The following is a 57,671-nucleotide window of genomic DNA, read 5'->3' on the forward strand; positions in this document are numbered from 1 at the left end:
CGTCTTCCCCGTCTTCCCCGTCTTCCCCGTCTTCGCGACCAGAACCGGAACCCGTAAAAACACCGCCCCCGGGCACAGCTCCGGAGCTTTTCCCGGAAGAGCGGAAACCGTCTTCCTCCATCACGCTCCCGGAAGGAACGATGGAAGAGAAGCTGCAATACCTCAGGGATCTGGCACAAAACTGGAAACCCGCACGGGACCTCAACTCCCTGCGGGACACGATGGTCTTCGCCACGGGCAATCCCCATACGCAGCTCATGCTGATAGGCGAAGCGCCGGGGTACTATGAAGAAGTACAGAGGGAACCCTTCGTGGGCCGGGCCGGAGAAAAGCTCGACCAGATTTTGAAAGCCATGGGGCTTTCCAGAGACATGGTTTACATTTCCAACATCGTCAAATTCCGTCCTGCCCTGCCGAACCAGAGAACCAACAACCGCGCCCCCACGCCGGAGGAAATAGAAGCCTGCCTGCCCATCATCATGCATGAAATCCAGGTCATCCAGCCGAAGATGATCATTGCCCTGGGAGGCACCGCCGCAGTCGGCCTGCTGGGGGAACAGGGCTCCGTCAGTTCCATGCGCGGCAGGTTCCACGACCTCAACGGCATTCCCGTGCGCGTCACCTACCACCCCAGCTACCTGCTGAGGTCCGACAATCCGCGGGAAAAGCGCAAGGTATGGGAAGACATGCTGGCCGTGATGGAACGCATGGGCATGCCCGTCTCCGAAAAACAGCGCGGCTACTTCCTGCCCAGGGAATGACCCCCCTGCTCCCTTTTACACATGCCGCAGCCAAACCGGAAGAACCCGGCGGCCTGCCCCTGATGCGCCTCAGCGTACCGAGCGCCATTTGCAGAAACCGCGGGAATTCCGCCGCAAGACGCCATGCGCTCCGGCTTTCATATTCCCTCCCGCGCCGTGTCCGAGCCGGGTACCATGAAGAAACGGCAAAAGCGTCCGGAACAGTCAGGCTTCCCTATCCATGGAGTTCCTCCCTTTCCGGCACTTCCCAGAACAGGGCCGCCCTCTCACGGCTTACTCCCTCCATATTCAAGTACCGTGCGCGCAGCAAGGCGGAGGAACGGTGCCCCATTTCCATCTGAAGGAGGGGAAAATCCCTGAACCATTTGGCATGGTAGGAAGCGTAAGTATGCCTCAGGACGTCCGGCCTCCATGCCCCGAACCTGCCGCCGCTCCCCCACCCCGCTTCTTTCCTGAATTGCCGCCAGCGCAGCGGCCAGCTCGGCGGGCATAAAGGCCTGCTCCCGTCCTGAACGCCATGCTCCGCCAAAAGCCGCCCGAGCACGGGCTGGACGGTAACATGGCGCGCTCCGCCCGTCTTGCTCGCCAACGGTCTTACGGAAATGACCCTTTCTTCCAAATCCACATCCCGCCACTGAAGCCGCGCCACCTCTCCCGGACGGATTCCGGCATACATCATGATCCAGACGGCAGGGGCGCAATCACGGAATCCGGGAGATTCCGCCACCCTCCTCAGGCACTTTATCTCCTCAGGCGCCAGTATGGCAATGACCTGCTCACGGAAGGAAGGGGCATCCACGCGCAGCAGGGGATTTTCCCTGCACCACCCGCGCCGCAGGGAAAGACTCAGAACTCCGCTCATCACCGCCCGCGCCTTGTAGCGCTGCCTGCCGGAAGAAAAGGCGGATTCAAGAAAACGCGAACAATGCTGCGGGGTCAGTTTTCTGACCGGAAAATTCTTTAATTCCGGGCATCTGCGCATCAACGCGCCTGTAAAGTACCTGATATCCCGCAGGGTGGCGGGGCGCCGGCCGCACTTCACTTTCAGCGTTTCATCCACGGCGGCCGCAAAGGATACCGTCTGTTCTCCGTTTTTCAATTCCTCCGCTCCCAGCTCAATGGCCTTTCTGGCGCGGCGCATGCTGCACCGGGAACCGCCGCAGCGCCGCACCAGCTCCAGAGCCAGGGTGGCCGCCTTCACCATATTCAGCCCGCTCCCTTTCAACAACATTTCCGCCGCCAAATATTCGGCGCGATTTTCGACATGTTCCCTCATTCGAGTAATGTAATTGTAAAATAATGTTTTATGCGTCACAGGATTGACAATCCTGATAGCAAGTAAAAAAACTACAATATTTCATATTTTATGGCGGTTTTAGAATTAATTCATCATGTACAAATTTCAATCTATTTGTTAGATTAAAAACATCGACGCTCCTATCCGGGAAAAAGGAAAGAGGATTTTCTAACAATATGTAAACGAGGCAAATGCATTCACGAACACAGGATTGTCAATCCTGTATGTAGGTGTTGGAAAGAAAAAGGCATTTCTATCCCTTTTCTTCCCGATGAACACAAACATACCAAATCATGAATCCTCGTTTACCACTACCTCTGCGTCGGGCTTTACTGACAGCCATGTGCGCCCTCGGCTGCCAAGCTTTCGCAACCGAATACACCGCTTCCAATCTGGAAGAATTTCAGGAAGCCTGGAACCAGCTTGCTGATGGAGATACGCTCAAGATCACCGGAACCATTGACTTCCAGGGAACGGACCTGACGGCATTGCCCGCAGACGCCCGCATCACCCTTGCCTCGGACGGCCATGGCACCGTCTCCAATTTCAACTACGGGGACATGTCCGCAGTCTCCATGCAGAATGTGAATGTAAGAGGAGAGGGCACCGTCCGGGTCGGCAGCATGACGGACGGCATGCTCAGCGGAACGGATGAAAGTGGAATCATCCTTTCCATAGAAAGCGGCTCCACCCTGGACGGCACATGGTTGTTGCTGGAAAACAACAAGCTGGTAGCGGGAGACGGCGTCTTTCTTAACGGAAACAATGTCACCACCGGACATTCCACCTCCATAGAAACAAGAATCGACCCCGAAACGGGAGCCTTCATCTCCACGGTTGTCACCAATACTCCAGGAGAAATTGCCATGGAACTGGGAAAGGATGTCCAGATCGACGAAATGGACTTGTCCATGAACGACGGCGTCCGCGGTAAAATTGTCTCCCATGGAGATATTTCCCTGTCCGATTCCACTCTCATCTCCACTGGGGCCGTCAACACGACATCCGTTTATGAAGACGAAGATTCCAAAACTCTGATCGGCAAGTCGGAATCCGTGGGAGCCACGGGGGGCATCGATTTCAGTGCCGGCGCCGTTACGATGACTGATACCGACCTGAGTACGGCAGGAGACGGCGACCTCTATACCGGCGGCGACATTCTCCTGGGAGACGGCAGCGACATTTCCGCCACGGACCGGGCGGAAATCACCACGGGAGCCCTGGTGCTCACGTCCGGCATTTCCATCCAGGACAACCAGGGCCGCTACCAGCCCGGAACCAGCATTCAGGAATCCATGGGTTTGTACGGCGACATATTCATCGGCAGCAACAGCTCCATCGAAAATTATGATCTGGATGCCGAAGGCTCCATCTTCATAGGAAATGGCGCGGAACTGAGCTCTGTCACGCTGGACGCCATTTCCGTGGAACTGGATTCCGTCTCCATCTTTGAAAAGGAAGACGGCACCCGGACCGTACACATGACCACTGCCGTGGGCGACCAAGCCACTGTCTCCATCGGCGACCATTCCACCCTGAATGACGTGGACATTTACGCAGAGGGCGGAGACATCTACATTGGCAGCAACACCACCATCACCGGGGACAACGATCTTTCCGGCAGCCAGATGGCCGACATCTGGGCGGCGGATACGGTGGGAGACATCGACGATGAAGGCGTTTCCACCCGCGGGACCATTTCCTTTGAAGGAACGCTCAAGCAGAATGCGGACGGCGACTACGTTTTGGCCTCCGGAGAATACAGCGAAGGCACCTACGGGGGCAGCATCGTCATCGGCAACAACGTCACCCTGACCATGACCACCGTCGCGGCGGAAAATACCATCACGCTGGGTGACAACGTCACCTACCAGGGAACGGAAGATGCTTCCGTCTACCACATGAGCGCCTTCAGCGACTCGGACAACAGCCTCATCCAGGCCAGCATCAGGAACACGGATGAAAACGGAAACATCCTCAACGGGACCGTCACCATTGCGGAGCGTGAGAACAAAATCACCACGGGCCGCAACAATACGTTCATGAACAGCACGGCTCCAGGCAGGTCCGCCGCCATGGATATTTCCAGAGGGGGAGCCCTGTATGCTCATGGAGACATCGTGATAGGAGAAAACAACCGTTTCATTGACAACTCGGCCTCCGGGTCCGGGGGCGCCGTTTTCGCCCAGAACAACATTGCCGAGACAATGACCTACGTTGACGGGGAACGGACCTCCAAACTGACCACGGAAGTTCTGGACATCGTCGTAGGCAACGGTTCCGTCTTCTCCGGCAACCGGGCCGGAGCCAACGGAGGCGCCATCGCCTCCGAACTGACGACCAACCTTGCCTGGCAGGAAGGCGACAATGTGGACGACCTCTTCGAAAACGAAGGGGCCAATATCTGGCTCGGTAAAAACACGGTTTTCACGGATAATACCGCGGGCAGCCTTGGCGGCGCCATTCACCTGATGGAAGACCGCCTTCTGCTCATCGGCTCCGGTTCCTTCTTCGACGGCAACATGGCGGGAGGTGAAGCCAATGACATTTTCGCCGAAGACGGAGCTGCCATCATAGTCAATACCGACGCGGACGCAACCACCGTCATCAACAGCGGCATTTCCGACGCCGACTATTTCACCCTGGATGACGATCCGGAATGGATCCGCGGCTCCGCCAGCCTGGTCCAGCTGGGAGGCGGCAACCTGCTCTATGGCGGCAGGGACCAGGAAGACAACGGATTCGGCGGCGACTTCCTCCAGTATTCCGGAGCCGGTTCCCTGATCGTGGGCCATGTGGCCGAAATTGACAATGAACTTGTCATGGAAGGCGCCCAACTGGGCCTTGAAGACTTGACGGACTATGAAATCAACGGCAAGGGCATCATCCTGACGGATAACTCCACCCTGGCCGGCGATACGCTGAAACTCAACGGGAATGCCGTGGTGGAAGTGGGGGAAGGCTCCTCCCTGCTGCTCAACGACATCACGTTCAACGGCAATTCCTCCGTCAAGCTCTGGCACATTGACGAAGCGGGCAATGGACGGGATCTTACCCACACGGCCTCCGGCATCTCATCCGTGGACAACGTTACCATTACCGGGGCGGATGCGGCCGGGCTGCCCCTGTTCAACTCCGCCTTCGTTTCCACAACGGCCGCCGCCAATGAGGACGGCACCATCCGGCTGTCCCAGAACATGAAAGGCGTGGCTTCTCCCATGCAAGGATATTCCGGCAACGTTTCCGGAGTGGCGGCAGGCATGGAGCAGGCCCGGATGAACGTGCGGGACGGCTCCGCCGCCCACAGGTTCTTTGAAAACCTGCTGGGAACCTCCAGCGCGGATGCCGCGGCAGCCATGATCCAGTCCGTCAGCGGAGAAACCGTGGTCAATGCGGCCTGGGCCTCCAATGACGCCCTCAAGGGCTTTGCGTCCCTCGTCCGGACGCAGGGGGCACTTTCCGCAGCCCAGGGCCTGAACGCCCCGGCTGCCAGGCCCGTGCAGGCCGTGGATGCCAAGGGTTCCCCCATCGCCATGGCTCCCGTGGCCTCCGGCCGCGGTTCCGTATGGGTTGGCGGACTGGGCTCCTGGACGGACCAGAACGCTCGCCACGGCATTGACGGGTACAAGTACGATGCGGGCGGCTATGCCGTCGGCGCGGACTTCAAGCTCTCCTCTTCCGCCCTGGCGGGAGTGGCCGTCGGCCAGTCCTTCGGCACTTTCCAGGACAAGGGAGGCTTCTCCAGTTATGATGCGGATTCCTTCATGGCTATGGCCTACGGCCGCTATACTCCCTCCCGGAACAAGAAACTGACCCTGGACGGATACGCCGCCTTCGGCACCACCTCCTTTGACGGAAACGCCCGCGTAGCGGATACCTCCGCCCATGGGGAGTTTGACGCGGACTCCTTCGGAGCGGCCGTTTACGCCACCTGGACGGAAGAGCTGGCGAACAAGCTGGTCATCGCACCCTTTGCCGGGCTGGAATTCATGACCGGGAAGACGGACAGCTTCACTGAAAGCGGCGACCTGGCGCGCACCTTCAGCGGAGCCCGCGCCCAGAACTGGACTTTGCCCGTAGGCATTACCGTGTCCCGCACCTTTGCCGCAGGTACCAAAACCACGCTGACACCCGGAATCACGGTGGCCGTGGCGCAGGACCTCAGCCGCATCAATCCCAAGGGCACGGTCGGCAGCAATCTGGGTTCCTGGACGGCATGCGGCGTCAACAAGGGACGCACGGCCCTGCGAGTCAACGCAGGAGTCAGCGCCACCTTCGGCAGCCGCTGGGGCGCCCGCATCGGGTACTCCCTGGAAAGCCGCGCCGGCCTGACAGCCCAGGGTATCAACGGTTCCGTCAGCTACTCGTTCTAACGGAAAGCCGTTCCCGCCTTCCCGGTCTGCTACCCGGCCGGGAAGGCAATTTTTTACTTCGACAAATTCTTTCTTATGCACTCATTGATTTCAATCTCCTCCGCCATTCTTCTGGGATGCGCATGTTTGCAGGCTTCCTGCGGCGGCGGTTCCGGCAAATCGGACTCATCCGCCGTAGCCCCTCCTCAGGCGCTGGAAACAGACAGCACCATCGTGATGACGGACGGCCATGGCGTATCCTACAAAATCACCTCGTCCAGTACCCTGGAAACGGGTGACGGCATCTTCTCCGGAACATACACCTATGCGCCCGGCGCCGCTTCCGCCCGGTTTTCCATGACACTGACCGAGAAAGACCGCGAACATCCCCGGACCGTTAAAAGTTCCGGAGAAATGACCTTTACCTCCGCCACGGAAGGAACCTACAGGGTAACAGACTATGATTCCTCCGCCATGTCCCCGGTAGGTCTGAGCGGCCCCTTCAGAATCACCAGGTAATGCATGCTTTTTCGGTATTATGTTGATAGCGGAGCCGCTCCCCCTGGAAGGGAGCGGCTCTCTTTTTGAGGGAAACTCCGTGAAAAAACAAAGCCGGACGGAAATGAAAAGCCGCTTTCCCCGGAGGAGGAAAGCGGCCGAAAATAAAACGGATGGCATTTATTCGCCGCTCTGGAGAACGGCGCCGCGGCTGGCGTTGGTGGCCAGCTTGCGGTAACGGCTGAGCCAGGAGGAGGAAACCTTGTTGTACGTGGGCTTCCACTCCGCACGGCGGCGTGCGATCTCATCCTCCGTCAGACAGGCGTTCAGCGTGCGGTCCGGAATGGAATACTCAATGATATCCCCGTCCTTCAGCAGGCCGATGAGGCCGCCTTCCGCAGCTTCCGGGGAGATATGGCCGATGCAGGCGCCGTGCGTGGCTCCGGAAAAACGGCCGTCCGTGATGAGCGCCACTTCCGCGCCCAGGCCCTGCCCCATGATGTAGGAGGTGGGCGCCAGCATTTCCTGCATGCCGGGGCCGCCCTTGGGCCCTTCATTGCGAATGACGACCACGTCGCCGGACTTCACCTTCCCGGCAAGGATGCCTTCACAGGCGTCTTCCTGGGACTCGAAAATCACGGCAGGCCCGCGGAAGCTCATCATGTCCGGGTGCACCCCGGCCTTTTTCACAACCGCGCCTTCTTCCGCCAGATTACCGAACAGGATGGCCAGGCCGCCGTCTTTGGAATAGGCGTTTTCCAGCGGATGAATCACGGTTTCATCCGTAATTCCGCATCCTTCCACGGTTTCTCCCAGTGTCTTGCCGCTGACGGTCATGGCATCCAGATGGAGGGAGCCGGGAATCCTGGCGATCTCATGGATGATGGCGCTCACGCCGCCGGCGCGCAACACGTCCTGCATATGGAAGCGGGAGGAAGGCGCCACCTTGCAAATGTTCGGAGTGCGGCGGGAAATGTCGTTGATGCGCTGGAGGTCATACTCAACGCCCGCTTCCCGGGCGATGGCCAGCGTGTGAAGCACGGTATTGGAACTGCCGCCCATGGCCATGTCGATCGCAAAGGCGTTGTCAATGGCGTCACGGGTCACGATGTCCCTCGGCAGGGGGCCGTCCGCCTTCGCCATTTCCACGGCGCGGCGCGCGGTCTGCTTCCAGAACTCCTTGCGTTCCTCGGACGTCGCCAGCAGGGAGCCGTTGCCGGGGAGGGCCAGCCCGATCACCTCGCTCAGGCAATTCATGGAATTGGCCGTGAACATGCCGGAACAGGAACCTGCGCCCGGACACGCGCGGCATTCCAGGGAATGAAGTTCCGCTTCATTGATCTTGCCCGCCTTGAAACGGGCCACGGCTTCAAACACGCTGTTCAGGTCCAGCACGGCGCCGTCTTCCGCCATGCCCGCTGCCATCGGGCCGCCGCTGCAGAAAATGGTGGGTATATTGCAGCGCAGGGCGCCCATGATCATGCCGGGAACGATTTTGTCGCAATTCGGGATGCAGATCATGGCATCAAACGCATGGGCGCTGAGCATCGTCTCCACGCTGTCCGCAATCAGTTCGCGGCTGGCCAGGGAAAACTTCATGCCGCCGTGCCCCATGGCGATGCCGTCACAGACGCCGGGCAGGTTGAATTCCACGGGGGTTCCCCCCGCCTTGCGCACTTCCTCCTTGATCAGCGCGGCTACCTTGTTCAGATGGACATGGCCCGGAATCACTTCATTGAAAGAATTGCAAATGGCGATGAACGGACGGCTCAAATCCTCATCCGTCATCCCCGTGGCGCGCATCAGACTGCGGTGCGGCGCACGCTCGAAACCTGCTTTAACTTTATCGCTTCGCATGGCAATATACTATGGTGCAGAGCAAGTGTACCACATGACGGCGGGAAGAGAAGTTGAATCTAGGCCAGTCTTGCAAAACGGAAGCGCTTCCGTTACAATCCCTTCACGGAAGGGGCGGGAGCCGCGCCCCGATCCCCGTCCGCGGCAGGGAAATGTGAACAAATCGTCACACCTATTCTCAAGACACGGCAGCGCCTTCATCCTAAAAAACAGTCATGGCAACCATCCTTATCGCTGAAGACGATCACGCCATTTCGGACCTCGTCGCCTACAACCTGGAACGTGCCGGACACGCCCCCCTGGCGGCCTACGACGGCCTGACGGCCCTGGAAGTGGCCCGCAGGGACAGGCCGGACCTCATCCTGCTGGACCAGATGATGCCGGGCATGGACGGGCACGGCGTGCTCCGGGAACTGCGCCGCGACAGCCGCACCCAGGGCATTCCCGTCATCTTCCTGACTGCCAAGGCACAGGCGGAAGACCGCATTCAGGGACTGGAACTGGGAGCGGACGACTATGTGACCAAACCGTTCAGTCCCAAGGAGCTTGTTCTGCGCGTGGGCAGCGTGCTGAAGCGGTGCGAGCACACGCCGGGCAGCGTCATCGCGGAGTACGGCCCCTTCACTTTTGACAAAAACGCCCTGAAATTCTACATCGACAAGGAAGAAGTGGACCTGACGGCCACGGAATTCAAGCTCATGGTGTACATGATCGAGCGCGAGGGGCAGACCCTGAACCGCAACGACCTGCTCAGCTGCGTGTGGGGATACAGCCACCAGGCCCAGAGCCGCACATTGGACACGCACATGAAGCGGCTGCGCCAGAAGCTGGCCCCGTATGCGGACTGCATTGAAACCGTCCGCAGCATCGGCTACCGCTTCCTCCTGCCCGGACGCCGTCTTCCGCAGGAGCCTGCCTAACGCCTTCACGCCATGTCGGCCGTTGACTACATCCTCATCCTTCTGCTGCTGGCCTCCCTGTACCTGAACTGGCACCTGGTGCAGACATGCCGGTCAGCCATGAAAGCCAGGAAAAAGGCCCTGAGGGACGCCCAGCGCCTGTTGAAACGCGGGGAAGAGGCCCAGGAACAGGCCATTGCGGACAAACGGCGCTTTCTGGAAGCGCTGGGGGAGGCCTTCCTGCTCATCGGCCCTGCCGGGCACATCGTGCTGGCCAATACGCTGGCGCGCGAACTCTTTCAGGAAGAACGCCTGGAAGGCCGCAAAGTCGGTTCCCTGGTGTGCAACCAGGAACTTCTGGGCCACGTGCAGGAAGCCTTTGACACGGACGGTCCCGTCGCCAAGGAATTCACCCTCAGCGCCATCAACTCCCCCGGCGGAGTGCAGAACGGCATCACGGCATGGCACCTGGACAGCGCCATCACGGATACCCCTATCAGGGAAAAGCGCATCCTGCTGCGCAACGTCACGCAGAACTACCTCACCAACCAGATGAGGAGGGACTTCGTGGCCAACGCCTCCCACGAACTGCGCACGCCTCTCACCATCATTGTGGGATACCTGGAAAACCTGATGGAAGACGAGCTCCTCGAGGAAAGCCCGGCCCTGGCCCGCAAATTCATCGGCATCATGCACCAGAACAGCCAGCGGCTCATGAACATCATTGAAGACATGCTCATGATCTCCAAGCTGGAATCCGGCCACAAGGCCATCCTGAAAGAGCAGTGGTTCCGCATCACCTCCTGCGCGGACGATGTCTTTTCCCGCCTGGACTCCATCCGGGAGAAAAAACAGGCTGCCCTGCACATGGACATCCCCGCGGAATGGGAACTGTACGGAGACCCCTTCTACTGGACGCAAATCCTGTTCAACCTGGTGGAAAACGCCCTCAAGCAGAACACGGAGCCGGGCCTTTCCGTCACCGTGGCCGCCTCCCTGGCGCCGGACGCCTGCGTCATCACCGTGACGGACACGGGCGTGGGCATTCCCGCGGAAAGCCTCCCCTTCCTTTTCAACCGTTTCTACCGGGTGGAAACCCATCACTCCTCGGAAATCAAGGGAACGGGACTGGGCCTCTCCATCGTCAAACGCGCCGTGGAAGCCCATGACGGAACCATCACCGTCACCAGCGTTCCCCACCAGAAAACTGCCTTCACCATCACCATTCCGCTGAAACGGTTCCGGAAAGGAAAAGAGGCATAAGATTCCGATGTGACGCAACCAGACATGATTACTGTTGAATCCGGGAGAAGAAACATACTCTCCAACCCGGCGGAATGGCTTTAAGGTTCACGGAAGCGGCACGTGTTCAAGTTCTACTCTTCTACGCCAGGAAACAATTGGATGGTTTTCCACTGATGGCACTTTCTATATTCATTCATGTAGTAGGAACATCAAAGTTGGCGATCAATTTATCCCCATCTTTTTCAAATTCACCCTCTCCAAAAATTCCTTATGGAACCTCCGGATTTTCCTTCGGATCATTTTATAATCCGGATACTGTTTTTCCAAATCCTGCTGTTTCTGTACTTCTCCACAGGTTGCAGTCTTTTTTAATACACTAGTCTGTTGGCCATATAAGTTTGGGCAATCCCAAACCGCGTCGACGATGAACTAGTCCGGAAGAAACAATTCTTCCGTGCAAATGGAAAGTAGCATCGCTATTCAATATCCATTCTGAGCCTCTGCATAACGAACCAGCGCTTTTTTATCGCCCAGATGGTCAGCTGCTTTCAGCCCTATTTCCGCCATCTTCTTACGAAGAGAGGGCTTGTCGACCTCCTTCAGCCATGCAGTCAGACACGCATCGGCCCGGGCCGACAATTGCTTGTCCTTCCACAAGTCAAGCACTTGTCCATAAAACCCAAGAAACTGCAATGCCGTTTTCTCACGACTCAGCAAGTGGGGAAGCGCTTTTTCCAACACAGCGCATGTCTGCACTCTTACCTTCCGGTCCACTTTGTTCTGTTGATAAAATTTCAGCCAGTTTTTGAAAAAGCTTCTCTTGGTCTTCACTTCATAGGACAGCTTTCCCGCCATGTCCGGAATATCCTGCCGGGCCAAGGCACAGAAATTGCGCATATAGGCATCTACGGAATCCCATGATTCATTTTCCGCCAGCAATCGGGGATAGACGGCATAACCATTCGCCTTTTTCCAATCAATCCCCAGTTCCCTCTTCACAAAATATTCCCACAGGGTGGGATTACCGGGAAAAGCTTTCTTAAACTGTTCCAACAAAGCCAGCTTGTCTTTCTCTCCCAGACGTCCTTTCCTCCTCATTAAAGCCTGCCATGCGGAATAATTGGAGGAATTTCGCTTCAACGCCTCTTCCAACAATACTTCCGCTTTCTGAGAATCGGCAGCCAGAAGAGACAAATAGTAACATAAATTGGAGGAGGAGGCATTCTCCCCCTTCCAAAAACGAGGCAATTCCGTAATCGTGGAAACGGCACCCTTCCACGGCCCCCCGGAACCGCCCTCCGACCATATCCATCCATAAATATTATTCCCTATTTTCCATTCTCCATCCATTCCCTTCCACACAAAAACGCAATGCCCCGGCTGGCCGATCGTGTAGGAAGGAATTCCCTTTGCCTTCACAAACCCGGCAGCCCCTTTGGAAACGGCACCGCATACTCCCCCATACTCCACGTAAATCTGCAAAGAAACAGGTTTATGATCGTAAAACGCTCCACCGGCATGTACGCTGACCCCTTGTTTGTTCTTCATCCGGTAGGGAATAAAAGAACAAGCCGCATACCCGGCATTCTGAGCTTTAAAAGTTTTTTTCCGGGACGAATATTCCTGAGCCCAGGCAAGTTCTTCAATACTTTCCCTGCCCTGAAAAAGAATGCCAAACTCCCACGGCTCCAGTGTAATGAACTGCGGAAACAATTTCTTTTCCGCAAAAGACTTTTTGTAAAAATCATACCGCGCTTCGCACTCCTCCGGTTCCCGGGACGAGGAAGCCAGCGCCGCGCCCAATGCCATGTTGAAACCGACCCCGGCAAGTTCTTTCCCTTCCTTCACCCAGATATTTCTCAATACAGCCAGCGTATCCTTTCCCGATGCCCTGGCAAACGCCAATTTTTCAAACGCCTCCGGATGATCCAGCAGCCATTTCACGAATTCCCTGTCCTTCAATTCATGAAGGATATAAGTCCTCTCCCTCCCGACCAACGCAAAGAAATGGGCCATATAGCAAGCCTGCGCCAACTCCGGGTCCTTCAACAAGGATTCTACGGAAAACGTTTTTTCCGCCTCCAGTTTCTTTTGAACATATTCCCGGCACAGCCCGGCAATATTCCGCACATCTCCACCCTCCATCTGCCATGCCAGACGCTGAAGAGGCAAGCTGCCTGCCTGCAATGTCCATGAAAAAATCAGGAATAATAATAAAAAATTAAACATATTTAATCTTTATGTGACAATAACATTCCCAATATTTTTACAAGAATATTACCGTACTGCTTCCGGGGTTTCGTATGATTCAATATTTTTTTTCAACGCTTTGTCGATGATTTCAGCCAAAGGCAACACGGACATTTTCATGTTCTCACTCTTCAACATCACTGCTGTATTGCCACGCACAAAACAAATCCACGCATTCTCCGAATCGGCCACCGGCATCCCCAATTCATTCAAAATCGGCTTTACACAAAGATCATAATCCCCCACGAGTCCCGGATGCACGCGGGTCATGCCGGCGATCCGGTCCACATCAACACGCTGCCCGTATTGATTACACTGCATCGCAAAAAGGGAGCACAACGCTTCTGCTCGGGATCCCAAATGGGCTATCATGTAATGTACAATGTATTCCTGATCTTCCAGTTTTATCGTAAACTTTCCACTGATTCCGTTAGTATGCGTCTCATCGTTCCGGGCATTTGGTTCAAAAGGAACATCCATATTTTTCCGAATCCAGGCCAGTGTTCCTATGCCGTTGTTGATGTTTGGAAAGATCTCTCTTTTTTCCTTTGCATTGGCTTGACGGATGATTTCCATCGTATTTAATTTTCTGATCAATTTTGAACCTCTCCCGTTTATGCCATCACAAATCCCCGGAGCCATTTTCGATTTGGCTTCTCTTTTCAAAAGACTCATCTGGATGGACCTTTTCCGGGGACCGAGTTTGCTTATCGCTTCAAGATGACGCGCTCGAGTCGGGAAAAATCCAAATTTCCTCTTTCCAGCCAGGGCATCCAATATTTCTCCTGTCAACTGAATAGCTTCCTCATTCGTCAATTTTAGAGAGGAAAAAGGATCTATCCATAACGAGTAGCCATCTCTCTCCACAGAATAAAGACTTCTGGGAACCATATCCTTCCTGACAAGCATCGTTGAGCCGTTTTCATGTATCTGATAGATGAACAGCCCATGGTGTACATGCGGCATACGACTCGCCATCTCCATGAAATTCTTCATCGTTACCTGTCGGCTGTATATTCTGTCAGGAGAATAAAAAATAGTGAATTTCATGTATACTTCACCGAACGAATCTACGACGCTCCACATTTTATCTCCTTTGTTCCCCACGATATAATAGTTAAGAGAGGAGCGTAATCCAAAAATATCCCCCGTATGCGGCGGTTTTTCTACAGATTCTTTTTCATCTCTATCAATCTCCTCATATAAATTCCCAAGGCTGATTTTTCTTTCTTCAGGAGAGATATCCAGCGAAACCTTTTCCCATTCCATGCCAGGTTCAATTCTCCAGGCTACCTTGTTCAGATAGTAATTCTTCAAGGCAAAAGGAGGGTCTGGCTTTAACGTTGATTGCCCATATACATCCTGACAGAATATAGATAGAAATGCTATCACACATAGGCAGAAACGACTAGCTGGATACATGGAATTCATCATCATTATTACATCTATTTAAATTCAAAGCTTCGGAGGTCTGGATCAGTGAAATCACTTCGTTTTCCGTCCTTTAGTTTTTGATCAATATAGTCATTTTCATTCATATTTGTTGGACCGCCTCCATTCGGAACAGGATCATGAACATGACTTTCAAAAATACAATAAGCGTGTCCATCCCACCAAGTCTTGTCCTCCAATTGACCCGTGACAGGGTTACGAACCTGGCCTGTCTCCTTCCAATTTACACCTTTGGTGATAACGCCTCCATTTCCCAATACACCGGCTGCATATTCCATCAATCCAGCGGCCTCTATACAAATAATCTCTGCCTTACTATTGCAAAAAGCATCTACCATCTTGCTTATGGACAACGGCATGGGAGATTGCTGCTGATCTATATAAAGAGAAGTCCGTTTATTTTCCTTGGGATTCCAGCCATCATGATATGTTGAACTCTTAGAGATTCCCCCACTCAATTTCTCCATCAATTCGTTATTGTTTTCAGCGCCCCCAATTTCCCATTTGTCAAATGCCGCTTTCAGTAAATTTTTCCACGGTTTGTCCTGACTATTTCCTTCATTCAATAATACATAATAGGAAATATCCATTTTTTCTTCCAGTGATAATTCCACATCATATATTTTAAATTTCCATACATTCTGGTCAAATGGGTCCTCAGGCCCACGGTGGCATTTTTGTGGAGGAACTTTTTTTCCTTCTACCGTATCTCTAGCCTTCCCCCCTTTGACGGAAAATTCTTTTTTTTCCGTTTCCAATATGTTTCCTTCACACCACGCCACCAAGGTTTCTATGGTTTGCGGCAAAACTTCAAATTCAGGGATGTAAGAGATTTTTCTACCTGCATAAAAACCTATTGGAGGTTGCTCTTTTTCCCCATTTTCGTCATCTTTAATAAATTCAGGGGTTGATACTGGCTTCCCTCGGAATGTATCCAATATTTTGAAGCCGCTTCCCCCTCCCGTTTCACTAAATACGGCTGATTTCAATGTTATCTTGGGAGCAATGGCTTTCTGTTTGGCTTGTCCAGAAATACGTATTTTCTTCCCTCCCACAATAATTGTGTGAACTTTAACCTCAACTTCAAATTCATTTCCCCATGTTTTCTCAGTTGTTTCAAATTTTGCAATCTCCTTATTTTCATCCCGAATATCAACATCTCCTCCAGATTTCCATTCATACGTTCTCTGTGGAGGCCTGATCCTTTCTTCATATCCGGAATTGTTGGGTTTGAATTGTGTTATCGCCTTCAATGAAAAATTTTCTGTTGATGAATCATTTTCGCATCGTCCCACAATTAAGGTTTCCCCATCCGGCGTCATTTGAGACTCACCAAGTTCTTCAGGAACTATCTTTACCTTAAATTCATATATTCCATCTGCACCAAAAACTTGTGCAGAAAATAAACAGCATGTCAGCGGCAATAATTGTCTCAAAGTCATTTTTAATGTTCTTTTAACCATTTTTTCATTTCTTCAATGCTCACTTCCGGCTTAACTGCAGAATCGGCACGGTACTGCTTCCAATCAATGTTATTTCTTTGCATTTTTTCCACTTCTTCAATGGAAAAAGGAATCGTAGTCTCAGGTGCATAATGGGACCATTCATTTGAACGATAGAAGACGAAACAATCCTGCAGGCTCTCCCACGCGTTCTCCATCTGCCTTTTAAAATAATTTTTATCCCTGTCATTCCATATCTTCAAATGCCAGCGCCAGTTCATTTTAACATGATCCAAACCATCCAAAGTCAACAAATTGCGATAAATATAAATTCCTTGCCTCCGGCTCTCCCAAATTTCAAGAAGGTTTTTCCTGGCCACATCCTGGCTTGCCGCCCAGCTTGCTAATAGAGTTTCAGGCAACTTGTGCAAATCCTGTTCTTTCAAAGAAGGTGGATAAGGAGCCTTTAAACCGTAGGGGACAGACATCTTCCCAACGCTATTATAACGTATCCAAGCTTTTTTTGTTTCATCCAGAGAAGAAAGAAAAATACCGTTGATCGTTGTATTGACGGAATAATTCCTAACCAGTCGGATGTAATAACATCCTTTTCCATCCAGAATAAAATTCTTGTAAACTCCGCCTCCTGAAAAGGACTTAACACGGCCCCTGGCCTGGACGGGCATACTGCTGGTTGTAGTCAAAGCCTCCATCAAATACTGAAGAGGATTCCGGCCTTTCTCCAACTTCGCGTTTCCTGTAGCCATATCCAGGTTGAAATCCGAAGTCATTTTGCGTACTTCAATGAGATAATCCCGCATCCCATTGCGGAGATCGTACTCCGCAAGCGGAGTGGGATCATAAAAATAAAGAGATAAAAGGTGTCTCCCTTCGGGAACAGTAACAATGGCGCCCAAATCGGGACCATCAAAGGTGGAAGGATAATCTTCCCCACCATCTCCCCATGAAGCCAGCGTTCTTGTAGTACTCTCCGGACAGTACAGAATGCTACGCATTCCGGGTTCATTTATATAAGTAACAGCACCTTTCAACCATGTTGCGTTTGCATGCGGCCCCCGGACCGGCAAGCATCCATAGGACGGATCAAAAGAATACTCTATATCACCTATAGGAGAATTAGCCGCACACAACAGGGCGTACCCCTGTCCGTAACGCCCGCACCAATCTCCCTGCGTGGCCCAATCCTCATACCAGTAGCAGGTATCGAATTTTTCTTCTGGAGACAGACTCGTGCGACCGGCAGGCAGACTTGCCATCTGCCGCATTGCCGGGAGAAGCGGTAGGCGCGGATGATCCGCGGAGGTTGTCCTCCCAGATGCCGGTGAAGGTCTCACGGCCGTTTTCCCTGCCTTGACCAAACCGTGTCCGTATGTTCCCGCATACAATTCTCCACCCGGCAACACTACGAAGCAGGTCGTATAAATAGGGGCCTTTTCTTCTACTTCTTTCTTTAAATCCACTTCACGAATCGTCAGGGACGGTGTCCGGACAAAACAGGCTCCCGATTCACGGAATCCAACCCACATTCCTCCGGGAACCGGATAAAAACAAGTGACGTAGTCTTCCGGTAGCAACGAGGAATCAGATAAAGAACCCGCTCTCCTGTTTTTGCGCTTGTCCCCTGTGTCCAGCCAGAGGCCAGCATTTTTTCTTTCATAGTCACGACCTCTTAAAAAATTCCAGTCACGCAGGCTCCTTCCATAGCCAAGACCGGCAATCGTTCCCACCCAGACAGATCCACCTGCTGCGCAAACGGCATTACTAAAGTTGGAAGGCAGTCCTTTTCCACGCGCTTCCACAGGTTGGCGAATACGCTGCTCCTTATCCCAATAAAACTTTGTCTGTACCATTTTCCAATACGAATATCGGGAAGCAGGGGATGCATACCCTATGCCGTTTGTCAAAAAAGCAGCCCACAGCCCACCCTGCTCATTGAAGGACAATGATACGATCTGATCCTCCGGCAAGCCGTTGGCACGTGTGAAGTCCTTCCATTCTTCCGTTTCAGCGAAATAAATGGTCAATCCTCCGGACGTAGCTATGGCTACATCACCATTCACGGGAGATACCGCCAGAGCCGAAACACGCTCACCCAGCAAGGCATTGTCCTGATTATACTGCATCCAGCTTTCTCCATTCCAGACGGCCACGCCCTGATTATCCGTACCGGCCCAAATACGCCCCTGCCGGTCTTCCACCAAAGAAAGAAAATTGACCGTCCCCGGCAGACCATTTCCCTTTTGTTTTTCCCAATGATCCGAATCATGAGAAAGTTTCAACAGTCCTTCCCCCTCCGTCGCCACCCACAGATCTCCTGACCTGCTGTACAGCGCGGCCACAACAAAAGCATTGGGACACGGCGGAATATCCCTCCCTAAAGCAACCGCTGGCAAGTAACAAAAACACAAGGCTCCGGCAAAGACAGATGTTGTTATTTTTTTACTTATTAGATACACATTCTACTTATTGCAAATAAATCCTAAATGTCAATACATATACTTTAAATTAGCAAAATAAAATCAAATTGTTGCCGTGAAGCCATCCAAAAAAACGGCGTCCTTCCGTGATACGGAGGACGCCGGGATTTTCCGGAAATCGGATTGACTGCCAGTTTGAGCAGCGAAGCGCACAAACCTTAGGACTTGTAACGCAAACGCTTCTTGTGACGGTTCTGACGCATGCGCTTGCTGCGCTTATGCTTGTTGATTTTTGCTTTACGGCGTTTTTTGAGCGATCCCATGATTGTGGTTCGTTTGTTGTTTTACTGTGGTGAGAAAAGGTTAATAAACCAGTTTGTTGAGCGGGTATTCAATGATGCCTTCCGCTCCCAGGGACTTGAGCCGGGGAATGATATCCCGTACGGCGGATTCGTCAATGACCGTTTCCACGGCCAGCCAGCCTTCTTCCGCCAGATGGGAGATGGTGGGGCGGCGCAGGGACGGCAGGGCCTCCACCAGGCCGTCCAGGGCGGCGGCGGGAAGGTTCATCTTCAAGCCCACCTTCCGGCGTGCTTCCAGAGCGCCCTTGAGCATGAGCACCATGGCTTCCAGCTTCTGCCTCTTCCATTCGTCCTCCATCGTTTCCTTGTTGGCGATGAACTGGGGATAGGAGGTCATCAGGGTGTCCACGATGCGGAGCTTGTTGGCCTTGATGGAGCTGCCCGTTTCCGTGATGTCCACGATGGCGTCCACCAGTTCCGGCACCTTCACTTCCGTGGCGCCCCAGGAGAATTCCACATGGGCCTTGATGCCTTTTTCCTGAAGCCAGCGTTCCGTAATGCCCACGCCTTCCGTGGCGATGCGCTTGCCCTGCAGGTCTTCAGCACAAGTAATGGGAGAGTCTTCCGGAACCACCAGCACCCAGCGGGTGGGCCTGGAGGTGGCCTTGGAGTATTGGAGGTCCGTCAGCACTTCCACGTCCGCGCGGTTTTCATAGATCCAGTCGCGTCCGGTGATGCCGCAGTCGATGAAACCGTCGTTGACGTAACGGCCGATTTCCTGGGCGCGGATCAGGAAAAGCTCCAGATCGTCGTCATCGGAAGTCGGGCGGTAGCCGCGGCTGGATACATAGATGTTGTAGCCGGCCTTGCGGAACAATTCCACGGTGGAGTCCTGCAAACTGCCTTTGGGAAGTGCTATTTTGAGTTTCTTCGACATGATGGGACGAAAATGAAAACCCACGCGGGCCCCATTGTCAAGTTCAGAACCTCATGCCGGTTAATTTAACGGGCCATGAGCCGTTCTATGTCATCCGGCAGCAGCGGCACGTCCCCCAGCAGGTCCGTGTTTTCCGTCTCGCCGATCAGGATGTCGTTTTCCAGGCGGATGCCGATGGATTCCTCCGCGATGTAAATGCCCGGCTCCACGGTGAAAACCATGCCCGGCAACACGACGGGGTTACTTTCCCCGACGTCGTGCACGTCCAGCCCCAGGAAGTGGGAACATCCGTGCATGTAATATTTGCGGACAATGGGGGGATCAGCCGGGTTTTCCGCCACCTGGGCCGGAGTGATGAGGCCGAGCTTGACGAGTTCCCCCGCGGCGAAGACGCGCACCAGGCGTTCGTATTCGGATTTGAGGATTCCGGGCCTCAGAATGCTTTTGGCATAGGTCATCATGTTCAGCACGCTTTCATACACGGCGCGCTGGCGGGGCGTGAACTTCCCGTTCACGGGAACGGTACGGGTCATGTCGGAATTGTAGTTGCCGTATTCCGTGCCTATGTCCATGAGCACCAGGGCGCCGTCTTCACACCGCTTGCTGTTCTGGATGTAGTGCAGCACGCAGGTGTCCTTTCCGGAGGCGATGATGGGCAGGAAGGAGAATTTGCGGGCGCCCCTGCCGATGAATTCGTTGGAGAGGAAGCCTTCTATCTGCCATTCCCCCAGTCCCGGCCTGATGAAGCCGAGCAGCGCACGGAATCCTTCATTGGTGATTTCACAGGCTTTTTTGAGCGCTTCAATTTCCTCCGGCTTTTTGATCTGGCGCATCAGGGAGAGGATTTCATAGACGTTTTTCAAAACCACGTCCGGGAATTTTTCCTTCAGCTCCTTGGTCATGCGGGCATTGCGCGTTTCCACCGGGCAGGTGCAGCGGGGATGCTGGTTGGCCTCCACAAAAACCATTCCGGCGGACGGCACCAGGCGGTCCAGCAGGGAGTCGTATTCCTTCGTCCAGCGCACGTCCTGAATGCCGCTCAATTCCCGGGCCTGTTGCTGGGAGAGCCGCGCGCCTTCCCAGATGGCGATCTGTTCGTTCGTCTCCCTCAGCAGCAGGATTTCATCCCACCCGTCTTCCCGGATGGTCATGATCAGTACGGATTCCTCCTGGTCGATGCCGGTGAGATAAAAAAGGTTGGCATTCTGATGCAGGGCGAAGGTGCCGTCGGCATTGGTAGGGAATACGTCGTTGGCGTGCAGGATCAGCATGCTGCCGGCAGGCAGTCGGGAGGCCAGTTCCTTACGGTTGCCGGAATAGAAGGAGGAGGGAAGCGGCTCGTATCTCATACCGACAGCATGCTCCGCTTTTCCGGCTTGTCAATCATGCATCGGGACAGGTTCATTGCATGGATTCAGAGGCCTGCCGCAAGAAAAGAAGAGCGTTCGGAAGGAATCGGGTCATACCCCCTAACAGGAGTCTTTCGAATTCCGTCACACCCTGCATGTCCGGAACGGTTTCACGATTTTTTCTGCTGCTGGGCGCCGGACTGGCGCTTTCCTGCTCCAATTCCCAGAAACTGCCTTCCTCACCCCTGATCACACATCCCCTGCACCCGGATTCCAGGCAAAGCTGCTTTGAAGGGGTATGGTACAATCCCACGGAACAGGCCATTTGGAGCACCCCAAAATTGAACGTGTACGTAGCGCCCGTCAATATCAATTACATCAAGACACAGTTCCCGAAGGAAGCCCCGGCGCTGGCGGAACAATTCAGAACGGAACTCCAGAAGGACATCGCCAGAGTCCTGGAAGAAAAGAACAGACAGACCGGCGGCAAAATCAACTGGAAACTGGTTTCCCGCCCCACGGAGGGCTGCATCATTCTGGACGTGGCCATGGTGAAGCTGAAAGCCACGGACGTGGACGGCAACATCATGTCGGACCTGGTTTCCCTGGTCTCCCCCCTGCCGGGAACATCCCTGCTGCTGGGCAGCTTCATGAGCGGAGACGTGGGTATTGAAGGGCGTCTTGTGGACACGCGCACGGATGCCGGCATCATGGAGTTCAAAGCCTATAATACGGACCCCATCACCCTGTTTTCCGTCAAGGAGTTTGAACACTTTGCCTTTGACAAGCGGAACCTCCGGCTTTTCGCCAAGGGAATTTCCTCCATTTTCAAGGATGGCCCTTCAAGCTACATTCCCAAGACGGGTCAGATTGATCTGGACCCGTTTTAAGCGGATTTCTTCTCCTCGTCCGCGGCGGATTTTTCCGCGGGATCATAGAAAACGCAGTCCTGCACCGTCTTCCGGGTCTTGAAAGCATACACCAGAAAGGCAAGGCCCACGAAAATAAGGAATACGGAAAGGAACTGGCCGCGCGTCATTCCCATGGAGAACGGGGAGTCAGGTTCCCGGAATTCCTCGCAGACAATTCTGCCGATGGCATAGACAATGGCAAATACGCCGCAGAATACGCCGTTCCAGGCACGCGGGAATTTCACCCGGATGAACCACAGGATGGCAAAGAGCACCACGCCTTCCGCAAAGGCCTCATATAGCTGGGAGGGGTAGCGCGCATGGCCCTCCATCACCTGGGCCACGATTTCCTTCACGGCAGGGGTATCTCTCACTCTGTCCGCCACCCAGGCGGCATTCATTTGCTCCGGCACGGGGATGCCGGAAAGATACATTTTATCCAGCAGCCCCGGCTCCCCATAAATGCGGGAGGCCACCTGCATGAACAAGTCCGGGTCCTGTGCGAGTTCCCCCGGAAAGATCATGCCCTGGGAGGAGCCGGGAGGAACAATGCGCCCGTACAATTCTCCGTTGATGAAGTTGGCCATGCGCCCGAAGAACAGGCCGACGGGAGCGACAATGGCCAGGCCATCCAGCAGGGCCACCCATTTGACGCGGTGCTTCCAGGCATAATAAAATGTGTAAAGCCCCACGCCGATCATGCCGCCGTGACTGGCCATGCCGCCCTCCCACACGCGCAGGATCACGAAAGGATCCGCCAGGAATTGGGCCCAGCCGTGATTGGGTATATGGTAAAAGAATACATAGCCCAGCCGGCCTCCGAAGAGCACACCGAAGATCGCCACATAAGTCACGAAGTCAGCCAGCCTTTCCTGCGGAACGGGGTACAGCTTCCTGCGGGAGAGCCAGGAAAGCAGGAAATACCCGGCGATAAATCCCAGCAGGTAGGCAACGCCATACCAGCGCAGGGCGATGGAGTCCGTAAACTGCCAGATAACGGGGTTCAGGTCGTGTACATAGGGAGACGCACTCATGAATGTTCCTTTCCGGGCAGGTATTGGGTAAGGCTTTCCACAGCTTCGCGGTCCAGGGCTCTTGCCAGGGCTACCGTCAGCTCCGTTGCGGCGCGGTAATCGCGCAGGTCCAGCACCCCGTTATGGGCATGAATGTACCGGGTGGGGATTCCCAGCACGATGCAGGGCACTCCCTTTCCGGAGAGATGAAGCGCTCCGGCATCCGTGCCGCCGGAACGGCGCACGGTGAGCTGGAAGGGGATGGACGCCTTCACGGCCACTTCCTCCGCCAGTGCGGCCAGGCGGGGATTGGTGATGGCCGTAGGGTCAAACAATCTGATCTGCACGCCGCCGCCCAGAACTCCCTGGGAGTCGCCGGGGGAAAATCCCGGGGTATCGTCCGCGGGGGGAGCCTCCAGGACAATCACGCAATCCGGCTTCATGGCGGCGCCCGCCGTTCTGGCTCCACGGGTTCCCACTTCCTCCTGCACCGTCGCGGCGGCAATGAGCGTGTTGGGGTGCCCTTCCCGGCACAGTGTCTTGAAAGCCTTCACCATGACGGATAAACCGGCACGGTTGTCAAATGCCTTGCCCATGACGCGGAACGGATTTTCCAGATGGGAAAAGGCTGCATCAGGCACCACGGGGTCTCCCAGGCGGATGCCGAATTCGTTCTTCACCTGCTCTGCGCTTTCAGCCCCCACATCCACAAACAGGGCATCCATGGCCATGACGGTGTTGCGCTGGCCTTCCGGCAAAAAATGGGGGGGCCGGGAACCGATCACCCCCTGAACGCGGCGTCCGGAGCGGGTTCTCACCAGAACGCGCTGGCTCAGCAGGGTATGCGGCCACCAGCCGCCGATGCCCACCAACTGCAGAAAGCCGCCGGCTGTAATATTCTGAACGAGAAAGCCTATTTCATCCATATGGGCCGCCAGCATCACGCGGGGGCCGAAATCCCCGCTGGTGCAGAACAGGCAGCCGGAACCGTCCGCGGAAAATTCCCCATATCCGGAAAGTTCCTGCGCCACAAGCGCCCTCACTTCATCCTCATGCCCTGAGATACCGTGGGCTTCCGAAAATTTTTTCAGCAGATCCGAATCAATCGCCATGGGCCGAGCATGTGAAAACGCCCTTCCCAGGTCAAGCCCGCAGCCGTGCCGCATGATTTTTTCTTGACCGGATGCTTGCGGCCCTCAAATACCGCAAGCAAATTTTCCCTGCCGTTTTCATGAAAGAAACAAGAGATTTTTGCTAGCCACAATCCGGTTTTTGGTGTAACTAATCAGGGAATCGAATTGTGCTATGAAATCCATCCTTACTTTCATCACGGCTATGCTGGCTGCCGTGCTTCTTGTTCCTGCGGCATCCGCACAAAGCACGAGCAACCCAAAAACGCAGGTGCGCGTTACCCTGGACAAGCTGTCCCTGTACATGCGCCAGTCTCCGAACGTGCCTACGCAGGACGATCCGCGGCCCCTGCCCAAGCCGAAGAGGTGGGCGGATTTTGAAGTGCCTTTCAAGGTGGAAGCTTCTCCAATGCCCAAATCCGGCTACATTGATTCCCTGACGTTCAAATTCTATATTGCCGTGGTCAATCCGGACCGCGCGCGCCAGTACCTGAAACTGTACAAGGAAATCAAATACGTCAACGTTCCGGTGGGTGAATCCACCTACGCTTCCGTTTACCTTTCCCCCTCCTCCGTCAAGCGCATCACCGGCTCGGAAGGCGGCCGCGGCAAGTGGGTCAAGTATGAAGGCGTTGTCGTGGAATATAACGGCAAGGTAGTGGCTACTTATTCCTCCGAACGCGGCAAGATGGAAAAATGGTGGGCCATCCAGTCCCCCAGCATTGTGGAAACCACCTATTATCCCCTGCTGAACAAGGATGAAACACCCTTCTCCGTATATTGGTATGACCGTTATCCGGAAATCATGAAGCCCAACCTCCACCAGGGAGGCTCCGCCCCGGAACCTTCCGGTTTCGGAACGCCGACGCCGCCGGAAACCGACGATCTTTGATCTTTTGTATCGTTCCGTTCCGGCTTTTCCAAGACCGTACACATTTCACTTTTTTATTTAACAGAAATCACCCATGGCTAATTCACGACAAATCGTCGCATTAAACGTAGGTTCCCAGCGAGTATCAATGGGCGTCTTTTCCAAGACGAATAAAAACGACCTCATCCTGGACCGCTACGCTACGCGTCTCATCGTACTGGATCCGTCCGCAGAAGGCATGCGCCTGGCAAAAGTGGGGGAGGCCGTCGCCGACCTCGTCCAGGAGCTCCGCGTCAAAGGCGGCGTTGCCAATTATTCCGTATCCGGGCAGTCCGTTTTCATCCGCTTTGTCAAGCTTCCCGCCCTGGACGACACGGACGTTGAACAGCTCATCCGGTTTGAAGCCCAGCAGCATGTCCCCTTCCCGCTGGATGAAGTCGTCTGGGACTACCACCTCCTGCCGGCCCAAGGGCTGGAACGCGAGGCCGTCCTGGTCGCCATCAAGGCGGAAGACCTGGATTCCCTGAACGATGAAATCACCTCCCATGGACTTTCCACCGGCAAGGTGGACTGCACGCAGACCTCCCTGTACAACGCGTACGTGGACAGCTATCCGGAAGAGAAGGAGCCCGTCATGCTCATCGACATTGGCGCCAAATCGACCGACCTGATCTACAGCGAACAGGGCCGCTTTTTCACCCGCAGCATTTCCGCGGGCGGTATTTTCGTCACTTCCGCCATCGCCCGTGAATTCAACCTGTCCTTTGTGGAAGCCGAACGTCTGAAGATCACCAGCGGACTCGTTTCCATGAGCAACGGACAGACGGAAGGGCTGGACCCGGCCACGGCCAACCTGGCTACCATCATCCGCACGGCCATGACCAGGCTGGCTTCCGAAATCCAGCGCACGACCAACCACTACCGCGCCCAGATGAAGGGGAGCGCGCCCGTGAAGGCCTACTTGTGCGGCGGGGGCTCCTCCCTTCCGTACACCAAGGAATTCCTGGAAGACAAGCTGGGCATACCGATTTTCTTCTTCAACCCCATGCACAACGTGGGCGTAGGTTCCGGCGTGGACGTGAACACCATTTCCCGTGAAGCCTTCACCCTGGGCGGCATGATCGGAACGGCCATCAACGCCGTTGACCGAGCGTCCCTCAACATTGACCTGGAGCCCACCGCAGTGGCTAAAAAACGGGCCAACCAGAAGAAGATGCCCGCCATCATCACCGGGGCCGTCATCGCCGTACTCGGCGCGGCTGCCTATGCGGTCACGGGCTACATGGGCGTGGAAAAGGCCAAGCAGACCCTTTCCGGCGTATCCCCCACCGTCAGTTCCATCAAGTCCGAACAATCCGCCCTGCGCCTCAAGGAGCAGGAATTGAAGAAAATGGACGCCACCCTCGCCTCCTACCAGCAGCTGACTCTCCAGCGGTACGGCTATGCGGACATTATCAAACATCTTCTGGAACAGTCGGAACACAAGAATTACCCTTATTGGTTCACGGATTTTGAACCTGTGGCGCACTTCAATCCGGAGGACGCCACCCAGATCACGGGCTACTCCGTCATCAAGGACTCCTTCCTTTCCGACAAAAACACCTCCCTGGTGGAAAACATCAGGACGGAGACGGCCGCAAACTCCGCCAGTGATGAAGAAGAAAATGCCGTTTACAGCGTCAATGCCATCCGTCTGACCGGCCTCGCCAAACGATCCGACGGCGGCCAGAAACTCATCCAGGACCTCCAGGCCAAAATGGATGCTAACAAGGATTCCCTATTTACATTCAAAAATGGAGACAGGAAGCTCGAAGTCCGCCAGATCATGGAACTGGGCGCCAAGGACGCCAAGATAGACGCCGCGGCAGGGGCCTTCGTTCCCTTCAAGCTGGTGCTTCCGCTGAAAACGCCCATTCCCGTACATTTTAACAAGTAAGACTACCCAACCCCAACAAGATATATTTTATGAGCAATTGGATTACAGACAACAAGCCTGCCGCTACGGTAGCGGGCGTGGGGCTCCTCTTATTCCTTGGGCTGTCCGTGGCTGGGTACATGGCTAATTCCGAACGCAGTGACCTGGATAAGAAAATCAAGTCCGCTTCCCAGGAAATCAAGTCGGCCAACGCCGCGGCAATTACGCCGAGCCATACGTCCAACAAGGAGCTGGAAAAGGAATTGAACCGCTATGCCAAGGCCATCGGCAATCTGGAAACGGCATACAAGCCCTTCATGGCTTCTTCCGTGCTGGCTCCCACCACCCCCACGGCGTTCCAGAATGAGCTGAAGGCCTTCCGGGAATCCCTGATAGCCTCCTGCAAGGAAAAAAACATCCAGATTACAGATACTTCCTCCTGGCTTGGCTTCCAGCTTTACAGCACCCAGGCTCCCTCCGTGCAGGCTACGCCCACGCTGACCTTTGAAATGAAGGCCATCAACAGCCTGGTCAACAAACTCACAGACTGCGGGCTGACCAAATTCATCAAGGTTTACCGTTCCCAGCTTCCCATTGAAAATCCGGCGCGGAACACGGAAGATGAGGAAGATTCAGACCAGAAGGCTCCCTGGACGGGCATGCCGCTGGAAATCGCCTTCCAGGGCGACCGGGGAAGCGTTCTGAAAGCCATGAACGCCATTACGGATTCCCAGGAATACCTGTTCACGGTCAATTCCATCAGAATACGCAACGAACGGATGATGCCGCCGCCCATCACCAATCCGGCAGCCGCACAGCCTGCCTCCGCACAGCCCCAGACGGGAGCGGCGAGCCTGACTCCGGCGGGGGAAGCGGCGGCTCCGGCCGAGCCCCCCATCCAGCAAATAATCAAGCCCTACATGGGCAAGGAACAAGTGATGGTCCAGGTTTCTCTGAACCTGGTTCACTTCGCACAGCCCAAGGCGCAGGAACCGTCTGAAGACTAATTACGGCAATCAATTCGCAGAAAACAATTTCACCATGTCTGAAAAACAAAACTACGACAAGATCCTGATGGTCTCCGGCATCGTTTTGGGCCTGGGGGTGGCCGCTTACGGCGCCTGGACCTTCATGAAGCTGGACGACCAGTACAAATTTACCACCCGTGTTTCGGAAAAGCCCGTGGAACCGCCCTCCGGCATCAAGAAGGCGGAAACAGTCAACCAGGAAATCTCCGCTTCCCACGAACTCAAACCCATCGTCCAGGAAACCCAGGAATATGTGGGGTTCGTTGCCCCCAACCTCTGGATCAAGACGGGGGGAACGGAACCCTTCGATATCGTGTCCGGACCGCCCATTCACGGGAATATCCCCAATAAATGGTTCCTGGACAACGGACTGGAAGACATTTTCATTTATTCGGACGTCCTGACCCGGGACCCGGACAACGACGGCTTTACCGTCCAGGAGGAATACGAGGCCAAAACGCATCCCAACGATCCCAACAGCCACCCGCCCCTCATCAACAAGCTGTATGTGGACGAAATCAAGCAGTTCGGCTTTTACCTGGTCTTCTCACAGGCGGACGGCAACGATTTCACCTTCAAGGGGCAAAATCGCGCCAGACAGGACCTGTGGAGAAGCACCGTCCAGCTCAACGGCCAGTTCGGGGCCAGGAAGAACACGAATGAAAAGCCCAGGTTCGAGCTTGTCAGCGTGGCCAACAAGGAATTCAAGAATGAAAGCCTCAACATGGTGGAAACGGACCCCGAAGCGACCGTCAAGGATTTGAAGCCGACCAAGAACGGCCAAACCTACACGGTCAGAAGGGGAGCCAAGTATTTCATACCCATCATTGATAAGAAAGTAAACCTTACTATTGCCGCCGGTCCCAAACGGGATACCAGCTTTGAAGTAGAGGAAGGCGCCGACTTCCAGATACCCGGTGACACCAAGCAGACTTACACGCTGAAAACCGTTGATAATGCAACGCAAACCGTAACCATTGCCAACAAAACAACAGGAGAACAAACAACACTGAGCAAGAAAAAATAGACCCGGATTTTCACTTTTCTAAAAAAAAAGCTTCACAAATCCGAAAAACATGTAAAAAGAAGAACCTAACTATGGACCACGCACCACTTTATCAATCGAAGCGTTCTCTGATCGCGCTGATGGCCATTGCCGCGTCCTGCCCTTTTGCGCAGGCCGGTGAGGATTACGGCAGCGTCGGAGCCTCCAGCGCCTTGGGTACCTCCTATGCTGGATACTATGCTGCGGGCCAATCAGACGCGGCACGCCGCGCCATGGCACGCCGCGAGGCTCAAACCCAGGAAGCAATGCAGCTCCTTTCCGAAGGCCGTGAATTGTACCGCGAAGGCAAGTACAAGGAAGCCCTGGACAAATTCAACGCCGCCTACAGCACGCTGCCCGCCGCACCGGTCAACGACCAGCGCAGGCAAGCCATCGCCAACAACATTGGCGACGCCAGCATCGCCGTTGCGCAGGAATACATCAAGGTAGGCCGCTATGATGAAGCCGACAAGCTCCTGCAGGACGCCATCCGGCTCAATCCCAAGAAAGCCGCGCTTGCCAAACAGACGCTCGAATACATGAAGGACCCGATTCGCACGAATCCGGCGCTCACTCCCGAACACGTCAAGAACGTGGAAAAGGTGAACACCCTTCTTCACATGGCCTATGGTTACTATGACCTCGGCGAATATGATAAAGCCATCGCCGAATTCAACAAGGTTCTTACGATTGACCGTTACAACGTGGCGGCGCGCCGCGGCATGGAAACGGTAAACCGACGCAGGTCCGCCTATTACCGCGCTGCGTACGACGAAACCCGCAGCTCCATGCTGGCGGAAGTGGACCAGATCTGGGAACGCCCCGTTCCGGTTGAAATTCCGGATGGTCCGGAGAATATCGGCCCTGGTCCCGACACCGGAGTCAGCGGCGCCACCGCCAACCTGATGAAGCTCAAGAGCATCATCATTCCCTCCGTTTCCTTTGAAGATACCACGGTGGAAGATGCCATCGACTACCTGCGCAGGAAGTCCGTGGAACTGGACCGTACCGGCGTAAACGGAGAACGCGGCATCAACTTTGTCATCAATGACGCCCAGCCCGTGGGCACCACTCCCGTGGCCACCGTTCCTGCGGATGATTCCGGCTTTGGTGAAGACGGCATGGAATCCACGGAACCCGCTCCGGTGGCGGCAGCTCCCCAGGAAAGCATCCGCACTCGCAAGATCGGCCAGTTGAAGCTCACCAACGTTCCGATGCTGGAAGTGCTCAACTTCATCTGCCGCAATGCTGGCCTGCGCCAGAAAGTGGAAGACTATGCTGTCACCATCCTTCCCGCCGGCGGCAATGACGTGGACCTGTACCAGCGTACATTCCCCGTGCCTCCCGGCTTCCTCCGTTCCCTGTCCAGTTCCCTGGGCGGCGGCGACGACGGTGGCGACACCGATCCCTTCGGAAGCAGCGACAGCTCCTCCTCCAGTATCAAGCCCCTGCCTTCCGCTTACAACCTGCTCAAGAAAGCCGGTGTGCAGTTCCCGGAAGGGGCATCCGCCATCTTCAGCGCCAGCAACGGTACCCTCATTGTCCGCAACACGCAGGGCAACCTGGACCTCATTGAACAGCTTATTGAGCAAACCCGCGGTGAATCCCAGCAGGTGCGCATCATGACCAAGTTCGTGGAAGTAACCCAGGAAAACACGGAAGAACTCGGCTTTGACTGGATTGTCACTCCGTTCTCCGTCAGCAATGACCGCAGCACCTTCCTGGGCGGCGGCACCAGCGAAGGTTCCGGACTCAATTCCAGCGATTTCACCCAGTCTCCCGGCGGCGTCAGCGGCTGGCCCGTAAACAGTACCAACACGGACTCACACGGAAACGGCCTGGTGAACGGCTTGGTGGGCGGCAACCGCACGGGCGACTTCGCCATCTCCAAGAACTCCGTGGACAATCTGCTCAACAGCACCAACCGTTCCGAAGCCACGCAGAAGAGTCCGGCTCCCGGCATCATGTCCCTCACGGGCATTTATGATGAAGGCTCCTTCCAGATGCTGATGCGCGGCCTGTCCCAGAAGAAGGGTTCCGACGTCCTCACCGCTCCGAGCGTTACCGCCAAGTCCGGTGAAACGGCCAAAATTGAGATCATCCGCGAATTCTGGTATCCCACCGAATACGAACCCCCGGAACTTCCCAACAACGTCAGCAGCTGGGGCGGCAACAACAACCGGAACAATATTCTGGACGATGTCCTCAATAACAATCCGGCCCAGGTGACCAGCTTCCCCGTCACTCCCGCCACTCCCGGCGTGTTTGAAATGAAGCCCGTCGGCGTTACCCTGGAAGTGGTGCCCACCATCGCGGAGAACAAGTACATCATTGACTTGAGCTTCAAGCCCAGCATCGTGGAATTTGAAGGCTTCGTGAACTACGGCAGCCCGATTCAATCCACCGGCGTGGGTTCCGACGGCAAGCCGATGTCTCTGACCCTGACGGAAAACCGCATTGAGCAGCCGATCTTCTCCAAGCGTTCCGTTGAAACGTCTCTGTTCATCTACGACGGCCACACCGTGGCAATCGGTGGTTTGATCACGGAAAACGTCCAGACGGTGGAAGACAAGGTGCCTATCTTTGGCGACCTGCCCCTCGTCGGCCGCTTCTTCCGTAGCAACTCCGACAACCACATCAAGAAGAATCTGATGATCTTCGTGACCGGTCAGATCATTGATGCCACCGGCCAGCCTGTCCGTGGGAATTCCCTCCCGACGACTGCCGCCGGCGCGGAAAACGCGCTGCCGTCTTCCGATCCGACTCTGTTGCCTCCTATTATGTAGTCAGCGTGCATAAAGTCCATACCGGAGCGGGTGAAAGGGTGACCTTTCACCCGCTCTTTGCATCCCAACCTGACGTCTTTCCCACTTTGCCCATCATGAAAACACTGGTCGTCACCGGCGGAATCGCCACAGGCAAATCCACAGCCATCCGCCTGCTCATGGAAATGGGCGCACCGCATCTGCGCCTGTTTGACTGTGATGCGGAAGCAGGCAGACTGCTGGACAGCGGCCTTCTGGAAGACGCCCTTATCCGGGCGTTCGGCCCCGGCAGCGTGGACGGCGCGGGACGGGCGGACAGACATTTCCTGAGGGAGCTGGTCTTCCGCAATCCGGAAAGCAGAAAAATTCTGGAAGGACTTATTCATCCCCTGCTGCACCAAGAATGTCTTGCGCAAATGCAGGCGGCGCGGCAGAATGCGGCGGTAAACGGGTTTGTCATTGACGTGCCGCTGTTTTTTGAAACATCGGCGCGCTACCATCAGGATGCCGTATGCGTGGTAGCCGTTTCCCGGGAAACGCAAAAGGCCCGCCTGGCCCTCAGGAACGGATTCCGCGAGGATATGATTGAGGCTATTCTGGCCGCCCAGCATCCCATTATGGAAAAGGTGGCCAAAGCCGATTTCGTGATCTGGAACGAAGGCCCTCCCTCCCTGCTCCAACAACAAACCCAAAGATTTCATCAACACTTTTTCCATGACTGAAGAACGCGAAAACAAGCCGCTCCCCGACGAAGAAATTCCCCAGGCCGACTCCGCACAGAACGCCCCCGCTCCGGAACAGGCTCTTCCGGTCCTGCTCCCCGCCCCGGCGGAAGAGAGCGCTCCGGACGTGCCGTCCACCCCGGAATCCGCGCAGGAGGAACCGGAACCCCGGCCCATTCTGGAACAGATCGACATCAACGAACTGCGCCGGCGGCCCCTGAACGACCTCCAGGAAATGGCGGAAACCCTCCCCATCCGGAACGCCTCCTCCCTCACCAAGTCACAGCTTGTGTTCGAACTGGGCAGGCAGCTTCTCGCCAAGGGCCACGAAGTGGTTGTCTCCGGCGTCATGGAACAGGCCAAGGACAATTACGCCATGCTGAGGGACCCGGTCAAAAGTTTCCGCACATCCCCGGACGATATTTACCTGGGCGGCAACCTGATCAAGCCCCTGCATCTGCGCGTGGGCCAGTTGATCAAGGTCCGGCTGCGCAAGCTGAGGCCCCATGACAAATACCTCTCCGCCTCCGCCGTCATCAGCGTGGAAGGCATTCCCGCGGAAGAATACAGGGCGGCCCAGGACTTTGAACGCCTCACCCCCCTCTTCCCCAAGGAACGCCTGCTGCTGGAAAACAAGGAGGTCAATTCCGCGGCCATGCGCGTGCTGGACCTGATGACACCCTTCGGCAAAGGGCAGCGCGGACTCATCGTGGCGCCTCCCCGCGGCGGCAAGACCGTTCTTCTGAAAACGATCGCGCGCTCTATCAGGGCCAACTATCCCCAGGTGGAACTGATCGTTCTTCTTCTGGACGAACGCCCGGAGGAAGTGACCGACTTTGAAGAGACCGTGGACGCCCCGGTTTATGCCTCCACCTTTGACGAACCTTCCCGCCGCCATGCCCAGGTCTCCGACCTCGTCATCGAACGCGCCAAGCGCCTGGTGGAAATGGGCCGGGACGTCGTCATCCTGCTGGACTCCCTGACCCGCCTGGCACGCGGCTACAATGCCAATCAGACGGGCGGCCGCATCATGTCCGGCGGCCTCGGCTCCAATGCCCTGGAAAAACCCCGCAAGTTCTTTTCCGCCGCGCGCAATGTGGAGGAAGGCGGCAGCCTGACCATCATCGCCACCTGCCTGGTGGACACGGAATCCCGGATGGACGAAGTGATCTTCGAGGAGTTCAAGGGTACGGGCAATCTGGAAATCCGCCTGGACAGGGAACTTTCCGAACGGCGCATTTATCCGGCCATTTCCCTTTCCCAAAGCGGCACCCGCAATGACGACAGGCTGTATAACGAACAGGAGTTCGTCAAAATCATGCAGCTCCGCCGCCAGCTTGCCATGAAACCCGGCTGGGAGGGCCTTCAGGCCCTGCTGCAAAATATTTCCAAAACCCAGAACAACGCGGAGCTGCTTCTGACCGGCCTGCGTTAAAACCCAGCATTCACGGGCTTTTCATTCCTCCAGCCTCCGTGCCGCATCCCGGCACGGAGGCTTTTTGATGAATCAAGGGCAAAAATGAGGGAAAAACCTTCATCCCTTCCTGCCCGGATTCCATGCTGCCGCTTGCTGCGGATGAACAGCGGGAGAACAGGAAAAGGCATGAATTCCCGTCACACGGCCCTCAAATTGCCATGTCTGCCAAAGTCACACCGGAAGGGACAGGGAAGCCGCCTTTATTCCTTTCCCTGCCGGGTTTTTACGCGGAAAATGCGCATGGAGTTGCCGACGGCAAGCAGGCAAACGCCCACGTCCGCCATCACGGCGGCCCACATGCCGGCCAGGCCCAGAATACCGAGAACCATGACCAATACCTTGATTCCCAGAATCATGACGATGTTCTGCACAATGATGCGCTCCGTTGCCATGGAAAGGCGGATGGCTTCCGGGACGGATGCGGGATCACCTTTCATCAGCACCACGTCCGCCGCCTGAAGGGCGGCATCCGATCCCACGCCACCCATGGCGATGCCTATGTCCGCCCCGGCCAGGGACGGCGCGTCATTCATGCCGTCCCCCACAAAGGCTACCAGGCCATCTACGCCTTTCAACTCCTGGATATGCTCCAGTTTCTCCGCCGGCATCAGGCCGCTGAATACTTCATCCAGTCCCAGCCTGTCCCCCACTTCCCTGCCGGCGGAGGAAGAATCCCCCGTCAGCATGACCAGCCTGTTTACGCCCAAATCCCTCAATTCCCTGACGGCCAGGGCCGCTCCGGGCTTCACCTGGTCGGACATGCGCAGACGCCCCAGCAGCACTCCGTCCAGGGACACGTAAATCGTGGCACCGCGTTCCTCCAGGTCATCGATCGCCACACCGGCATCCTTCAAAAATGTCTTCTTGCCCGCCAGAACGGACCTGCCCTCCACCCGGGCGGAAACGCCTCCGCCCGTCACTTCCACCATATCCGCCACACGCTCCGGAAACAGGGCGCCTCCATACGCCTTCACAATGGAACGGCCCAGAGGATGGGAAGCGGCGCTTTCCGCGTGGGCCGCCCAGTACAGCAGGCTTTCCGGGGATACCCCGGCGCACGGCAGAACTTCATCCACGGCAAACACGCCTTCCGTCAGCGTCCCCGTCTTGTCAAACACCACGGTCTTCACCTTGCGCAGCGCATCCAGATAGCTGCTGCCCTTCACCAGGATTCCGTTGCGCGCCGCCCGGCCTATCCCGGCAAAGAAGCCCAGGGGGACGGACAGCACCAGGGCGCACGGACAGGAAATCACCAGCAGCACCAGGGCGCGGAAAAGGCCGTCTCCCCAGCTTCCGCCAGTCACGAAGGGGTAGCACAAAAACACCAGGACGGCAATGGCGATAACCAGCGGCGTATAAATGCGGGAAAACCTGCTCAGCCTTCCCTCAATGCGGGACTTATTGCCGGAAGCGGCTTCCACCAGTTCCTGCACCCGCGCCAGGGCGGAGTGCTTCCAGTCACGGTCCGTGCGCACGTACAGTACGCCCTGGCCGTTGATGTATCCGGCCATGACGGCGGTTCCCTCCCCCGCCTCCACCGGCAGGGATTCCCCAGTCATGGCGGAAGTGTCCAGCACGGAACGGCCGCCCACGATCACGCCGTCCAGAGGGATGCGCTCCCCGGCCCTCACTTCAATCAGGGTACCCGGCGCCACGTCCGCCGGAGGGAGGTCCCGGACGATGCCGTCCTCTTTCACATGTACCGCATCCGGCCTCAATTTCATCAGTTCCCTGACGGAACGGCGGGAACTCCCCACGGCGCGCTCCTGGAGGTATTCCCCCACCCGGTAAAAAAGCATTACCCCCACGGCCTCGGAATAATCCCCCAGAAACATGGCTCCCAGGGAAGCGATGCTCATCAGGAAGTTTTCATCCATGGCGCGCCCGTGCCTCAGTCCGATAAAAGCCGTTTTCAAGACATCCCACCCGATCAGCAGATAGGCCCCCGCATACGCCGCCAAACCGAACCAGGTATCGCCCCCCGCCACCAGAGCCGCGGCAAACAGGGCTATCCCCAGGATGGCGGGCATGGGCCTGATTGCCCCTTCCGTTCCGCAGGAACCTCCCGAGCAACAACACCCGGTCCCGCAGGACATTTCTTCAAAAGCGTGTTCGTGGGAATGTTCCTTGCTCATGGTCTGTTCCGCTTGTACGCCCGCTCCGCCGCTATGGCAAGCCTCTTGTTAGTTATACCTAACACAAGGTTTGCCAGCATTATTCCCGTTTGAACCTTTCCAGAACGCCATGCCCCAGGAATTCGTCCATGGCCATGGCCCCGGCTCCCAGCAACCCGGCTTCCGAGCCGAACCGGGCAGGCAGGATCACCAGATCCTCCATCAGCAGCGGGAACATCTGGGCCCTGAGATTGGCCAGCAGGGACTTCATCAGCAGGTCCCCGGCCTTGGCCACGCCGCCGCCAATGATGAAGGCGTCCGGCACCAGCGTGTACATCAGGTTCATGATCAGGCAGGCCAGTATTTCCGCGGTATCCTCCCACAATTGCAGGGCCACGGGACACCCGGCGCGGGCGGCGACGTCCAGGTCCCGCGGCGTGCATTCGTCCACCTTTTTGTCAATGCCCGCCCCGGCATACCGTCTGACGGCCTCCGCCGCCAGTTCATTGTTGCCGATGTATTCCTCAATGGCGCCGCGGTTGCCGAAGGGACCCGTCTTCCCCTGGTAATGAATGCTCGTCTGCCCGAACTCCGCCGCGGAAATCCGCCTGCCCCGCAGGATGCGGTCGTGCAACACGATGCCGCCCCCTATGCCCGTTCCCATGGTGAGGCACACCAGGCTGGACATGCCGCGGCCGGCCCCCAGCTTCCATTCCGCATAGGCCATGCAGTTGGCGTCGTTGTCCAGCACGACGGGAAGCCCCACCGCGCGCTCCATCATTTCCTTGACCGGGATTTCATGGTCCCACACCTTCACGTTGGTAAGCTGGTAGAGCACCCCCTTGTAATAGTCGCACCATCCCGGCATGCCCATCCCCATCACGCAGGCGGTGGGGAATTGCTCGCGCAGGCCCAGCGCCGTCGCGACCATGGCGTCAATGATCGCCTGGGGGCTTTCAAACATGGTGGTCGGAATGCGGTCGGCAGTTGCCAGAATGCGGTCGCCCGCCGTGACGCCCATCTTGATGCTGGTTCCGCCAAAGTCCACGGCCAGTGCGCAGGGTTCTGAAAAGCTCATGGTTCATACTTATGCCAGCATCCCCCGGGAATCAACGCAAAAACGCATTCGCGCCCATCCCATTCCGTTCTATGACCAACTTCTTGTATATAGTACAATAAATATCCCTTAAAAAGGGCTTGCCAGACGGCCTTCGCCCAGTTCATGATAAACGCCGCAATGATGGAAATGCCCGGTTCGGACGAGTGGTTCATGCGCCAAGCGATGAAGGAAGCCAGAAAAGCCCTGGCCAGGGGGGAAGTGCCCATCGGAGCCGTCGTGGTCAGGGACGGCCATGTGATCGCCCGCGGCTGGAACCAGGTGGAAACGCTCAAGGACGCCACGGCGCATGCGGAAATGATCGCCCTGACTGCCGCCCAGGAAGCCCTGGGGGACTGGCGGCTGGAAGGCTGCACCCTGTACGTCACCAAGGAGCCGTGCCCCATGTGCGCGGGAGCCATCGTGCACTGCCGCCCGGACCGCGTGGTATTCGGCTGTCCGGACGCCAAGACGGGAGCCGCCGGAGGGTGGATCAACCTCCTGGACTCCAATCCCCCCCTCAACCACAGGTGCGAGGTACAGTCCGGAGTGCTGGGGGAGGAATGCCTGTACCACCTGCAGCAATTTTTCCGGGAGGCCCGCCTGCTGGCCAGGGAGAAAAGGAAACAGGCCGGAGAACTTCCCTCCTCCCCGCAGGAGGATGGCGGGAAAGCCCCCGAATAAACCACTTTGCATTTGCCAAAAAGGCCGACTCACGGCAAGCTAACGGCTCTATGGAACCCCGGCACGACAACGAAACTACGGGCGACACGGAACGCAAGCCCTCCTGGATCAAGGTACGCCTGCCCAACGGCAGGGAGTTCTGGGATGTCAAGCAGCTCGTGGAAGGCAAAAACCTGTTTACCGTCTGCGAGGAAGCCCACTGCCCCAACCGTTACGAATGCTGGAACCAGGGCACGGCCACGTTCATGATCGCCGGGGAGCGCTGCACGCGAGCCTGCGCCTACTGCGCTGTCAAGACGGCCAAACCCTTCCCCCTTGATCCGGAAGAACCCCGCCACGTGGCGGACGCCGTCGTGCATATGAAGTTGCGCCACGCCGTCATCACCATGGTGACCCGGGACGACCTGCCGGACGGCGCGGCCGCCCACTTTGCCGAGGTCATCCGCGCCGTCAGAAAAGCCAGCCCGTCCACCATCATTGAAGTTCTGGCTTCAGACCTGAATGAAAAGGCCGCCTCCATCCAGACGCTGATGGCTGCGCGCCCGCACATTTTCGGCCACAATCTGGAAACGGTGGAACGCCTTACCCCCATCGTGCGCTTCCGTGCCCAGTACCGCCGCTCCCTGCGCGTCCTGAAAATGGCGCTGGACTGCGTAAACGGGAAAGTGGCGACCAAGAGCGGCATCATGTTGGGACTGGGGGAAACGGAGAACGAGCTGTTCCAGTCCATGGACGATCTGCTGGAGCATGGCGTCACGGTGCTGACCCTGGGCCAGTATCTGCGGCCCACGCGCAACCACCTGCCGGTGGTCCGGTACATCCATCCGGACGACTTCGCACGGTATGAGGAAATAGCCCGCTCCAAAGGGTTCAGGCATGTGGCGTCCGGCCCGCTTGTCCGCAGTTCCTACCACGCCGCCAATTTCAAACCGGAGGCGGACGTTCTGGAAGCCATCAACGAAGATTTGAGAAAGGCGGGAGAACTTTAGAATAAATCTTGATTTCCTTCGTCCACTCTTTACCATACAACCAATTCCTGCAACCGCGAATCTTATGAGTAAAACACGTTCCTTCCTCCAGGCCGGAGCCATTCTGGGCGGCACCGTCATCGTGACGGCCGCCGTCGCCCCGCTGTTCCTGCCCAATCAGAACACGAAAGATTTGACGTCCGCCGAAGCGGCGGAAATTACCGCCCATACCATGGATACCAAGTGCGCGGACTGCCACAGGCCCGGCACCGAGGTTCCGGGGCTGGTGAACACCCTTTCCGGCGGCCTTCTCGCCCGCCACATGAGGGACGGCCAGCGCAGCTACAACATGGAGGAACCGCTCTCCGCCGTCACCCTCTCCAAACTGGAGCACGTGCTCCAGACCGGCTCCATGCCCCCCACCTCCTATACCATGGTTCACTGGGGCAGCACGCTCACTCCCCTGGAAAAAGCGGCCATGCAGAAGTGGATCAGGGACGAGCGCCTGAAGATATTCGGCGACATGGTGGGCGAGGAATACGCCATTTCCCCCATCGCACCCATCCCGGACAAGCTGCCCGCGGACCCGGCCAAGGTGGAACTGGGGTACAAGCTGTTCCATGACGTACGGCTCTCCACGGACAATACCGTTTCCTGCGCAACCTGCCATTCCCTGGAAAAGGCAGGCACGGACAACCTGGCCACTTCCACGGGCGTACGCGGCCAGAAGGGCGGCATCAACGCTCCCACAGTCTTTAACGCCGCCTTCCACACCAAGCAGTTCTGGGACGGCCGCGCCGCCAACCTCCAGGAACAGGCCGGCGGTCCTCCCCTGAACCCCGTGGAAATGGGTTACGAGCACCCGGACGACTGGAATAAAATAGCCGCCAAGCTGAATGCGGACACCGCCTTTGCCGCGGAGTTCAAGAAGGTCTATCCCCAGGGGTTCACCGGAGAAACCATCACCAACGCCATCGCGGAATATGAAAAAACCCTCATTACGCCGAACAGCCCGTTCGACCGCTACTTGAAGGGTGATGAAAACGCCATCAGCGAGAACGCCAAGAAGGGCTACCGCCTGTTCCTCAAGCTGGGCTGCCAGACGTGCCACACCGGTCCCGCCATGGGCGGCCAGTCCTTTGAATACGCCGACCTCAAGGGCGACTTCTTCGGTGGCCGCGCCAAGACCAACGACGACAACGGCCTGATGAACTTCACCAAGAAGGAAACGGACAAGCACAGATTCCGCGTTCCCACCCTCCGCAACGTGGAACTCACTTGGCCCTACATGCACGACGCCTCCGCCCAGACGCTGGAAGAAGCCATTACCAAAATGTACCACTACCAGCTTGGTTACGACAAGCTGGACAAAACCGAAGTGCGTCTGCTGGTCGCCTTCCTGAAAACCTTGACGGGTGAATATCAGGGCAAGCCCGTCCGGGGTGAAGTCTGCCCCGCTCCGTAAGGACCTCTTCCCTCCTTTCCAGCCGCGCCATGAATCGTTCATGGCGCGGCTTTTTTGTTTTCCGTGCCGTGGAAAACAGGCGGGAGAGCCGGCCGCCGACGTTTCCTGCCCGGAAATGAGAATCGTTCTTAATTTATTCTTTAATTCAAATCTTGCCGGACTTAGTTTTAACTAATGCATAAAACCCTAATAATGAATCAATATAAAAGTTTCATAGTGAAACGAACATATAATATCATTGACTTGTTGTTTGTTAAGACTAACTTTTGTTTCGGATTTGATTCAAAAACATATCATGCCACTCTCCATGCTCAATATCGGCGATATCCGCCACGTCAACAAGATTCACGGCAAGAACGACACCAGGCACTTTCTGGAAAGCCTGGGGTTCGTAGCCGGTACCACGGTCTCCGTCGTCTCGGAATGCGACGGGAACCTGATCGTCAACATCAAGGAATCCAGGATAGCACTCAGCAAATTGCTTGCCAGCAAGATTTTCGTCTCCTGAATTCACATTCCATTCACCACGCACCATCTATGACAACGCAACGTACACTACGGGATGCAGCCATCGGGGATACGGTCACCGTCAGCAAGCTGTCCGGGGCAGGACCCATTAAAAGGCGCATCATGGATATGGGGGTAACCAAAGGCACGCAACTCTTCATCCGCAAAGTAGCGCCCCTGGGAGATCCCATTGAAGTCACCGTCCGCGGCTACGAACTTTCCATCCGCAAATCGGAAGCCAAAAACATTCACATCAGCTAATACCTTCTTCCGCCGCACGTTTCCTGACCTGACAGCAAGACGTCGGATATTCCCATCTCAAGATACAAGGAAACATCCATGGACAACATAACTATCGCTCTTGCCGGCAACCCCAACTGCGGCAAAACCACGCTTTTCAACGCGCTGACAGGCGCCAGCCAATACGTGGGCAACTGGCCCGGCGTGACGGTCGAACGCAAAGCCGGAAAGCTGAACGAGTACCCGGAAATTGAGGTTCAGGACCTTCCGGGCATTTATTCCCTTTCCCCCTACACTCTGGAAGAAGTCATCAGCCGCGACTACCTGGTCCGGGACGAACCGTCCGTCATTATCGACTTGGTGGACGCGACGAATCTGGAACGCAATCTTTACCTGACTACCCAGCTTCAGGAGCTGGGACGCCCCATCATCATCGCCCTCAACATGGCGGACCTGATGGCCAGGCGGGGCATCACCATTGACAAGGCCAGGCTGTCCCAAGCGCTCCACTGCCCGGTAGTGGAAATCAGCGCCCTCAAGGGAACCGGGATCAAGGAACTGGTAGAGCTGGCCGTCAAAACGGCCAAAAACCCGGAATCCAGGCCGGCGCAGCCCGTCCGTTTCGACGATACGGTGGAAAAAGCCCTTTCCCGGATTGCGGAATACCTTTCCTGCGACCCGGACTTGAAGCGCTGGTACGCCATCAAGCTTTTCGAACGGGACCCGAAGGTCGTGGAACATCTCCATCTGGACGGGCAGGCTTCCCAGGCCATCGAGCAAATCATCATTTCCGTGGAAGAAGAAATGGATGACGACAGCGAAAGCATCATCACCAGCGAGCGGTACACCGCCATTGCCGCCATCGTCAAGGAAAGCCAGACCAAGAAACACATGGGGCTTTCCGTCAGCGACAAGATAGACAGGATCGTCACCCACCGCATTCTGGCCCTTCCCATTTTCTTCCTGGTCATGTGGGCCGTTTACTATCTTTCCATCAATACGGTGGGCGACTGGGGCACGGGCTGGGCCAACGACACCTTCTTCGGGGAAATCGTCGGCCCCTGGGTGGACGGCTTCATCGGCACGGCCCCGGCAGGGATCGGCCTGGTGGCCTTCATTGCTGTCATTCTCTCCATGATCATGCTGTTCCCGCTTCTCCTGCGCCGGCTGCACGACCTGAATCTCAAGGGGGCATGGATGTATCTGACCATCATTCCCTTTATTCTGGCATTCATCGTCATGCCCAACGTTGAGGAGGAAGAGGCTTCCGAAGGAAACACCGTGCCCATGGAAGCTCCCGCCGCCATCCCCGCCGACTCCCAAAGCACGGCAACGGAAGAAGGGGAAACCTCCAGCGCTCACACTGCCGTTGCCGCAGCAGCCGACACTCCCGCCGGAGAAGCGGCGGAACCGGCGGAAGAAGGAGAGAAAAGCGATGAAGGAGCCGTCATCGGCACCCTTTCCTCCATCATGGAATTTTACGATTCCTGCGTGGAAGGCCTGACCTCCGCACTGGGCACCGTTCTCCTGTTCCTCTACAAGCCCCTGATGTGGGTGCTGGCTGCGGCCAACGCCGCTCTTCTGGCTCTCTGCCTGTTCAAACCCGGCGCCAGGAACAAGAACGAATTCGGACCCGTTCCGGACAAGTCCCCCTTCTCCCGCAGGAATCTGGCCCACATCTTCTCCCTTAAAGGGCGCACGGGCGTCGCCTCCTTCTGGGTGCAGTACATCGTGCTCTCCCTTATCTCCTTCGGCATAGCGCTGCTCGGGACGCTCGCGCTGAACTGCGACCACAAGCTGGTGGACTTCGTCCAGAACGCCATTGTCAACGGGGTGGGCGCCGTGCTCGGCTTCCTGCCTCAAATGGCGGTGCTTTTCCTCTGCATGGCCATTCTTGAAGACTGCGGGTACATGGCGCGCGTAGCGTTCGTCATGGACCGGATTTTCCGCAAATTCGGCCTTTCCGGAAAGTCCTTCATCCCCATGCTCGTTTCCATGGGCTGCGGCGTTCCCGGAATCATGGCCACCCGCACGATTGAAAACGAGAAGGACCGCCGCATGACGATCATCCTGACGACCAATATGCCCTGCGGGGCCAAAATCCCGATCATTGCCGTGCTGGCCTTCGCCTTCTTTCCGGAAGACACGGGCCTCGTCACCACCAGCGCCTACTTCATCGGCCTGGCTTCCATCATCGTCTCCGGCATTATCCTGAAAAAAAGTTCCCTCTTTGCCGGGGACCCCGCGCCCTTCGTGATGGAGCTCCCCGCCTACCATACTCCGGCGGTTTCCAACGTCAGCCTTCGGGCGATCGAACGATGCAAGGCGTTTGTCCAAAAGGCAGGTACGGTTATTTTCCTTGCCTGCGCCCTCATCTGGTTCCTTCAGAGCCATGACTGGAGCATGACCTATCTGGATGAAGACCATGCCGAAGCAGCCGCCTCCACGGAGGAAGGTTCCGCCACTCTCCCCATTGAAAAGAGCATGCTGGCGGGCATCGGCGGCGCGGTCTCGCCCGTGTTTGCCCCCCTGGGGTGGGCGCAAGCGGGAAATGACGTGCGCGACTGGAAGCCCACGGTAGCCACGATTACGGGCCTGATCGCCAAGGAAAACGTGGTAGCCACCATGAGCATGCTGTACAGCACAGACATTGAAGAAGAGGAGGAGGAAGCCCCCGCGGAACCGGAATTCAGCCTCTTCACACAGGGCAACGCTCTCAGCGCCCTGACAGTAGCCGCCCTGGACACATGGAATTCCAGCCGGACCCGGGAAGAAGCCGCCTCCGTTCCGGAAGGGGAAGCTCCGGCATCCGCCGCCGATGAACCGTCCGGCAGCGAACAAGCTTCCGCCGCGGCTGAAGAAGAAGCGCTTGACGAAGAGGCTCAGGAAGAAAAAGCCACCGCCGGGGTGCTCCGTGCCGCCAATGCACTGGGGGGCGACTCCATCGTGGCATTCTCCTTCCTCCTCTTCAACCTGCTGTGCGCCCCGTGCTTTGCGGCCATGGGCGCCATGCGCCGGGAAATGAACAGCGCCAAATGGACATGGTTCGCCATTCTCTGGCTCTGCGGCTGGGCCTATTACGTGGCCTTCCTGGTGTACCAGCTGGGCATCCTTGTCCGGGACGGCACGTTCGGCGCGGGACAGGTCGTCGCCCTGATCGGCCTGGCGGGAGGCCTTTACCTGATCTTCCGCAAGGCGGCCCCCAAGAAATCAATCCGTTAATTCCTATTCATCATGGCTACATATATCATCGGAACCCTTATTTTCCTGGCATTCTGCTATGCCATTTACCGCACCTTTTTCTCCAAGGGGAAATCGTGCTGCGGCGGCTGCTCCGGCTGCTGCCGGTCAAAGGCTCCCTCTTCTGACGGGGAAACCGGCAACAAGCATTCGTGCCATTGCGGCGACCATCACGGCCACCATTAACAGCCTATGAAGTCAGGCGCATCTTCAAGGGTGCGCTTCTCCCGAAAGCCTCCGGAAGATGTTCCGGGGGCTTTTGAATTCAAGGCAGGCCTTCCGCCCCAAATGCTACCCCGGAAAGACAAAAAAGCATTCCCCTGCGGAAAAGTCCGCCGGGCAAGCGCCGCCGTCCCGTTTCCGGCAATCTCACATCCAGCCGTGTTCGTAGGCCATTACGGCCACAACCACCATCGCAATGAACAGGAACACGAACCACATGACATTGTGGTGGTGACGGTATTCCACGGCAACCAGGGGTTCCCATTCCTTTTCCACAAAGGAGAAATCGTCCCCGTTCGCAAAACGGTCATACAGCGTTTCCAGCTCTTTTCCCGTCACCCCTTCCGGAGCGGCGAATACGGGCGGACAGCAACCATCCGTCTTGAACACGATTTCACAGTGGTAAATGCCTTCCATTTCCTTATAGGACTGGAGACAGGCTCCATCGCGGGCGCACACCACATGGCCGGTCGTCCCTTCCTGAAGACGGCGCAGAGCGGTATCGCGGTCGGTCACTTCGTTATTTGAAATTTCCCATTGCACCTTACTCATTCTGTCAGTTTAGAACGCTTTCCGTGCAAGTCAACATGGTTTTGAACGGTTCGGAACGCCGGAAACGTCATTAATTGTCATAAATCCGCCCGTCCGCAACGTGCTGGCCCTAACATTCTTTCCCATGTTTAATCCACCTAACTTATTGTTAGTCAAACCAAAGAACTTTCAACATCCCGGCTCCGGTGCTACTCTAACCATCAGCGGCCACAACCAGCCGCGAATAATACGATGATGAACAAGTACGCATTAATCATGATGGGAGCCGGCTGCCTGCTCGCGGCCGCCTGCCAGGCCGCCTCCGTCCGTACGGAACCCGTCCGGAAAGCGCCGGCCACGGCTTCCGCGGAGGGCCGGTCCTCCGCGGCCCCGGCCGACCAGCAGGACAGAAAAGCCCAGGAACACAGGCGTTTCAAGCGCCTCTCGCTTCCTTTGAGATAACACAGCAAATAAGCAACGCCGCACCCCCTACCTGATTGAGAATGCGACGTTGCCAGGTCATGCAGACCTCTTCAATGCCGGTGCATGCGGGAATCCGCATTCCACATGCAGGGCGGCAGGGAAGCTGGAACCGTTACCGTGGTTTCACAGGCGTGCGGGCACGGCAGCCTAAAAAGTAATCACGCACTGAACGGAAAGGATGTTGGCGGAATTGACGTCATCCCGCCCGGAGGGATTCTTCACGTACTGGTAGGAGGGCTGGATCAGGCAGTACGGCGTGATGGAAAAGCTGTACGTGCATTCCAGAATCATTTCCCGGTCGTGTCCCGGACGCGTTTCCGCAAGCGTATCGGAATCCGGCTTGCTTACGGAAAAACCGACGCCGAAGAAGTTGCCGTCCGCCTCTTTCATACCGGTCATGACTTCAAGCGGTTTCTTGAACACCACCCCGGCGGAAGCCTGGGCTTCCGCCCCGCAGATGTTGCCTGATTCCGCACTGCTCCACCCGGCGCGGGCGAACAGGGCGAAGGGGCTGCTGCCCAGGTCCTGTTCCAGGTTGAATGCCACGCCGCCGTGGTTCCTGCCGGCAGCGTGGAACATGAAGGGCTGCAGACGGTAGGTACCGGTGCCGATGCCGAAGGCCTTTTCATGCGTCCAGCCGATTTCGCCAAGCAGATTGAAGGATTTTCCCGTCGTGTTATGGAAGGGGTTGCGCCGCGGCTCATTGTCCATCATGTTGCCGCCTATCTGGACGAACCAGTTGTCATTGAACTGGTACTGGCCCACGAAACCGAAGTTGGAGTCGCCCAGCGGAAGCACCTGGTTGTTGACGAAGGGAGCCCCGCCGAACTGGCCGAAGGTGGTGTTGGCATACGTGTTGGCGTCAAAGTAGTTGGTCTGGTTGATCATGCCGCCCATGATGACGAGCCGGCCGTCCAGGAAACCCTGGGAAACGAGCAGTTCCGGCAGGTAGAAATAACCGTCTTCAAAAACGTCGCAATTGGCCGGGCCGCTAGCTCCCCAGGAATCATCCAGGGTGGTGCGGTGGGTGTGCCTGTTGAGGGCTACGGAGCCGGAAAGCTCGCTCTTGATCCAGGTGCCCTGGTGGCGGCCGGACTTGAACAATTGCAGCCCGGCCTGGGCGTGCAGCTTGTACCAGCTCTGGCTGGAACCGGAAGTCTCTTCATTGGGGGCGGCGTGATGGCCCCTGGTATAGAGGAACGCCTGTTCCAGCAGGAACTGGAATCCCGCCTTTTCATAAGCTCCCTTGTGCAGATCCGTGAGGGCACGGGTGAGCGCATCGTTCGGGATGGGCGTGCTTTCGTCGCCGTACTCGTCTCCGAACAGATCGATGTCGTCCAGAATGGACCCTTTGCCTTCAGCCTCCTCCACGGCCGGAGCGGCGGCGGGAGTGGCTACGGATGCCGTACCGGCCATGCACAAGCCGGAGCAGGCGAACAGGGCGGGTATCATGTAGCTTTTCTTCATAGTAATGCTGTATCTTGAGTCTTCCTCGTCATTGGCGGATGTTCAGCCCTGCCCGGAACCGGAGGAATATTCCTGTTTCCAGTCTGCGGAGGACCGTGTTTCCACGTCTTTGCCGCATGCGCTCCTACAGAATAGGCAGTCTCCGCAGAGCAGGAGGTACCGGGGACGCCGGACCAGCAGGCCGGCAAACTTCCAGTACCGGCAGGTCCGGTGAAGGAAACGGTGATATCCTGTATGAGTCAGGTTCATGCAACGGCCACAAGTTAGTCACATCTAACTTTCGAGTCAATTCTTTTTCTCAAGTTTGATTCGTCTGTTGAATAAATTCCTTTACTCAGGAGAAAACATAATTTACTTATTGTAAATAATTTATTTTCTATCAGAAATATATTTTCCTCCACTGGAAAAAATTAGTTCAAACTAATTCCACCAGGCCGGGAAAGAAGAATTCGCCACACAAATTCCCTCCGATCATTTGTTTTCCGCAGGCATCCGCACATCTCCGGCGGCCAGCCGGCTCCCCGCGCCTCCCACCACGGGCCGCCTCACCAACAAGAACTCCGGGGCTTTATTTCCGGCATCAACTTTTCCCTGATTCTTCCGGGCGTTTCCGGATTCATGGCGCCGGCCCTGCCGGCATTCTTTTACAACGCCTTCACGCTTTACGCCAGCGCACCCGGCGCCAGCCCATGTCTGGCTGCTCTCCAGGCCGGGGAACGCGTGGTCCCGCAGAAAGGGATATATTCACGCCCACCACGCGAACAAAACAGCTCTTTTTGCGGGAAACCTCCTTTTTCATGGGAGCCTCTCCGGCAATGCCGTTCAGCACTTCCCGCATTTCCGGACATGGTCCGTGAGCAACTGGAATCTGGAAATTTCCTCCAGAGACATGATGTGCTCAATGCCGCAGGCCACTTCATCCGCGCGCGGTTCTTCCATATGAAGCACCGTCATCAGGAATTCCTTGACCATGGTATGGCAGGAGATCACGCGGTCGGCTTCATGGCGGCCGGATTTGGTCAAGACAATGGGAGAATACTGCGTATATTCCACCAGACCGCGTTCCTTCAACTGCTTCATGGCCAGGGAGACGGACGGTTTTTTCACGTTCAGGGCCTCCGCAATCTCCCCGACGGTGGCACATCCTTTTTCCAGTTCAATATTACGCACGGCTTCAATATAGTCTTCTAGGCTGTTGCTCAATTCGGGGAAGGCATTCTTTTTATTCATCATCTCAAAATTATTAGATTTACCTAACACAACAATACTTTAAGTTTCAATGAAGTCAATTTCTTCTCGGAGAAATATTAGTTCAGACAAACTTTTTTCTTGCAGACGTAGTTAGTTTATACTAACTTTTGCATATGGTCAGCCCGATCCCGGAAAAAAACCAAGGGCGGAAACGCTCCTCCGGTTCTCCCAACGGAACCGGCGGTTTCTTCTCCCGCCTTTTTTCTCCTGCACGCATCTGCTGCTGCCGGGAATGCACACAGAAGTGCCGCGGAAGGGCCTGCACGCCTTCCCGGGAGGAGGCGCAGGAACGGCCAGCCCCTTTGGGGAACGCGTCCAAAAACTGTATGGACTAGTCATCCGGTGCTCTAACACATTATCGCCAAATCCGGGCGCGTTCCCCTTCCTTTTTCCCGCCCCAAAGGGCAAATTCTCAGCGGACAGCCCTTGCCGGGCCTTCATACCCCGCAGGCGTATAGCTGCGGACGGTCACCTCACCTTCCGCCGTCAGATCAGCCGCATAGCACGCGGCATGGTGGAAACAGGCTCCCAGGTTGACATACCGGCGCCCTCCCCGGCCGCCGCTCACCAGGCGGCGGTGCAAATGGCCGAAAAAGACCGTCTCCGCTTCAGGAAAGAAACGGTCGGCAAACCGGCGCATGCGCGGCATCATCGTCAGCCATGCCAGGAGAATCTGCACGGGCCGCTCCGGAGGCCATGCGGAATGCGCCAGAAAGCGCACCAGCCTGTTCCTGTAAACCCGGGGGCGTGTGTAAATGGGCGGAACAAGAACACTCATGGCGCGGGCCAGCTCCAGACGGCGGCTCAGGTCCGCATCCGCGTCCGGAAAGGCGGCAATCAACTCGCGGGATATACGCTTGTTTTTCAGGTATTCCCACCCCCACGGAGCCACTTCCTTGAACAGGGCATGGCCGTGGAGCGCGTAAAAACGGCCGCCCTGCAATTTCAGCAGGCTGAATTCCTCATCGGGGTCATGGTTGCCCGCCAGCAGGACGGGCTGCACTCCGGCCTCGGCGCACATGTGCAGAAAACGGGCGCGTTTTTCCAGCCCTTCCGCCTGATAGGGGCTTTCGCGGGTTTCGCTCAAGTCCCCGCATACGACCAGATGAGTGCACCCTTCCAGCAGGAATTTCAATTCTTCCGGTTCCCTGGCCAGGGCCTTGGCATGGCCGAAGTGGATGTCGGAAACAAACCGTACGCGTTCTCCCGGAGAAAGGGAAAGTTCCTTGATCATGAGCGCAGAATGGCGGAGTAAAAAGAATCAGGAAAGGGACCGCTGGCGCAGGATTTCATACAGGCACACGCCCGTAGCCACGGATACGTTCAGGCAGGGCACGGAACCTTTCATGGGAATCCGCAGGAGAAAGTCGCAATTCTCTTCCGTCAGCCGTCTCATGCCTTCTCCTTCCGCGCCCATCACCAGGGCGGCGGGGCCGGTGAAATCCGTTCCGTACAAATCCCGGTCCCCCTTGTCCGACGTGCCGAATATCCAGATGCCGCGGCTCTGGAGCTGCTTCATGGTCCGCGCCAGGTTGGTGACCTGGATGAAGGGGACCTTTTCCGCCGCCCCCACGGAGATGCGCAGCACGGTTTCCGTGATGCCCACGGACTTGTCCCTGGGGGCGATCACCGCGTCCACTCCCGCTCCGTCGGCCGTTCTCAGGATGGCGCCCAAGTTGTGCGGGTCCTGCACGCAGTCAAGGATCAGCAGAAGGGGGTTGGCCGCGCCGTCCAGGATTTCATCCAGCGCATCCTCGCCCAGCGCCCTGACGGCGATTTTTGCCGGAGCGCTGCGGACATGCTTGTTCCGGCGCGCTTCCTGTTCATTCCCTTGGGGTCTCATGCGCATGAATTAGCGTGTTTCCTGCCTTTTTTCCAGACAAATATGCCCCCTGCCCCCATCATTGGGCGTGACTTGCCGCCCTCCCGCATGTTACAGTTCCGTACCATTCAAGATGAAGACGAGCGACTTTTTAGTCATTGGGGCAGGTGTTGCCGGATTAAGTTTCGCCTTGAGAGCTGCGGAACACGGCAGGGTTGCGGTCATAACCAAGGGAAAATTTCTGGATTGCAGTTCCGCGAAGGCGCAGGGCGGCATAGCCGCCGTGTGGGACCATGACGACTCTTTCGAGGACCATGTCGCGGACACGCTGGACGCCGGAGCCGGGCTGTGCAATGAGCAAGTCGTCCGCACGATCGTGGAGGAAGGCCCCGGAGCCATCCGGGAACTGCTGGAATGGGGAGTCAACTTCGACCAAGCGACGCAGGGAGAGGATTACGAGCTGGCCCGCGAGGGAGGCCACACCAAACGGCGCATCCTGCACGCGAAGGACGCCACCGGCCTGGAAATCACCTCCAAGCTGCTGGAAGCGGCCAAGCTGCACCCCAACATCGAACTGATGGAAGACCGGTTCGCCATCGACCTGATCACGACGACCAAGCTGGGTCTGGTTACGGAAGACAGGGTGCTGGGCGCCTACGTGCTGGACCGCAATTCCGGGGAAGTGGAGATTTTCCGTTCGGACCGCGTTCTGCTGGCCACGGGCGGCTGCGGCCGCGTGTACCTGTACACCACCAACAACGATTCCGCCACGGGCGACGGCGTAGCCATGGCCTGGCGCGCGGGGGCCACGATTGCCAACATGGAGTTCGTCCAGTTCCATCCCACCTGCTTCTTCAACACGCGCGCGGAAGGCGCGGAAGCCCGTTCCTTCCTCATTTCCGAGGCCGTTCGCGGCGAAGGCGGCGTGCTGATCGGCGCGGACGGCAGGGAGTTCATGCACAAGTACGATCCCCGCAAGTCCCTGGCTCCGCGGGACATCACCGCCCGGGCCGTGGACTCCGAGATGAAAAGGACGGGCAGCATGTGCGTTTACCTGGACATTTCCCACAAACCGGACGGCTTTGTCCAGGAGCGTTTCCCCCTGATTTACGAAACTTGCAACCGCTACGGCATCAACCCCGCCAAAGAGCCCATCCCGGTAGTCCCCGCCGCCCATTTCCAATGCGGCGGAGTGCTGACGGACGTCAACGGCCAGACCACGCTGGACGGCCTTTACGCCGCCGGGGAAACCGGCTGCACCGGGCTGCACGGGGCCAACAGGCTGGCCTCCAATTCCCTGCTGGAATGCGTGGTGGTGGCCAAGCGCGCCCTGAACGCCATGCTGGCCCAGCAGCCCCTGCGGAAAGACGCCCCTACCGGCTACAGCATTCCCGCGTGGCACCACGGAGATACGGCCCTGCCTGATGAACTTTCCGTCATTTACCACAATTGGGATGAAATCCGCCGCCTGATGTGGGATTATGTCTCCATCGTACGGACCAACAAGAGGTTGGACCGTGCCGCAACGCGCCTGCGCATGCTGCACCGGGAGGTGAAGGATTTCTACTGGGGGTACCGCATTACGCCGGATATTCTGGAACTGCGCAACCTGGTAGCCGTGGCCTCCCTGATCGTGGATTGCGCCATGCGCCGCAACGAAAGCCGCGGCCTGAATTTCAACACGGATTATCCCGGCAAGCTGGATCACCGTTTCGTCACTCAACTGCACCGATGGTAAATCACAGGCAGCGTCAACAGGCATCATGGAAGGGTTCCTGCTGGAAACCCTCTCTTGCCGCATGCCTGCTGCCGCTGCTGGCCGCCATGCCGGCGGGTAATGCCCGCGCCGACATCCAGACCGGACGGACCGCCGCCCGCGCCCTGTCCAGCACGGAACGGCCCAAAGGCCCCGTCGTCATCACCCCCACGCGCCGGGACCCGCTGCCCGGCGTCGTCGTCAAATCTCCTACGGCGACCGGAGCGGGCAAGCGACCGGCGCCACAGCCGCGCATCCTCCCCCGGACGGCTCCGCAAAGCCCCGGAACCTATCCGTGGCGGCTCAACATCACCGCCACCGTGTTCTGGGTGGGGGAAGACGCCACGGAGCGCAATCCGGTAGCCAACCACAAAAGTTCCTGGGATTCCGCGTGGAAGGAAAGCTTCGGCGGGTTCGACAATCCGGACCCCCTGCACCGCACGATGGATTTCCGGCCCAAGACGTTCATCCCCAGGCAGAATCCCTTTTATGTGGCCCTTCCCTACAACGACGTCTGCAAGGGGGAGCACAAGCCGGAGGCCTCCCGCGTCATCCCCTGGTTCCACCGGGAATTCTCCGGGAAGGGGCAATCCGTCTGCAAGGGAAGATGGGTGCAGATCATCTACAACAAGCGGAGCTGCTTTGCCCAATGGGAGGACTGCGGCCCGTTCACCACGGAGGACTGGCCCTACGTCTTTGGCGACAAGCCCCCCGTCAACACGCACAACAAGGGAGCCGGAATCGACATATCCCCCGCCGTGCGCGATTATCTGGGCATTCCCGGCGGAACGGCCATCGTTCACTGGCGCTTTGTGGAATTCTACCGCATTCCCCGCGGCCCCTGGTCCAAGTGGGGAGACAACAACCCCTTTGTCAATCGCGATCTGGGGCCGGGCAAAAGGGCCCTCCAGACCAAGGAAGACCGCCTGCGCCAGCAGCAGGAAGCCATCCAGAGGGAATTGATGAAAGACCCTGCAAAACTCAGGAGGCAGCTCCAGGGGTAGATGGGCTTCTTGTCAAGGATACTCCTTTTTCCAAAGAATTGCCCGCCCTTCGTTCCAAACCTCCCCGGCAGGAAATTTTATCAGCCTCCAGGCTTCCAATTTGCCATTGACCTGATATTTTAAATCCATTATCCAAGTTCATGCCTGAGTTCCGTATTCTTTCCATTTTCAACCGGTACCTGCAATACGGCGGAGAAGAAACCATGGCGGCCAAGATTGCAGAAACGCTTTCCCAAAAAGCCCTGGTCAGGGAATACAATTACTCAACGCAGGAATGGCTGGATGCGGGGAAATTCACCGCTCCCTTCCGCGGGCTGGAAAACCGGCACGTTATCCGCCAACTGCGGCTTTTGCAACGGGAATACAAGTTCGACTTCTGGCTGATTCACAATGTTTTCCCCGCCATGTCCCCCGCCGTTTACCGGGAAGCCCGGCGGCTGAACGTTCCCGTCATCCACATGCTCCACAATTACCGTTTCGGCTGCCTGAACGGATTGCTGTTCAGAGAGGGGCGGGAGTGCCGGGAATGCCTGAAAGGCAGTTTTCTGCCCGGCGTCAAAAACCGCTGCTGGCAGGGAAAGCTGATTCCCAGCCTGTATTCCGCCTGCTTTCAGACGGCGGCCAGGAAATCGGGCATTCTGCACAATGCCGCCCGTTTTATCGCCCTTTCCGGCAGGCATGCGGAACTCTTAAAAACCACAGGCATTCCGGAGGAAAAAACTTCCATACTCCCCCTGTTTGTAGAAACGTACCTTCTGCCTTATGTACCGGCGCCGGAAGGGGGGGACATCCTTTTCGTAGGGCGGCTTACACCGGAGAAAGGGCTGATGCCCGTTCTGCAGGCATGGGAACGCCTTGATACGGAACGGCGCCTCGTCATTGCCGGCGACGGTCCCCAGCGCCAGGAGCTGGAAAACTGGGTTAAGGAACATAACGCGCGCAATATCCTCTTTAAAGGGTTTGTTCCATTGGAAGAACAGGAGCAGCTCTGGAACACGGCATCCGCTTCCATCGCCCCGTCCGCCTGGCAGGAAGCGGGAGCTACAACCATTCTGGAATCCCTGGGGCGGGGGCGGCCCGTCATTGCCTTTGCCAAGGGAGCCGCCTGCGACCATCTGGCAAATCCTCTCCACGGATGGCTCATGAATCCGGACGATCCCGGTTCCCTGGCCCATACGCTTCAAACCGTCCTGGACACTCCTGCGGCCCGGATCAACGTGATGGGGGAACAGTGCCGGGCTTTCATCCGGGAGTACCGGTCCCCGGAATCCTGGCTGGGCGCTTTCATGGAAATTGCGGAACAAGCAGCGGGGCCGGGCAGCCTCCCGGAAAAGCACGCGCAAGAATCATGAATCCATAAGCGCGCGCGCTTCAATCCAGACGTCTTTCCATTTCCGTTCCGCCAGGGCCCCATACAAGGGGTGGCTCCACAACCGGGAGCGCATGGCTGCCGGAGACACCAGCCCCAGCAGAAACCGCGTCATTTGGGAAGGCCGGGACAGGGCGGACTTTCTTTGACCGGCCAGTTCCATCACCGCTCCGCGGAGCTCCTCCGGCCACGGTTCTTCTTTTTCCTCCTCCATCTTCCCGGGCACCGTGCCGCAGCAGGCAGGGCAATGGCCGCAGGACGGCGCGGCCTTTTCAAACCCGAAGTATTCGTCCAGCCTTCTGTTGAGGCAGGCTTCCGCCGTCAGGGCGGAAACGCAGAGTTCCCAGCGTTCCAGCCCATGATGCAGGGCGCCGGTGAAGTACCGCATCAATTCCTCCACCGTCTCATTCACGGGAAATCCTTCCGAATAAAGGAGCAAAGCCGTTTGCCTCTGTTCCACTTTCCATTCACCTGAAAGGGCCAGATCCTCAAGCCGGGCTGCCGCCTCTTCCCACGAAATCCCGCATTCAACGGCCAAATCCAGCACTTGCCCTTCGCGGTGGCCATCCAGCCATTGCAGAAAGGCGCTTTCTTTTTCGTCGCGCCCGCACAATATTTCCTCCATGCGGAACAAGGGGCGAACCTTGTAGTATTTATACCCGGCCCCCCGTTCCGTCAGAAGGCCCCGGCGTTTCAGGTCAAACAGAATCCTGTCCACAACCACATCAGGCAGGTCGTGAACGGCGGAGGCCTCATACAGGGAGACAATATGCTCCCCCTTGGCCGCCAGAGAGGAAAGCAGCCCCTTCACTCCGGATCGGTCCGGTACGGAAGCCCGCAAACGGTTTTCCACCGCCACGCCGTCCCCGGAAGACAGCATCACCAGGCTTGCGGAGGGCAGTCCGTCGCGTCCCGCACGGCCGGATTCCTGAACATAGGCCTCCAGGCTGGACGGCGGATGGTAATGAACGACGGAACGCACGTCCGGCTTGTCGATTCCCATGCCGAATGCGATCGTCGCCACAAGGACATCCGCCGTTCCCTTCAAAAAATCGTCCTGAACTCCGGCTCGCGTTTCCGGAGGCATGCCCGCATGGTAGGATTTGGCGGCAAATCCGGCACGCCCCAGTTCATAGGACAGGCTTTCCGCATCCTTCCGGGTGCGTGCATAGACCACGGCGGGACGGTGGGCTTCGTTCCTTAAAAATTCAATCACCCGCGCTGTTTTGTCCCGTTCCGGCAGAACTTCCACATGCCGGAGGATATTTTCCCGGTAGGGAGCGGCCCGGAAGACGCATTCCTCCTGCACGTCAAACAGGCCGGACAAATCGCGGCAGACCCGTTCCGTGGCCGTAGCCGTCAGAGCCATGACGCTCCGGAAACCGTATTTTTTAAAGAAATCCGGCAATCCCAGATAATCGGGCCTGAAACTGTGGCCCCATTCGGACAGGCAATGGGCCTCGTCCACAACGAACAGGCCGGGAGAAACATGCTCCAGAGCCTGTTTCATCCATGAAGATTCCAGGGATTCCGGAGCGGCGAACAACAGACGGACGCCGCCTGATTTCAAGGAAGCCATCAAGGCCTCCTTTTCTTCATCACTCAGGGAGGAATCATACCGCGCCGCGGCCACTCCCAGTTTTTCCAGTCCCGATACCTGGTCCCGCATCAGCGCAATGAGGGGGGAAACGACCACAGCCACCCCGTCCATCAGAACTGCGGGAATCTGGTAGCAAAGGCTTTTGCCGGACCCCGTGGGAAGAATGCCGATACAGGAACGGCCGCGCAGGGCGCATTCCATCAGTTCCCGCTGCATGGGGCGGAATTCCCGTTTGCCGAACCGGCGCAACGCATCTTCCAGAGGGGAGGAATACATGGCGGTTATTGTACCATAACGCAGAATCACGGCAAAAGGAATCCTATGACATTGACATGGTGCGTGCGTTCTATATCCTTCACCACTATGAGCTCTCTAAAAACCATCATCGCCGGAACGCTGGTCCTGCTGGCGGCCTCTCCCCTGATGGCGCAGACTGCGTCCGAAAAGAATAAAAAGCCGAACATCCTGTTCATCATTACGGATGACCACGCCTACCAGACGCTGGGCACCAGCAAGCAGGATTCCCCCGTTGCCCTGCCCAATTTCAACAAGCTGTCCAAGCAGGGCATGGTCTTTGACCGCAGCTATTGCGCCAATTCCCTGTGCGGCCCGTCGCGCGCCTGCATCCTGACCGGGCGGCATTCCCACATGAACGGTTTCGTTTTCAACGGCCAGCATCCTCTGGACGGCTCCCAGCCGACTTACCCGAAAATGCTGCAAAAGGCCGGCTACCAGACGGCCCTGTTCGGGAAATGGCATTTGGAATCCAACCCCACCGGATTTGATACCTGGGAAATTTTCCCCGGCCAGGGCAGCTATTACAATCCTGACTTCATCATCCCCAAGCCGGACGGGAAGGGACGCCAGACGAAGCGCTTTCCCGGATATGCCACGGACGTCGTAACGGACAAATCCATCCAGTGGCTGGAAAACCGCGACAAGGATAAGCCCTTCCTGCTCGTGGTGGGCCACAAGGCTCCCCACCGCGCCTGGTGCCCCGCCCTGCGCCACCTGGGCAAGGTAAACACGTCCAAACTCACGCCACCCGCCAATTTCCACGACGATTACGCCAACCGTCCGGAGTTCCTGAAGAAAAACCAGCAGACCGTCGCCAGACACATGGCGATCTATTCCGATCTCAAGGTTCTCAAGGACCAGGTACCGGAAGAAATGCGCAAGAGCATCGTCTCCCCGGGCTACGGCTGGGATTTGGGGGAACTGGGCCGCATGACGCCGGAAGAACGGAAGAAGTGGACGGATTATTATGCCAAGCGCACCAAGTCCCTGGTGGACGGCATGAAATCCGGCAAGCTGAAAGATCCTAAAGCCTTCGCCGAATGGAAATGGCACGCGTACATGGAGGACTACCTGGGCTGCCTGCTTTCCGTGGACGACAGCATCGGCCGCCTCATGCAGTACCTGGACAAGGAAGGCCTTTCCAAGGATACGCTGGTCATTTATTGCGGGGACCAGGGCTTTTACATGGGCGAGCACGGCATGTACGACAAGCGCTGGATTTTTGAAGAATCACTCCGCATGCCTCTCATCATGAAATGGCCCGGGAAGATTCCCGCGGGCACGCGCAACAAGACGATGGTGCAGAACATCGACTATGCCCCCACCATCGTCTCCGCAGCCGGGGCCGACACGCCGGAGAACATGAACACGTTCCAAGGCGTTTCCCTGCTCCCGACGGCCTTTACGAACAAGAAGCCGGACCAATGGAGGGATGCCATTTACTATTGCTTCTACGAGAATCCCGGCGAACACAACGCTCCGCGCCACGACGGTATCCGGACGGACCGCTACACGCTCTCCTACATCTGGACAAGCGACGAGTGGATGCTCTTCGACATGCAGAAGGACCCCATGCAGATGAAGAACGTCATTGACGAT

45 protein-coding genes (1 of these 45 running past the window's edge) are annotated in these 57,671 nt (G+C 56.8%); 26 read left to right on the forward strand and 19 right to left on the reverse strand.

Annotated features, from left to right (window positions below):
* A partial coding sequence (locus HMPREF3039_RS00105; protein ID WP_067570735.1) for a uracil-DNA glycosylase occupies positions 1 to 761 on the forward strand: 761 nt, incomplete at its 5' end.
* A 214-nt stretch (positions 762 to 975) separates the two neighbouring features.
* Here the strand turns inward: HMPREF3039_RS00105 and HMPREF3039_RS00110 are convergent.
* Positions 976 to 2,037: a tyrosine-type recombinase/integrase gene (locus HMPREF3039_RS00110; protein WP_067570560.1), complete on the reverse strand. Its 1,062-nt coding sequence runs from the start codon at positions 2,035 to 2,037 to the stop codon at positions 976 to 978.
* A 314-nt stretch (positions 2,038 to 2,351) separates the two neighbouring features.
* On the opposite strand from HMPREF3039_RS00110, the gene HMPREF3039_RS00115 reads away from it, so the two are divergent.
* Together HMPREF3039_RS00115 and HMPREF3039_RS00120 are read left to right on the forward strand one after the other, a co-directional pair.
* Positions 2,352 to 6,431, forward strand: coding sequence for an autotransporter outer membrane beta-barrel domain-containing protein (locus tag HMPREF3039_RS00115; RefSeq protein ID WP_082770026.1), 4,080 nt, complete (start codon positions 2,352 to 2,354; stop codon positions 6,429 to 6,431).
* Between the two features lie 75 nt (positions 6,432 to 6,506).
* Positions 6,507 to 6,929: a hypothetical protein gene (locus HMPREF3039_RS00120; RefSeq protein WP_067981690.1), complete on the forward strand. Its 423-nt coding sequence runs from the start codon at positions 6,507 to 6,509 to the stop codon at positions 6,927 to 6,929.
* 159 nt (positions 6,930 to 7,088) lie between these two features.
* Here HMPREF3039_RS00120 and ilvD read toward each other — a convergent pair whose 3' ends face one another.
* Complete coding sequence (gene ilvD / locus HMPREF3039_RS00130) at positions 7,089 to 8,765, reverse strand: dihydroxy-acid dehydratase (protein ID WP_067570568.1); 1,677 nt, start codon at positions 8,763 to 8,765, stop codon at positions 7,089 to 7,091.
* A gap of 215 nt (positions 8,766 to 8,980) precedes the next feature.
* On the opposite strand from ilvD, the gene HMPREF3039_RS00135 reads away from it, so the two are divergent.
* Positions 8,981 to 9,685, forward strand: coding sequence for a response regulator transcription factor (locus HMPREF3039_RS00135; protein ID WP_067570570.1), 705 nt, complete (start codon positions 8,981 to 8,983; stop codon positions 9,683 to 9,685).
* A 12-nt stretch (positions 9,686 to 9,697) separates the two neighbouring features.
* Positions 9,698 to 10,927 (forward strand): sensor histidine kinase, encoded by a 1,230-nt coding sequence (locus tag HMPREF3039_RS00140; protein ID WP_067570572.1) that lies wholly within the window; start codon positions 9,698 to 9,700, stop codon positions 10,925 to 10,927.
* A 462-nt stretch (positions 10,928 to 11,389) separates the two neighbouring features.
* Here HMPREF3039_RS00140 and HMPREF3039_RS14240 read toward each other — a convergent pair whose 3' ends face one another.
* The gene (locus HMPREF3039_RS14240; RefSeq protein ID WP_156506021.1) at positions 11,390 to 12,103 is read right to left on the reverse strand and encodes a hypothetical protein; all 714 of its coding nucleotides are present in this window, start codon (positions 12,101 to 12,103) and stop codon (positions 11,390 to 11,392) included.
* A gap of 300 nt (positions 12,104 to 12,403) precedes the next feature.
* Between HMPREF3039_RS14240 and HMPREF3039_RS14245 the strand changes: the two genes are divergently transcribed.
* Positions 12,404 to 13,105 carry a hypothetical protein gene (locus HMPREF3039_RS14245; protein ID WP_156506022.1) on the forward strand — a complete coding sequence of 234 codons (702 nt, stop codon included), beginning with the start codon at positions 12,404 to 12,406 and terminating at the stop codon, positions 13,103 to 13,105.
* An 81-nt stretch (positions 13,106 to 13,186) separates the two neighbouring features.
* On the opposite strand, the gene HMPREF3039_RS00150 is transcribed toward HMPREF3039_RS14245, so the two are convergent.
* The 6 genes from HMPREF3039_RS00150 to HMPREF3039_RS00170 all read right to left on the reverse strand — a co-directional run bounded on the left by HMPREF3039_RS00150 (position 13,187) and on the right by HMPREF3039_RS00170 (position 21,079).
* Positions 13,187 to 14,476, reverse strand: a complete 1,290-nt coding sequence (locus HMPREF3039_RS00150) for a hypothetical protein (protein WP_067570576.1) — start codon at positions 14,474 to 14,476, stop codon at positions 13,187 to 13,189.
* Between the two features lie 128 nt (positions 14,477 to 14,604).
* Entirely contained in the window at positions 14,605 to 16,074 is a 1,470-nt protein-coding gene (locus tag HMPREF3039_RS00155) for a hypothetical protein (RefSeq protein ID WP_147549359.1), read from the reverse strand.
* On the reverse strand, positions 16,056 to 18,413 hold the full coding sequence (locus tag HMPREF3039_RS00160) for a ligand-binding sensor domain-containing protein (protein ID WP_067570579.1): 2,358 nt from the start codon (positions 18,411 to 18,413) through the stop codon (positions 16,056 to 16,058). The genes HMPREF3039_RS00155 and HMPREF3039_RS00160 overlap by 19 nt, the downstream gene beginning before the upstream one ends.
* Positions 18,414 to 18,709: 296 nt before the next feature.
* On the reverse strand, positions 18,710 to 18,814 hold the full coding sequence (locus HMPREF3039_RS14550) for a hypothetical protein (protein ID WP_012420149.1): 105 nt from the start codon (positions 18,812 to 18,814) through the stop codon (positions 18,710 to 18,712).
* 40 nt (positions 18,815 to 18,854) lie between these two features.
* Positions 18,855 to 19,730 carry an ATP phosphoribosyltransferase gene (hisG, locus tag HMPREF3039_RS00165; RefSeq protein WP_067570581.1) on the reverse strand — a complete coding sequence of 292 codons (876 nt, stop codon included), beginning with the start codon at positions 19,728 to 19,730 and terminating at the stop codon, positions 18,855 to 18,857.
* Between the two features lie 65 nt (positions 19,731 to 19,795).
* Positions 19,796 to 21,079: an aminopeptidase P N-terminal domain-containing protein gene (locus tag HMPREF3039_RS00170; protein ID WP_067570583.1), complete on the reverse strand. Its 1,284-nt coding sequence runs from the start codon at positions 21,077 to 21,079 to the stop codon at positions 19,796 to 19,798.
* Positions 21,080 to 21,234: 155 nt separating this feature from the next.
* On the opposite strand from HMPREF3039_RS00170, the gene HMPREF3039_RS00175 reads away from it, so the two are divergent.
* Positions 21,235 to 21,969 carry a hypothetical protein gene (locus HMPREF3039_RS00175; RefSeq protein ID WP_067570585.1) on the forward strand — a complete coding sequence of 245 codons (735 nt, stop codon included), beginning with the start codon at positions 21,235 to 21,237 and terminating at the stop codon, positions 21,967 to 21,969.
* Here the strand turns inward: HMPREF3039_RS00175 and lgt are convergent.
* Positions 21,966 to 23,024 carry a prolipoprotein diacylglyceryl transferase gene (gene lgt / locus HMPREF3039_RS00180; protein WP_067570588.1) on the reverse strand — a complete coding sequence of 353 codons (1,059 nt, stop codon included), beginning with the start codon at positions 23,022 to 23,024 and terminating at the stop codon, positions 21,966 to 21,968. The genes HMPREF3039_RS00175 and lgt overlap by 4 nt on opposite strands.
* Positions 23,021 to 24,115, reverse strand: a complete 1,095-nt coding sequence (locus HMPREF3039_RS00185) for a M42 family metallopeptidase (protein WP_067570590.1) — start codon at positions 24,113 to 24,115, stop codon at positions 23,021 to 23,023. The genes lgt and HMPREF3039_RS00185 overlap by 4 nt, the downstream gene beginning before the upstream one ends.
* Positions 24,116 to 24,308: 193 nt before the next feature.
* On the opposite strand from HMPREF3039_RS00185, the gene HMPREF3039_RS00190 reads away from it, so the two are divergent.
* The 7 genes from HMPREF3039_RS00190 to rho all read left to right on the forward strand — a co-directional run bounded on the left by HMPREF3039_RS00190 (position 24,309) and on the right by rho (position 33,914).
* Positions 24,309 to 25,025: an Amuc_1102 family pilus-like protein gene (locus HMPREF3039_RS00190; protein ID WP_067570592.1), complete on the forward strand. Its 717-nt coding sequence runs from the start codon at positions 24,309 to 24,311 to the stop codon at positions 25,023 to 25,025.
* Between the two features lie 73 nt (positions 25,026 to 25,098).
* The gene (locus HMPREF3039_RS00195; RefSeq protein WP_082770028.1) at positions 25,099 to 26,940 is read left to right on the forward strand and encodes an Amuc_1101 family PilM-like pilus complex protein; all 1,842 of its coding nucleotides are present in this window, start codon (positions 25,099 to 25,101) and stop codon (positions 26,938 to 26,940) included.
* Positions 26,941 to 26,969: 29 nt separating this feature from the next.
* Positions 26,970 to 27,926: an Amuc_1100 family pilus-like protein gene (locus HMPREF3039_RS00200; RefSeq protein WP_067981703.1), complete on the forward strand. Its 957-nt coding sequence runs from the start codon at positions 26,970 to 26,972 to the stop codon at positions 27,924 to 27,926.
* A gap of 34 nt (positions 27,927 to 27,960) precedes the next feature.
* Positions 27,961 to 28,974, forward strand: a complete 1,014-nt coding sequence (locus HMPREF3039_RS00205; RefSeq protein ID WP_067570598.1) for an Amuc_1099 family pilus-like system protein — start codon at positions 27,961 to 27,963, stop codon at positions 28,972 to 28,974.
* Between the two features lie 71 nt (positions 28,975 to 29,045).
* On the forward strand, positions 29,046 to 31,778 hold the full coding sequence (locus HMPREF3039_RS00210) for an Amuc_1098 family type IV pilus outer membrane protein (protein ID WP_082770029.1): 2,733 nt from the start codon (positions 29,046 to 29,048) through the stop codon (positions 31,776 to 31,778).
* Positions 31,779 to 31,873: 95 nt separating this feature from the next.
* Positions 31,874 to 32,479: a dephospho-CoA kinase gene (gene coaE / locus HMPREF3039_RS00215; RefSeq protein WP_147549365.1), complete on the forward strand. Its 606-nt coding sequence runs from the start codon at positions 31,874 to 31,876 to the stop codon at positions 32,477 to 32,479.
* Complete coding sequence (gene rho / locus HMPREF3039_RS00220) at positions 32,472 to 33,914, forward strand: transcription termination factor Rho (RefSeq protein ID WP_067570604.1); 1,443 nt, start codon at positions 32,472 to 32,474, stop codon at positions 33,912 to 33,914. Before coaE ends, rho begins: the two co-directional genes overlap by 8 nt.
* A gap of 242 nt (positions 33,915 to 34,156) precedes the next feature.
* Here the strand turns inward: rho and HMPREF3039_RS00225 are convergent, their stop codons facing one another.
* Together HMPREF3039_RS00225 and HMPREF3039_RS00230 are read right to left on the reverse strand one after the other, a co-directional pair.
* Positions 34,157 to 36,091: a heavy metal translocating P-type ATPase gene (locus HMPREF3039_RS00225; protein WP_082780667.1), complete on the reverse strand. Its 1,935-nt coding sequence runs from the start codon at positions 36,089 to 36,091 to the stop codon at positions 34,157 to 34,159.
* 79 nt (positions 36,092 to 36,170) lie between these two features.
* A complete protein-coding gene (locus HMPREF3039_RS00230) occupies positions 36,171 to 37,148 on the reverse strand; it encodes an ROK family protein (RefSeq protein ID WP_067570606.1) in 978 nt (325 codons plus the stop codon).
* Between the two features lie 144 nt (positions 37,149 to 37,292).
* On the opposite strand from HMPREF3039_RS00230, the gene tadA reads away from it, so the two are divergent.
* The 7 genes from tadA (at position 37,293) to HMPREF3039_RS00265 (ending at position 44,456) form a co-directional block, all read left to right on the forward strand.
* Complete coding sequence (gene tadA / locus HMPREF3039_RS00235; protein WP_082770030.1) at positions 37,293 to 37,850, forward strand: tRNA adenosine(34) deaminase TadA; 558 nt, start codon at positions 37,293 to 37,295, stop codon at positions 37,848 to 37,850.
* Entirely contained in the window at positions 37,847 to 38,839 is a 993-nt protein-coding gene (gene lipA / locus HMPREF3039_RS00240; protein ID WP_082770032.1) for a lipoyl synthase, read from the forward strand. The genes tadA and lipA overlap by 4 nt, the downstream gene beginning before the upstream one ends.
* A 64-nt stretch (positions 38,840 to 38,903) precedes the next feature.
* The gene (locus tag HMPREF3039_RS00245; protein ID WP_067570610.1) at positions 38,904 to 40,283 is read left to right on the forward strand and encodes a cytochrome c peroxidase; all 1,380 of its coding nucleotides are present in this window, start codon (positions 38,904 to 38,906) and stop codon (positions 40,281 to 40,283) included.
* Between the two features lie 295 nt (positions 40,284 to 40,578).
* Positions 40,579 to 40,791: a FeoA family protein gene (locus HMPREF3039_RS00250; protein ID WP_197457112.1), complete on the forward strand. Its 213-nt coding sequence runs from the start codon at positions 40,579 to 40,581 to the stop codon at positions 40,789 to 40,791.
* Between the two features lie 29 nt (positions 40,792 to 40,820).
* A complete protein-coding gene (locus HMPREF3039_RS00255) occupies positions 40,821 to 41,051 on the forward strand; it encodes a FeoA family protein (RefSeq protein WP_067570612.1) in 231 nt (76 codons plus the stop codon).
* Positions 41,052 to 41,129: 78 nt separating this feature from the next.
* Positions 41,130 to 44,252, forward strand: a complete 3,123-nt coding sequence (locus tag HMPREF3039_RS00260; protein ID WP_067570614.1) for a ferrous iron transporter B — start codon at positions 41,130 to 41,132, stop codon at positions 44,250 to 44,252.
* 12 nt (positions 44,253 to 44,264) lie between these two features.
* Positions 44,265 to 44,456, forward strand: coding sequence for a FeoB-associated Cys-rich membrane protein (locus tag HMPREF3039_RS00265; RefSeq protein WP_067570616.1), 192 nt, complete (start codon positions 44,265 to 44,267; stop codon positions 44,454 to 44,456).
* A 183-nt stretch (positions 44,457 to 44,639) separates the two neighbouring features.
* On the opposite strand, the gene HMPREF3039_RS00270 is transcribed toward HMPREF3039_RS00265, so the two are convergent.
* Positions 44,640 to 45,044: a hypothetical protein gene (locus HMPREF3039_RS00270; RefSeq protein WP_067570618.1), complete on the reverse strand. Its 405-nt coding sequence runs from the start codon at positions 45,042 to 45,044 to the stop codon at positions 44,640 to 44,642.
* Positions 45,045 to 45,275: 231 nt separating this feature from the next.
* On the opposite strand from HMPREF3039_RS00270, the gene HMPREF3039_RS00275 reads away from it, so the two are divergent.
* On the forward strand, positions 45,276 to 45,485 hold the full coding sequence (locus HMPREF3039_RS00275; protein WP_147549368.1) for a hypothetical protein: 210 nt from the start codon (positions 45,276 to 45,278) through the stop codon (positions 45,483 to 45,485).
* Between the two features lie 168 nt (positions 45,486 to 45,653).
* Here HMPREF3039_RS00275 and HMPREF3039_RS00280 read toward each other — a convergent pair whose 3' ends face one another.
* The 4 genes from HMPREF3039_RS00280 to rlmB all read right to left on the reverse strand — a co-directional run bounded on the left by HMPREF3039_RS00280 (position 45,654) and on the right by rlmB (position 50,073).
* The gene (locus tag HMPREF3039_RS00280; RefSeq protein ID WP_067570622.1) at positions 45,654 to 46,973 is read right to left on the reverse strand and encodes a carbohydrate porin; all 1,320 of its coding nucleotides are present in this window, start codon (positions 46,971 to 46,973) and stop codon (positions 45,654 to 45,656) included.
* An 822-nt stretch (positions 46,974 to 47,795) separates the two neighbouring features.
* The gene (locus HMPREF3039_RS00295) at positions 47,796 to 48,206 is read right to left on the reverse strand and encodes a metal-dependent transcriptional regulator (RefSeq protein ID WP_067951823.1); all 411 of its coding nucleotides are present in this window, start codon (positions 48,204 to 48,206) and stop codon (positions 47,796 to 47,798) included.
* A gap of 430 nt (positions 48,207 to 48,636) precedes the next feature.
* Positions 48,637 to 49,458, reverse strand: coding sequence for a metallophosphoesterase (locus tag HMPREF3039_RS00305; RefSeq protein ID WP_067570630.1), 822 nt, complete (start codon positions 49,456 to 49,458; stop codon positions 48,637 to 48,639).
* Between the two features lie 27 nt (positions 49,459 to 49,485).
* Positions 49,486 to 50,073 carry a 23S rRNA (guanosine(2251)-2'-O)-methyltransferase RlmB gene (gene rlmB, locus HMPREF3039_RS00310; protein ID WP_067570661.1) on the reverse strand — a complete coding sequence of 196 codons (588 nt, stop codon included), beginning with the start codon at positions 50,071 to 50,073 and terminating at the stop codon, positions 49,486 to 49,488.
* A 106-nt stretch (positions 50,074 to 50,179) separates the two neighbouring features.
* On the opposite strand from rlmB, the gene nadB reads away from it, so the two are divergent.
* The 3 genes from nadB to HMPREF3039_RS00325 all read left to right on the forward strand — a co-directional run bounded on the left by nadB (position 50,180) and on the right by HMPREF3039_RS00325 (position 54,158).
* Complete coding sequence (nadB, locus tag HMPREF3039_RS00315; protein WP_067570663.1) at positions 50,180 to 51,784, forward strand: L-aspartate oxidase; 1,605 nt, start codon at positions 50,180 to 50,182, stop codon at positions 51,782 to 51,784.
* Positions 51,778 to 52,806 (forward strand): hypothetical protein, encoded by a 1,029-nt coding sequence (locus HMPREF3039_RS13955; RefSeq protein WP_067570665.1) that lies wholly within the window; start codon positions 51,778 to 51,780, stop codon positions 52,804 to 52,806. The genes nadB and HMPREF3039_RS13955 overlap by 7 nt, the downstream gene beginning before the upstream one ends.
* A 140-nt stretch (positions 52,807 to 52,946) precedes the next feature.
* Complete coding sequence (locus HMPREF3039_RS00325; protein WP_067570667.1) at positions 52,947 to 54,158, forward strand: glycosyltransferase family 4 protein; 1,212 nt, start codon at positions 52,947 to 52,949, stop codon at positions 54,156 to 54,158.
* On the opposite strand, the gene HMPREF3039_RS00330 is transcribed toward HMPREF3039_RS00325, so the two are convergent.
* Positions 54,153 to 56,081: a RecQ family ATP-dependent DNA helicase gene (locus HMPREF3039_RS00330; protein WP_197483311.1), complete on the reverse strand. Its 1,929-nt coding sequence runs from the start codon at positions 56,079 to 56,081 to the stop codon at positions 54,153 to 54,155. The genes HMPREF3039_RS00325 and HMPREF3039_RS00330 overlap by 6 nt on opposite strands.
* A 57-nt stretch (positions 56,082 to 56,138) precedes the next feature.
* On the opposite strand from HMPREF3039_RS00330, the gene HMPREF3039_RS00335 reads away from it, so the two are divergent.
* Positions 56,139 to 57,671, forward strand: partial view of a sulfatase family protein gene (locus tag HMPREF3039_RS00335; protein WP_067570669.1) — the 5' portion only. 129 nt of this gene lie beyond the right edge of the window; only the first 1,533 of its 1,662 coding nucleotides appear in the window; its start codon is at positions 56,139 to 56,141; its stop codon lies beyond the right edge, outside the window.

The sequence above is a fragment of the Akkermansia sp. KLE1798 genome, assembly GCF_001580195.1.
GTDB classification, from domain to species: domain Bacteria; phylum Verrucomicrobiota; class Verrucomicrobiia; order Verrucomicrobiales; family Akkermansiaceae; genus Akkermansia; species Akkermansia biwaensis.

Bases quoted from the DNA above. Each gene is read 5' to 3' on its own strand.
- coaE (WP_147549365.1), top strand. From the start codon at position 31,874: ATGAAAACACTGGTCGTCACCGGCGGAATCGCCACAGGCAAATCCACA.
- HMPREF3039_RS00270 (WP_067570618.1), bottom strand. From the start codon at position 45,044: ATGAGTAAGGTGCAATGGGAAATTTCAAATAACGAAGTGACCGACCGC.
- HMPREF3039_RS00265 (WP_067570616.1), top strand. From the start codon at position 44,265: ATGGCTACATATATCATCGGAACCCTTATTTTCCTGGCATTCTGCTAT.
- HMPREF3039_RS00120 (WP_067981690.1), top strand. From the start codon at position 6,507: ATGCACTCATTGATTTCAATCTCCTCCGCCATTCTTCTGGGATGCGCA.
- HMPREF3039_RS00110 (WP_067570560.1), bottom strand. From the start codon at position 2,037: ATGAGGGAACATGTCGAAAATCGCGCCGAATATTTGGCGGCGGAAATG.
- HMPREF3039_RS00185 (WP_067570590.1), bottom strand. From the start codon at position 24,115: ATGGCGATTGATTCGGATCTGCTGAAAAAATTTTCGGAAGCCCACGGT.
- HMPREF3039_RS00135 (WP_067570570.1), top strand. From the start codon at position 8,981: ATGGCAACCATCCTTATCGCTGAAGACGATCACGCCATTTCGGACCTC.
- HMPREF3039_RS00200 (WP_067981703.1), top strand. From the start codon at position 26,970: ATGAGCAATTGGATTACAGACAACAAGCCTGCCGCTACGGTAGCGGGC.
- HMPREF3039_RS00305 (WP_067570630.1), bottom strand. From the start codon at position 49,458: ATGATCAAGGAACTTTCCCTTTCTCCGGGAGAACGCGTACGGTTTGTT.
- HMPREF3039_RS00195 (WP_082770028.1), top strand. From the start codon at position 25,099: ATGGCTAATTCACGACAAATCGTCGCATTAAACGTAGGTTCCCAGCGA.
- rlmB (WP_067570661.1), bottom strand. From the start codon at position 50,073: ATGCGCATGAGACCCCAAGGGAATGAACAGGAAGCGCGCCGGAACAAG.
- HMPREF3039_RS00115 (WP_082770026.1), top strand. From the start codon at position 2,352: ATGAATCCTCGTTTACCACTACCTCTGCGTCGGGCTTTACTGACAGCC.
- tadA (WP_082770030.1), top strand. From the start codon at position 37,293: ATGATAAACGCCGCAATGATGGAAATGCCCGGTTCGGACGAGTGGTTC.
- HMPREF3039_RS00205 (WP_067570598.1), top strand. From the start codon at position 27,961: ATGTCTGAAAAACAAAACTACGACAAGATCCTGATGGTCTCCGGCATC.
- HMPREF3039_RS00155 (WP_147549359.1), bottom strand. From the start codon at position 16,074: ATGGTTAAAAGAACATTAAAAATGACTTTGAGACAATTATTGCCGCTG.
- HMPREF3039_RS00280 (WP_067570622.1), bottom strand. From the start codon at position 46,973: ATGAAGAAAAGCTACATGATACCCGCCCTGTTCGCCTGCTCCGGCTTG.
- HMPREF3039_RS00230 (WP_067570606.1), bottom strand. From the start codon at position 37,148: ATGAGCTTTTCAGAACCCTGCGCACTGGCCGTGGACTTTGGCGGAACC.
- HMPREF3039_RS14245 (WP_156506022.1), top strand. From the start codon at position 12,404: ATGATCGTAAAACGCTCCACCGGCATGTACGCTGACCCCTTGTTTGTT.
- HMPREF3039_RS00245 (WP_067570610.1), top strand. From the start codon at position 38,904: ATGAGTAAAACACGTTCCTTCCTCCAGGCCGGAGCCATTCTGGGCGGC.
- HMPREF3039_RS00210 (WP_082770029.1), top strand. From the start codon at position 29,046: ATGGACCACGCACCACTTTATCAATCGAAGCGTTCTCTGATCGCGCTG.
- hisG (WP_067570581.1), bottom strand. From the start codon at position 19,730: ATGTCGAAGAAACTCAAAATAGCACTTCCCAAAGGCAGTTTGCAGGAC.
- HMPREF3039_RS00175 (WP_067570585.1), top strand. From the start codon at position 21,235: ATGTCCGGAACGGTTTCACGATTTTTTCTGCTGCTGGGCGCCGGACTG.
- rho (WP_067570604.1), top strand. From the start codon at position 32,472: ATGACTGAAGAACGCGAAAACAAGCCGCTCCCCGACGAAGAAATTCCC.
- HMPREF3039_RS14550 (WP_012420149.1), bottom strand. From the start codon at position 18,814: ATGGGATCGCTCAAAAAACGCCGTAAAGCAAAAATCAACAAGCATAAG.
- HMPREF3039_RS00255 (WP_067570612.1), top strand. From the start codon at position 40,821: ATGACAACGCAACGTACACTACGGGATGCAGCCATCGGGGATACGGTC.
- HMPREF3039_RS13955 (WP_067570665.1), top strand. From the start codon at position 51,778: ATGGTAAATCACAGGCAGCGTCAACAGGCATCATGGAAGGGTTCCTGC.
- HMPREF3039_RS00295 (WP_067951823.1), bottom strand. From the start codon at position 48,206: ATGATGAATAAAAAGAATGCCTTCCCCGAATTGAGCAACAGCCTAGAA.
- HMPREF3039_RS00325 (WP_067570667.1), top strand. From the start codon at position 52,947: ATGCCTGAGTTCCGTATTCTTTCCATTTTCAACCGGTACCTGCAATAC.
- HMPREF3039_RS00225 (WP_082780667.1), bottom strand. From the start codon at position 36,091: ATGAGCAAGGAACATTCCCACGAACACGCTTTTGAAGAAATGTCCTGC.
- lgt (WP_067570588.1), bottom strand. From the start codon at position 23,024: ATGAGTGCGTCTCCCTATGTACACGACCTGAACCCCGTTATCTGGCAG.
- ilvD (WP_067570568.1), bottom strand. From the start codon at position 8,765: ATGCGAAGCGATAAAGTTAAAGCAGGTTTCGAGCGTGCGCCGCACCGC.
- HMPREF3039_RS00170 (WP_067570583.1), bottom strand. From the start codon at position 21,079: ATGAGATACGAGCCGCTTCCCTCCTCCTTCTATTCCGGCAACCGTAAG.
- HMPREF3039_RS00250 (WP_197457112.1), top strand. From the start codon at position 40,579: ATGCCACTCTCCATGCTCAATATCGGCGATATCCGCCACGTCAACAAG.
- HMPREF3039_RS00140 (WP_067570572.1), top strand. From the start codon at position 9,698: ATGTCGGCCGTTGACTACATCCTCATCCTTCTGCTGCTGGCCTCCCTG.
- HMPREF3039_RS00260 (WP_067570614.1), top strand. From the start codon at position 41,130: ATGGACAACATAACTATCGCTCTTGCCGGCAACCCCAACTGCGGCAAA.
- nadB (WP_067570663.1), top strand. From the start codon at position 50,180: ATGAAGACGAGCGACTTTTTAGTCATTGGGGCAGGTGTTGCCGGATTA.
- HMPREF3039_RS00190 (WP_067570592.1), top strand. From the start codon at position 24,309: ATGAAATCCATCCTTACTTTCATCACGGCTATGCTGGCTGCCGTGCTT.
- HMPREF3039_RS00275 (WP_147549368.1), top strand. From the start codon at position 45,276: ATGATGAACAAGTACGCATTAATCATGATGGGAGCCGGCTGCCTGCTC.